Origin of the sequence: Corynebacterium sp. H127, from assembly GCF_037482665.1 — a bacterium.
Taxonomy (GTDB): domain Bacteria; phylum Actinomycetota; class Actinomycetes; order Mycobacteriales; family Mycobacteriaceae; genus Corynebacterium.
The window spans coordinates 1-56,939 of sequence record NZ_JBBHKY010000011.1; the positions used below are offsets into that span (position 1 = coordinate 1).

Here is a 56,939-nt window from a genome sequence, read left to right on the forward strand (position 1 = left end):
ACTGCCGAGCATGTCCAGTTTGTGCAAGATGAGCTCAATGACACTCCGCGAATCGTGCTGGGTGGGTGCACTCCTCGTGAGATACTGATGAAAACACTCAATGGTGCATTCACAGCTTGACACCGCCCTGGGATGTTCGGCAAAAGGGGTTCGGCGGGAAGCGCGACCGCGGCCTAAGAACGCGAAAGTCGCCCGTCCCGCACTGGCTGTTCAGCGGGATCAGGCGACGTTAGTGACAGATGCTAGATGAACATCAGTACTGCGGTGATCAGCCACAGCAGTGCGAAGATGCCGCCGAACATGGAGAGCTGGCCCTTCGCCTTCTTCCAATCGGCAACCTCCGGGTTAGCTGGCATTTCATCGGCGTCGAGTAGCCCGAGGCCTGCCATCAACTTCTTCTGGCGTGGCAGGATCAGGAAGAACAGGAGTGCCCAGGCGATGACGGACAGGCCGATGGCTGCGTGGAACTGGCCCTGCTTCATGTACGCAGAGTCCATCATGAATACGCCTACGCCCAGCAGGGGGACGAGCAGGGAGAGCATGCCGTAGGTGGTGGAGATTTGGTGGAGCAGTTTTGCTGCGCCGCGGGCAGTGTCATCGCCATTGTGGGCAGCCAGCGCCTTGACCTGGAAGCTGGAGGTTGCCACGGTTACTGGTCCGAGGAAAAGGACTGCGCTCAGGACGTGGAGGGCGATCATTATTGTGCTCAACGGTCGGGCCTTTCAAAACATTTGGGTGATAGTTCAACAGGTCACCTTAGCCACACACCGGGGAATTCGCTAACTGAGCATGCCTGTTGCATCACCCGGATATCGGCAGTCGGCAAGGCAAGTTGGTAGGTGGCGGCAACATGGGCCAGCCGCCGCGAATACCAACATCGGGTGTTCGTGCGCGAAGGTAGCCACTGGCTCGGCAGCAGGTCAGATTTGGCTTGGTTGGCTTCCTTGGATACAGCCACCAGGTTGCTGGGATCATTGGCAAACCTGGCACGGGTTTCCGGGGTCCACGAATGCGCGCCCAAATCCCAGGCGGCACGCAGGGGGAAGATGTGGTCGATTTCCACGGGGTTGCTGAGCTCGGCACCGGAATAGGGATCCTTGATGCCTGGGGTTGGCGTCACGGAGCAATCGGCGGCGGCTGGCGCGGCGAAGGCTTGGGTGAGGATCTGGGTGCGGGTGGTGCAGCTATGGCCGTCGATAAGCGTGGGTGCCCAATCGCTGAACGCCTCGCGCTCGTAGCCGTGCACGGATTGGCGCTGCGGGGCGCGCGGTATGTGTGGCAGGGTCGCGGAGAGCGCAGGGGCGTTGGTGGGGAAGACTGGGCGATCCAGAAAGAGCAGCAGGCAGGTGAACAGGATAAGGGTAAACAGCAACAGGCGGCTCGGCGTCATACTTAGATAGACTGCCGAGCCGCCCGAAAGGGTTGCGTTTTATTTACTGTTCGCGGAGCATCTCTGGGGTCAGGTTGCCCTTCACCTTGGACAGGCGGGTGGCCTGCGCGAACTGGATTTGGATCTTTTCTACCGGTGGTTTGGTCATCAGGGTTACTGTGACCATGGCTACCACGCTGGCGATGAAGCCGGGGACGATCTCGTACATGACGTCGGAAAGCGGGCTCTGGCCCCACGCGAAAGCGACGATAGCGCCTGCGACCATGCCGGCCATAGCGCCTGGAGCGTTGAGGCGCTTCCAGTACAGCGAAGCGATCACAATCGGGCCGAATGCGGAGCCGAAGCCAGCCCAGGCGAAAGCAACCAGGCCCAGGATCGAATCGGAAGGGTTGATGGCGAGCAGGCCTGCGACAATCGCGACGCTGAGAACCGCGATGCGGGACATCCAGATCAGGTTCTTCTGGGTCGGCTGGCGCTTGACCACGATCATGTACAGGTCTTCGATCAGCGCGGAGCTGGTGACCAGCAACTGAGAGGCGATGGTGGACATGATGGCTGCGAGCACCGCAGTGAGCACCAGTCCAGCGATCAGTGGGTGGAACAGGATGCGACCCATGTCCAGGAAGACAGTTTCAAAGGCTTCCCGGTCGGTGACCTGGATATCGGCATTCTGGGCGAAGAATACGGTACCGATCATTGCGGTGAACACCGCTCCGATCACACAGAGCAGCATCCAGAACACGCCGATGCGGCGGCCAGCAACGGAATCCGAAGGCTTACGCATGGCCATGAAGCGAACGATGATGTGTGGCTGGCCGAAGTAACCCAAGCCCCACGCGAGGTTGCCGATGATCGCGGCGATGGATACGCCAGAGACCATGTTGAAGAACGTCGGGTTACCGGTGCCACTGGTGTACGGGCCGTAGTCATTGTGGGCCTGCCAGCCGAAGATGTCCATCGGGTTATCCAGCGCAATCAGAGCCATGATCGGCACGATGATGAGCGAGGCGAACATGATCAGGCCCTGCACCGCATCGGTGTAGGACACGGCCAGGAAGCCGCCGATAAAGGTGTACGCCACGGTGATTACGGCGACGATCAGCATGCCGGTGAGGTAGTCCCCGCCGAAGGTGGATTCGAAGTACTTGCCGCCGGAGACCATGCCGGAGGATACGTAGAAGGTGAAGAAGACCAGGATGACCACTGCCGAGATCACGCGCAGCATCCGAGAGGTGTCCTTGACGCGGTTTTCGATGAAGCTCGGCACAGTGATGGAATTCTTAGCCACTTCGGTGTAAGAGCGCAGGCGCGGGGCGATCCACTTCCAGTTCGCCCAGCAGCCGACCAGCAGGCCAATGGCGATCCATAGCTCAGAGAATCCGGAGACGAACAGTGCGCCAGGCAGGCCCATGAGGAGCCAGCCCGACATGTCGGAAGCGCCGGCGGAAAGAGCAGCCACTCCGGGTCCGAGACCGCGACCTCCCAGCATGTATTCGTCGTATTTGCTGGTTTGCCGGTAGCTCCAATAGCCGATAGCTAGCATCGCCACCATATAGATGACGATCGCGATAATGAACCAAGTCTGCGTGCTCACAGTGCCTCCATAAGTCGTGTCGTCCCAAATAGATACTTAAGCTTTTGGCACTCTATTTCCTTAACAACGCTCCTTGCAGCCTAGGCAGTTAACAGAGGGCGCAAGGAATCCTCAAGGTGTTTGTTACTGGTTGGTTATCTTATCGTTGCCTCCGCGTTGCAATAGCATTAGTGCTACATGGGGTGCTCTGGCAGTACACCCACCGCCGAACTGGTACAAACAGATGTATGACTTCGCACCTGCTCCACGGATTCTGGACCAAAACGTCCGGGCTCCACTTGTGGATCGAGCAGGTGGAAGGGCACCGTATTGTGCTCCCCGACACCCTCGGCGATGGTGACCTGCCACCGCTGATCCGCGGGCTTATCGACGGCAAAAGCTTCCGTCACGTGCGCACCACCACACTGCGCACCCCCAAAGGCCGCGAAGTATCCCTGGACATTCCGACCGCGGCCTACACCCCACAACAAGCGGTAGAGCTGCTGCAACAGCTGGCAATATTTGATCTGGAAACCCCAGCCACTCCAACCGCACAGCGTGCTTACCTTGCTCCCGACCTGCTGTGGCTGATCCACCTATACCTAGGTCTGGAACAGTTCGTTCAAGCAGGGCGCGTGGTACTGCGCACCCGCTGGGAGGACGGTAAGTGGTGGCCACAATGGCAACTCATGACGGGCCTCGGGGAATTGGGCTGGCAGGCCCAAATGACGGCGTGCGCGCCTGGGGTGATCATCGCTAATGGCGGTTCTTCGGTAGTTGAGGACATCGCGGACGAGTTGCCGCACTGGATCGCAAACGCAGTGCTGCAGGATCTCTACGCCATCCCGCGTGTGACTCCCTGGCACGACTTCACTGAAGCGCTGCTCTCCAGCACGCCATTGCGACGCGGCGGGCCACAGTTGGTTACCCAACTGAAGACCTGGAAAGAATCGATGACCGGTGGGGAAGTATCCCTCGTGATCATCGTGGAGGAACCTGCCTCCGAGGACTTCGGTGTGGAAGGACGCGATTGGTACGTGCGCGTGCAGGCGCGACTCGGTGTGGACGCCCCGCGCCCAGTGCACTTTGCCCAGTTGGACAAGCCGACCACGCAGTTGATCGAGAAGAACATTATTAAGGTGCGGGACATCGCGCCCGTGCTCGGCGATGAGGCCGGGCTATCGGAAGCCCGCGCAGCGGCTCACTATGGTTCCGAGGACACCGGAGAGCTGGACATCGCGCTGACCACCGAACAAATGGTGCATTTTATTACCCATGAGGTGGCCAAGCTGCGGGCAGCGGGCGTCAATGTCATGCTGCCGAAGTCCTGGTCCACCTTTGAGCCGAAGCTCAGCCTCGAGACCGCCCAGGTCCATGACGGAGCCATTGCTGCCACTAAATCCGTGATTGGGCTCGACCAGCTGGTGGAGTACAACTGGAAGCTGAGCTTGGGCGATGTTGAGCTCTCCGACGCGGAAATGGACGAGCTGGTCAGCTCCAAAGCCGGGTTGGTGAAGCTGCGTGGACAGTGGGTCATGGCAGATGCCGCCGCGCTCCGTCGCGTTTCTGCCTACGTGGAAGAACTGTCAAAGGGTTCGCGCCGCGGGCTGCGCAAACGCATGGAGACCGCCATGATGGAGTCTCAGCTGGCACGGGCGAATGGGGACCCGCGGGCTGAGGAATTAGAAGCACTCGCCGAAGAATTGCGCGAGAAATACAATGCCGGTTTGAGCGATGACAAGGTCACCCTGGCTCAGCTGCGGGAATTGGCGCTCAAACTTGCGGAAGATACCCCGGTTGAGTTCGTCGGCACCAACTGGCAAACTGCGCTGCTCGGCGGGCAAGCCGAGGTCCCCGCCCCGCAGCGCGTAGCGATCCCAGATAGCGTGCACGCCGATCTGCGCGAGTACCAACGGCGCGGAGTGGACTGGCTGTGGTGGATGACCCAAAACGGCCTCGGGGCCGTGCTTGCCGACGACATGGGCCTGGGTAAAACCCTCCAGCTGCTCACGCTGCTAGCAGTGGAGCGTGAGCAGGATCCTGCGGTGGGGCCAACCCTTGTGGTGTGTCCGACTTCCGTGGTGGGCAACTGGATCAATGAGGTATCCAAGTTCACTCCCGGCCTCAGTGCGCTGAGCCATCATGGCTCAGATCGTCTCCTCGGTGAGGAATTCCTGAGCGCAGCGAGCAATGCCGACATCGTAGTGACCAGCTACGGGGTAGTCAGCCGTGACTTCAAGATGATGGGGCAGGTCGAGTGGTTCCGCGTGGTCCTCGATGAGGCGCAGGCGATTAAGAATTCGGGGACGCGGGCGTCGAAAAGCGTGCGGAGCCTGCCCTCCCAGCACCGGGTGGCGCTCACCGGCACCCCAGTGGAGAATCGCCTATCCGAAATGCGTTCCATCCTGGACTTTTGCAACCCCGGTGTGTTGGGTTCGGCCTCCTTCTTCCGCAATCACTTTGCCAAGGCCATCGAGCGGGAACAGGACGAAGCCATGACGAAACGACTGCGGGACCTGACCTCGCCGTTCATTTTGCGCCGCCTCAAGACAGACCCGGCGATCATCGACGACCTGCCTGAGAAGCGCGAAGAAATTCTCACCGTGGAGATGACTAAAGAGCAGGCCGCTCTCTACAAGGCACTGGTTGATGACGTGCAAGCCCGCCTCAACGACACCGAGGGAATTGCAAAACGGGGACTCGTGCTCTCCACCATCACGCGCATCAAGCAGATCTGTAACCACCCCGCGCATTACCTGCAGGACGGTTCCTTTGTCACAGTGATGGGCAGGCACCGCTCTGGCAAGGTCAAGGCGCTGATGGAGCTGGTCGATCGCGCTACCGAACGCGGGGAGAAGATGCTGATCTTCACCCAATACAAGGCCTTCGGGGACATCCTCGTGCCGTACCTGTCCGAACGCATGGGGCGGGAGATCCCGTTCCTGCATGGTGGGGTGTCCAAGATCGGGCGCGACCGGATGGTGGCGCAGTTCCAAAACACTGATGGGCCGCCAGCGATGGTGCTGTCCCTCAAAGCCGGCGGCACCGGTTTGAACCTCACCGCTGCAAACGTGGTGGTCCACATGGATCGCTGGTGGAACCCGGCGGTGGAGAACCAGGCCACGGACCGTGCCTTCCGCATCGGCCAGCGCAAGGACGTCCACGTGTACAAGATGATCACGCAGGGCACGATGGAGGAATCGATCCAAGATATTCTGGACGGCAAGATGCACCTGGCTACCGCCATTGTGGGTGAAGGGGAAGGCTGGATCACCGAGCTCTCGCCTGAGGAACTGGCGTTGCTCTTGAGCTATCGCGGGAGGGAAAACTGATGGCAGTGCGTTCCAATGATGACAACGTCATTTACGCCAACTTTGGCAAGAAGACACGAGTGAGCACGCCGCCGCCGGCGCCGAAACGCCGCGTGGTTGCCGAAACTCATCAGCAGGCGTTCCTGCGGGACATCTATTACACCTTGGCGGACGATGGCCGTATTACCCGGGGAAAATCCTATGCCCGAAACGGCAACGTGGTTTCAATTTCCGTCACCCGGGACCGTGTTGTCGCGGATGTCGCTGGCTCGCAAAACGAGCCCTTCGGGGTCAACATTGTCTTTCCACACCGCAGCGCTGAGGAACTAGAAACGGTGACAGCTGCGCTGCTGGAGTCCTCGAGTGTGCTCGGCGAGGTGCGGTCTGGAAAACTTCCCCCAGCGATGGTGGGGACGCTTCTTGCCGAGCAGCCCCACGAGGTGCGACTGCTGTGCGAATGCCCTGATTATTCGGGCTGCTGCAAGCATGCCATCGCGGTGCTGGAAGTGTTTGCGGACAAGGTGGAAAAGGAACCGGCGCTGCTTTTTGAGCTGCGGGGCTTGAGCTTCGCCCAGCTCGAACTCTCGATGCAAGCGGCGGCGAAGAAACACTCGGAAGTCAGCTCCGGGGCTAGCAACGAATCTTTCTGGGAGGGGGGCGAACTACCCTTGCTGCCGAACCCCAAGACCGCCCCGGCTATCGACGACTCTGACCTCGACGCACTGCACAAAGCCATGCGCTCGATCTCCTATACCTCTATTGACGAGCTACGGGCAGTAAGTGACATTGAGGATCTCTATCATCACCTCACACATCCGCGTTGACCTGCACTTTCGAACGCATGGGGGTACCCGTGTCCGGACTAACCGTTAGAAGTTGAAGCATGACTGAAGTGAAGTTTCTGCACACCTCCGACTGGCAGCTCGGGATGACCCGATGGTTTTTAGAAGGTGAGGCGCAGGCCAGATTTGACGATGCCCGCTTGGCAGCTGTTAGTCGGATCGGTGAGATCGCGGCAGCTCAGGGCTGCGCCTTTATCGTCGTAGCTGGGGACGTCTTTGAGTCCAATTCTTTACATCGCCGCACTCTCGGCAGAGTGCTCGAAGTGCTCAAGGCGCTTCCGGTACCGGTGTACTTGCTGCCTGGAAACCATGATCCGCTGACCGCGGACAGCGTCTTTTACTCTGCAGAGCAGGTCCCTGGCGTGCACGTCTTGAGTGACTTTACTCCTGTGGATATTGTCCCGGGGGTGCAGCTGATTGGCGCGCCTTTGCTCTCGAAACGGGCAGTGGAGGATCGGGTTGCTGCCGCCTTGCAGACAGTGCCCGATGATGATTCCTTGCGGATCCTAGTTGGACACGGCCAGGTAGCGGGCCGTGGTGAAGTCAAACCTGACCTCATCGACCTGCCCACAGTTGAGGCCGCCATCGCCAGCGGCAAGATCTCCTACCTGGCGCTCGGTGATACCCACTCCACCAGCCCAGTCGGTACTACCGGGGCGGTATGGTTCTCCGGATCCCCGGAGGTTACCGACTTTCACGATTTCACCACTGCAGGGGGCGGAGAAAGCAACTCCGGGAACGTGCTCGTGGTTAGCATCGACGGAACTAGAGAAGTCACCGTAGAACAAGTGCCCACGGGTAGTTGGCTCTTCCACGCCATCGAAGCTGACCTCAACTCCCGCGCTGATGTCGAGCAGTTCATCGCGCGTCTCGACGCCTATGAGAACAAGTCCCGGGTCGCCATAAAATACGGGCTGCGGGGCACCCTGGATCTTTCCGCGATGCAACTCCTTGAGCGGGAACTCGAGCGACTAGAACCCGTTTTTGCCTCGCTTAAGCCCCGCGCGCGACACATGGACCTGGTGTTGCAGCCGGAAGCCTCGGATCTGGAGGCGCTGAACATCTCTGGTTATGCCAAAGACGCGCTGCAGGAGTTGCTCGCCGCCGAAGATCCTGATGCCGATGCTGCGGTTCGCCTGATGTTCCGATTGGCAAAGGGGGCCTAGGATGCGGATTCATGACATAGAGCTCGCGCACGTTCGGGGCATCGAACACCTTGCACTGCGGGATATACCCGACACCGGTGTGATCGTCATTTCGGGAGAAAATGAGGCTGGGAAATCGACGATCCTGGAGGCGATCCACACGCTGAAAAACATTCGGCATGGATCAAGCAGCAAGGCGGTCAAGGCCTTGCAGCCCAAGGGGCGCGACGTGGGGGTCAAGATTTCCCTGCGGCTGACCCTTGGTCCGCACCGATTCCGAATTACCAAGCAATACCTGCGCAAAACCGCGGCTGTGCTGGAGCTAGAGACTCCGCGCCGGGAGAGCTTCACCGGGGGAGAGGCGGAAGAAAAACTCGCAGAACTGTTTTCTGAGTACGCCGACCAAAGCCTCCTAGACACGTTGTTCGTGAGCCAAGGACAAGTAGATGCCACGATCAAGGCCGCCGGAATCCCGTCCCTCAGCGCCGCCTTGGAACGGGTTGGCGATGAGTCCACGGCAGTGGTGGATGACACCGAGTTCATGCAGACGGTGGACAAGGAATACCTGCGCTTTTACACCAAGACCGCCAAGGAAACCGGGGAATTGGCCCAAGCCACGAACAGTCTGCGAGAGGCCGAACAGGCCCATGCCACTGCGCTGGCCACAAAGCAACAGTTGGACGGCGATGTGGACTTCGTCGAGCGGGAGACTGCCCGACTCGTGGACTTCCAACAGCGGCTGCCGGATGCCGAGGCGGAGCTGCAGCAACGGCAGGAACTTCATCAAGCCGCGACAGCGATCCATGCGCAGTTGCATGAGGCGCAGGCCGCAGTGGAGCACCACAAGCTCAAACTCAAAGCAGCGAAGCAGGAACAAACGCAGCGCGCGGAACTGCGAGCGGCATTAACTGAACATGAGCAGAAGCTTGCCGAGCTGAGTGAGCGACGTAGCGAACTCGCAGCGAGCGTCTCTGAACAATCCGACAAACTGGCAGAACTAAGCGCTGCCGTAGCCAGCTTCGAGCTGCTCGCACAGCAAAACAAGGCAGACATTGCCACCGCGCGCCAACAACAAGAATTGCTGAACGCGGCGGCAACCCTGGCAGAGCAACAAGCGCTAGTAGCAGACCTTGATAGGCGCGATAAGGCGATAACGAAGCTGCGAGCTGAGCTTCCCGAACACGCGGTGAGTAAAGAGAGTCTTGCGGAGGTCAGCGAAGCTGCGATTGCAGCGCAGGTGGCGCAGGCGGCGCTGGATGCCAGCGCGGCCTCACTGCGGCTGAGCGCCACTGAAACCACAGACATATTTGTAGGAGGCGAAGAGATACAGCTCGGAAGCGACGCAGTTGAAATCGCGCTCACTGCGGCCACAGACATGTGCATTGGAGCGGTGACCGCTACCTTCACCCCAGCGTTAGGGGCGGCCGACCTCATTGCTCATGCACAGCACACCAAGCAGCGGCTGGATACGCTGCTCGGCGACTTGGGCTGCGATAGCGTCGATGGGGCCCGCGTGAAATATGAAGAACAACAGGCTGCGAAGCAGGCGCTGCGGTCTGCCCAAGGGGAGCGGACGGCAGTGCTCGCCGGGCGCGATGAGTTCCAGCTGCGCAGTGAATTGGCGGAGCTGAGCGGGCAGCTGGCGGATGCGGCGGTGCCGGAGCAGTCTGCGGAAGAGCTGGCCGAGCACATCCGGGTTTTGGACAAGACCTCCGAGCAGCTCGACAGTGATCTAAAGGCAGCGGTGGCCGAACAAAAGCGCCTGCAGCACGCGCTCCGAAATACGGAGCTTACGGTGGTGGAAGCACGCATCGAGGATGTGGCTCACAGCATGGAGCGCCAGAAAGGTCTGGTAGCTGCGGCCGAGTCTGCGCAGTCAGAACGAGAGCTGGGCTTGGCGGTGGATGCGGCTGCGGAAGAGCTTAAAGCAGCGCAAGAAGCCTTCGAGACAGTCCAGGCTAAGGCCGCGGATTGCCAGCTAGCTCAGGCGGAGGGACTGCTGGCAGGAGCGCAAGCAAAAGTGGCGACCTTGAAACAGAAGATTGATGATGCTCGTCTCAAGGTCGCAGAAAAGAAGGGGCAGATTGAGCGCGCGGAAGGCGCGGCGGAGGCACTGATCAAAGCGGAAGAAGCAATGGCAGCTGCGCACTACCGCCATGAAAGCGTGCTCCGGCAGGCCCGAAGTATCAAGCTGCTGCGCCACACGCTCCACTGCCACCGCGACGCGGCTCGGGAACGTTATGCCGCGCCGTTTGCCGCGAAACTCCACGAATTGGCGCACAACGTTTTTGGCCCAGGCGTGAGCTTCGCCCTGAATGAGCAGCTGGAGATCGAACAGCGTGTGATAGCCGATACCCCGATTGGCCTCGGGGAACTGAGCGGGGGCGCAAAGGAACAGCTTGGTATCCTCGTGCGCTTCGCAGTTGCCGAGATGATCGCAGCTGAGGATGGCGTGCCCATTTTCATCGACGACGCACTGGGCAGCACGGACACTTCCCGCTTGGAGATGATGAACTTTCTGTTCAGTCACATGGGGAAGAGCCACCAGGTGTTTGTATTGACTTGTATGCCAACGCGCTACGAGAATGTCGCGGGAATGCGCGAATACCCGATGGATGAGCTGAAATCCGGTGACTAGCCGGCCTTAAGGATTCGGCATGAGGAAACCCGCTAGGACTGCATATGGTCCTAGTGGGTTTTGGTCTAAAGAAAGGGGATTAGCCCTGGCGGATAGCGGAGCCTTCGATGACGATGTTGATGTCCTCGGAGAGCAGGACGCCGCCGGTGCCCAGCGGTGCGTTGAAGTCGATGCCGAAGTCCTTGCGGTTGATCTTGGTGGTGGCCTCGAAGCCGACGCGGGTCTGATCATAAGGGTCAACGGCCTCGCCGAAAATCTCAACGTCGAGGGTGACTGGCTTAGTGATGCCCTTGATGGTCAGGTCGCCGGTGACGGTGCCTGCATTGCCGGCGATGTTGAAATCGGTGGCGGTGAAGGTCATCTCTGGGAACTTGGCTACGTCGAAGAAATCCTCGCCCTTGATGTGAGCATCGCGGTCAGCGTTCTTGGTGTCTATAGATGCGGTCTTGATGACGGCGGTGGCAGAGGAGTCCTCGCCGATAACAATATTGGACTCGTAGTCGGTGAACTCGCCGTGCACCTTGGTTACCATCGCGTGGCGGAGCCAGAAGCCGATACGGGAGTGGGTGCTGTCGAGTGCGTAGGTGCCTGCATAGTTGCTCATGATGTCTCCAAAGTTTGATTGTGCGGTTTTTTTGCGCCTTCGAGCGTGCTGCCCGCTGGCGTGGAACTCACTATAACTAGCTAGTGGTGACGTGTCAACAAAAAATGAAGAAATTGTATCTTTTGGCGAAAAAACGATACCTGAGCAGCAAATTTAAAAATCTAAGAAATTTTTATTCAAATTGATAATTGATTTTTGGCGCAGGCAGAGTTATCGCATAAGGTGGAAGAAAATTTAAATATTCATTGCATGCGAGCACCCTAAAGGCGTGACTAAAACGGTCGGCGCGGGTGTAGAACAGGACAACACTTATGGCAAGCCCACGCTGGCTAACTGATGAAGAGCAGATCTTGTGGCGACTCATCCTCAACTCCATCCGTCACCTAGAGCGCGGAATGGAAGACACACTGCAACAAGAATCTGGGATAGGGGCCAGCGAGTTTGCGGTCCTCGTTTCCCTATCGGAAGCAGAAGACTGCGGAATGCGCCTGCGCGACCTCTGTCAGCTGCTGGAATGGGATCGCTCGCGCGCATCGCACCAGATCACCCGAATGGAACGACGGGGACTGGTGCTCAAACACAAGTGCTCCGATGATGCCCGCGGAGTGTTGGTGACCATCACAGACGACGGCCTCCGGCGCCTCGAGGCAGCCGCCCCCGGTCATGTGGAATCGGTTCGCCGACTGGTATTTGACCAGCTCACTGGCGAGGAAGTGGACTTCCTGCGCACACTGCTGGAACGCCTAGTCACGCCGCCACCGGAACCAACTGGCTGCAAAACGGAAGACTAACTAGGGGAGAAGATCAGGGTAAAACCTGATGCGCATTGCGGGTCCAGCAACAACAATGGGAAGTGTGACAAACACTAACCCGGAGTTTTGGAAAGGACCCGAAACAATGACTACCCCTAACAGTGGCAGCAACTTCAACGACTACACCAAGCTTGACGGTTCTATCCCGTTCCTGAATCGCAAGCTCACCCGCAGCAAGACCAACAAGGTCGTGACCGGTGTGCTTGGTGGCATCGGCGAGACATACGGGATTGATCCCAATGTCCTGCGCATCCTATTCCTGGTCTCCATGCTGTTCCCAGGGCCACAGATCTTGATCTACATCGTGGCAGCGGTCTTGATGTGGAACACCTAATCTAGGTGTCTGCAGCTGCGAAGAAAGTCCCCTCGAAGACTCCAGAAAGTCTCGAGGGGACTTTCGCGTCCGCCGCGTGCGGGTGGGAAATAAAAAGTAGCCCTGACCACGGGAGTTAATGGTCAAGGCTGCTCGGTTGGAAAGTGCCCTCGAGAGGATTCGAACCTCCGACCTTTGGTACCGGAAACCAGCGCTCTATCCCCTGAGCTACGAGGGCGGGGATTGAATCGCACAAGGCGATGCAATGAGACAAAAGTGTAGCACTGCTGCCTGGCGAAGCGGAATTTAGGGGCCGGGTTTAGGTTATTCACGCACTTGCCGGAGTCTGCATTAGAATTACGCATCGTGACTCCAGCAGATTTAGGTTCCCTGATTAAAAGCACCGCCACCGAAGTATTGGCATCCCGAGGTCTTGACACCTCGGTTTTGCCAGCTGAGGTGGTGGTTGAGCGACCGCGTAACCCGGAGCACGGTGATTATGCGACCAATCTGGCGCTGCAAATCGCCAAGAAGGTAGGGGCGAATCCACGCGAGCTGGCCACCTGGCTGGCCGAGGCACTGCAGCTTAGCGACGCCATCGCCGAGGCCGACATCGCCGGACCTGGCTTCCTCAACATTCGTCTGAACGCGGCAGCCCAAGGCGGAATCGTGCAGAGCATCCTGGATGCAGGGGAAAAGTACGGCAGCAGCGATGCCTATCAGGGGCTACGCGTGAACCTAGAGTTCGTCTCTGCGAATCCAACCGGACCTATTCACCTTGGTGGAACCCGCTGGGCGGCCGTGGGGGATTCCCTGGGTCGCATCCTTGTAGCCAGTGGCGCACAAGTAACTCGCGAGTACTACTTCAACGATCACGGCACTCAGATCGACCGTTTCGCGCGCTCTCTCGTGGCGGCAGCCAAGGGCGAGCCGACGCCGGAAGACGGTTATGGCGGAGACTACATTCAGGAGATCGCAGCAAAGGTCGTCGAGAAGCAGCCGGGCGTGCTGGAGCAAGACCCGGCCACCATGCAGGAGACCTTCCGCGCAGTAGGCGTCGAGATGATGTTCGCGCATATCCGGGATTCCCTGCATGAGTTCGGCACCGACTTCGACGTGTATTTCCACGAAAACTCGCTATTTGAATCCGGCGCGGTGGAGAAGGCAATTCAGACGCTGAAAGCCAACGGCAACCTCTACGAAAACGAAGGCGCTTGGTGGCTGCGCTCTTCTAACTTCGGTGATGACAAAGATCGTGTAGTAATCAAGTCCGATGGCGACGCAGCCTACATCGCAGGCGACATCGCATACGTGAAGGACAAGATCGATCGTGGCCATGACCTATGCATTTACATGCTGGGCGCGGATCACCACGGCTACATTGCGCGCCTGAAGGCGGCAGCGGCTGCGCTGGGCTACAACCCAGATGCCGTTGAAGTAATGATTGGCCAGATGGTGAACCTGGTACGCGACGGCAAAACGATGAAGATGTCCAAACGTGCCGGCACCGTGATCACCCTGGATGACCTGGTCGAGCTGATTGGTGTGGACGCGGCGCGCTACGCGCTGATCCGCTCCAGCGTCGATTCCAGCTTGGATATTGATATGAACCTGTGGGCGTCGCAAAGCAGCGACAACCCGGTGTACTACGTGCAGTACGGGCACGCCCGCCTGTGCTCTATCGCACGCAAGGCCGCGGAGCTCGGTGTCTCGCGGGAGGGGGCTGATCTCGCACTGCTCACACACGAGCGGGAGGGTAGCCTGATCCGTACGCTGGGTGAATTCCCGGCCGTGGTGAAATCCGCCGCCGAACTGCGCGAGCCACACCGCATCGCTCGCTACGCAGAAGAACTCGCCGGCACCTTCCACCGCTTCTATGATTCCTGCCAGATCTTGCCTAAGGCCGATGAGAACCAGGAGCCAGTACACACCGCGCGTCTGGCACTGGCCGCGGCCACCCGGCAGACCCTGGCGAACGCGCTGACCCTCGTCGGCGTTGATGCCCCGGAGAAAATGTAATGGATTTTAATGCTCTGCCAGCACACGTATGGCCTCGTACTGCGCGCCGGGAAGAAGACGGCATCGTCACCATCGGTGGTGTGCCGCTGCCAGAGCTGGTCGAAGAATTCGGCACGCCATTGTTCGTGGTAGATGAGGACGACTTCCGTTCGCGTTGCCGGGATATGGCAGCGGCCTTCGGCGCCGAGAATGTCCACTATGCGTCCAAGGCATTCCTGACCACCGCAATAGCCAAGTGGGTTGATGAGGAGGGCTTGGGCCTGGATGTTGCCTCCCAAAACGAGCTGGGTATCGCCCTCGCCGCTGATTTTCCCGCGGAGCGAATCACAGTGCACGGCAACAACAAGTCGGGCGGCTTCCTTAAGCAGTGCGTGGAGGTCGGTGTTGGCTCCGTAGTGCTGGACAATGCTGCCGAGCTGGAGCTACTTGACCTCATTGCGGCGCAGCGTGGCACAACCCAGAACGTGCTCGTGCGGGTCAAGCCGGGTGTGGAAGCACACACCCATGAGATGATCGCTACAGCGCACGAAGACCAAAAGTTCGGATTCTCGCTCGCCTCCGGTTCCGCATTCTCGGCAGCGGCTGCAGCCCTCAACGCGGAGAACCTCAACCTCGTGGGCCTGCACTGCCACGTCGGCTCCCAGGTCTTCGACGCCGATGGCTTCGCCCTGGCCGCCGAGCGCGTGTTGGGACTGGTCAAGCAGCTGCACGAGGAATATGAGGACCTCTTCAAATCTTTCAGCGTCCTCGACCTCGGCGGCGGATATGGCATCGCCTACACCGCGGCGGAACAGCCTCTCAACGTCGCCGAAGTAGCTCAGGATTTGATCACCAAGGTGGCCGCGTTCGCCACCGAACTGGGCCAGCCGACGCCGACAGTCATGGTGGAACCAGGGCGCGCCATCGCAGGTCCCTCCACAGTGACGGTCTATGAAGTAGGCATGATCAAAGATGTCCATGTCAGCGATACCGAAACCCGCCGTTACCTTGCCGTCGACGGCGGGATGAGCGATAACATTCGCCCCGCACTCTACGGCGCGCAGTATGACGGCCGCGTGGTCAGTCGCTTTGTCGACGGCGCACCCACCGCCAGCCGCGTGGTGGGCAGCCACTGTGAATCCGGAGACATCCTCATTAACTCCGAGCAGTACCCCGACGACATTGCCACAGGGGATCTCTTTGCTCTCGCCGCCACCGGCGCCTACTGCTATGCGATGTCTTCGCGCTACAACCAGTTCGCCCGCCCGGCGGTTGTCTCGGTCCGTGGCGGTCGCGCAAAACTCATGTTGCGCCGGGAAACCTTGGACGACATCCTCGCCCTCGAGCCCTAACTAACGCAGCCACCCAAACGGGGTCTCTCGCACACCTGAACGTGCCGGAGGCCCCGTTCTCGCTATGATGAGACTGGCAAACGAGCTAGTCAGACCACGAATAATCTGCAATAATGGGTAAATTATTCGCGACTGTAAAAGGGGAGCATTGATGAGTGGAAATCCTGAGAAGAACCAAGCCACGGTGGGAATCGCCATCTTGGGTCATGGCACCGTCGGTAGCGAGGTGCTCCGTCTCATGGGTGAATACTCTGAAGACCTGACGCAGCGCATCGGGGGACAGCTGGAGATCAAGGGCGTGGCGGTGTCCGACGTGGCAAAACATCGGGACTCCGTTCCTGCCGAATTGCTCACCGAGGACGCCATGGCCCTGATCCAGCGGCCAGACGTGGACATCGTGGTCGAGGTTATCGGCGGCATCGAATACCCACGCCAGCTAGTGCTCGCGGCTTTGCAAGCTGGTAAGTCAGTAGTGACCGCGAACAAAGCCCTGGTAGCAGCTCACGCCGCCGAACTGGCAGCTGCTGCCGATGAAGCCGGCGTTGACCTCTATTACGAAGCCGCAGTGGCCGCTGCCATCCCCGTGATCGGCCCACTGCGTCGCTCTCTGGCTGGTGACCGCGTCAAGTCCGTCATGGGTATTGTCAACGGCACCACCAACTTCATCCTCGACGCAATGGATTCCACGGGAGCTTCCTATGACGAGATGCTCGCCGAGGCCACCCGACTGGGCTACGCGGAGGCAGACCCTACGGCAGACGTGGAAGGCCACGATGCCGCCTCCAAGGCAGCCATCCTGGCAACCCTGGCATTCCATACCCGCGTCACCTCCAAGGATGTCTACTGTGAGGGCATCTCCAAGATCACCGCAGCTGACATAAACGCAGCTAAACGCGCTGGCCACGTAATCAAACTGCTGGCTATCTGCGAGCGCGTAGATGGCAAAGTTTCCGCCCGCGTCCACCCGACGCTGATTCCGCGCGAACACCCACTGGCAAGCGTGTCCAAATCCTTCAACGCCATCTTCGTGGAGGCCGAAGCTGCTGGACGCTTGATGTTCTACGGCAATGGTGCCGGTGGCGCGCCGACCGCCTCCGCGGTCCTCGGTGATCTCGTGGGCGCCGCCCGCAACAAGGTGCACGGTGGTCGCGCGCCCGGGGACTCCACCTACGCAAACCTGCCGATCTGCGATTTCGGCGATGTGACCACGCGCTACCACGTGGACATGGACGTCAACGACCAGGTTGGCGTGCTCGCGCACATTTCGGAGCAGTTCTCCGCCAGCGGCATCTCCCTCCGCACTGTGCGCCAAGAGGAAAAGGGCGAGAACGCCCGCCTCATCGTGGTCACGCACTCAGCTCGCGAACGCGATCTAGCGGGGGTAGTGGAAAAGCTCGCCCAGATGGACGAAGTAAAGTCTGTAAACAGCGTGATCCGACTGGAGAGTGAGTAAGAATGAACGCAATTCACCGTGGCTGGCAGGGCCTGATCAACGAATACCGCGCCTACATGCCCTTTGGTGATGACGTAGCCGCCGTCACCCTGCAGGAGGGCGCAACCCCCCTCATCAAGGCGAATCACCTCTCCGAGCTGACTGGCTGTGAGGTCTACCTCAAGGTAGAAGGTGCCAACCCTACAGGTTCCTTCAAGGATCGCGGTATGACTGTTGCCGTCACCGATGCGGTGCATCAGGGCAAGAAAGTCCTGATGTGTGCATCTACGGGCAACACTTCGGCCTCTGCAGCCGCCTATGCGGCTCGCGCAGGCATCAAGAGCTGCGTACTGATCCCCGAGGGCAAGATTGCGATGGGCAAACTCGCCCAGGCCGTCATGTACGGCGCGGAGATCATCCAGGTCCAGGGCAACTTTGATGATTGCCTCGAGCTGGCCCAAAAGACCTGTGTGGATCACCCGGAGATCGCACTGGTGAACTCCGTCAACCCGATGCGCATTGAGGGCCAGAAGACGGCCTCCTTCGAAATCATCGATGTCCTCGGCGACGCCCCAGATATCCACGCGTTGCCAGTCGGTAACGCGGGCAACATCACCGCGTACTGGAAGGGCTACAAGGAGTTCCACGCTGCAGGCAAGGCGACGAAGCTGCCACGCATGCTGGGTACCCAGGCCGCTGGCGCAGCTCCGCTGGTAGAAGGCGCGCCGGTACTGCAGCCGGAGACGATTGCCACCGCGATCCGCATCGGCAACCCTGCCTCCTGGCACGGTGCGATGGCGGCAAAGGAAGAGTCGCAGGGACGCTTCCACGCCGCCACGGATGAAAAGATCCTGGAAGCCTACCGTCTCATCGCGGCCAAGGAAGGCATCTTTGTTGAGCCAGCCTCTGCGGCTTCGGTTGCTGGCGTACTAGCAGCTCTGGACGACGGCTGGCTGGAGAGGGGACAGACCATCGTGTGCACCGTCACCGGCAATGGCCTGAAGGACCCGGATACCGCGCTGCTGTCCATGCCTGAGCCGCATCCTATCGAGGTGGATCCGCAAGCTGTGGTGGAGGCACTAGGTCTGTGAAGGTCCACGTCCGCGTACCTGCATCATCAGCAAACCTCGGCCCGGGCTTTGATTCCCTCGGCCTCGCGCTAGGGCTTTATGACGACGTCGAGGTGGAAACCCAGGACGGCTTCGAGATTCAGATCGAAGGCGAAGGGGCCGGCACCCTGCCCCGTACGGAAAAACACCTCGTGGTCCGTGCCATCCGGAGTGCGCTCACTGCCGCCGGGGTAACGGTTCCTGGGATGCGGGTGCGCTGCGTGAACAGGATCCCGCAGTCGCGTGGCCTCGGCTCCTCTGCCTCGGCAGCGGTGGCCGGGGTGATGGCGGGCAATGCGCTCGCCGGTCGGGCATTGAGCCCAGAGCAGCTGGTGCACCTGGCCTCGGTTTTGGAAGGGCACCCGGACAATTCTTCCGCCTCCGTGTTGGGCGGGATGGTGATTTCCTGGACGCAGGATGCAGAGGAAGGCACCGTCTATCGCGCAGTGCGGGCGAATCCGCACCCTGAGCTGCGGGCGACGGCATTGGTGCCGGACACGTTTGCGTCGACAAGCGAGGTGCGCCGCGTGCTGCCCGCGTCGGTGCCGCATGTCGACGCCCGTTTTAACCTTGCCCGTGCCGCTTTGCTCACCCATGCCATTCAGCATGATCCGGCGCTGCTTTTTGAGGCAACGAAGGATCGTCTGCACCAGGGGTATCGTGCCAAAGCCCTGCCTGTGACCACCGAATGGGTGGAGCGCATGCGTGGCGAGGGCCTTGCAGCTTTTGTTTCCGGTGCTGGGCCCACCGCGCTGGCATTGCATACCGAGGCCTTCCCGGAAAAACTGCGCAACGAGGCTCTTGCAGCCGGGTTGCGGGTGCTCGATCTCCCGATCGTCGACGGCGCCGAAGTTGAGACACTCGATTAGCCTGCGGGTTTCCTGAATGCTGCTTATACTTTCTGCGTGACCACAAATAGATCCATATTGGGCTTTGTGGCGTATCTGCTGTCGGGTCTGTTGACACGAGGCAACATCGCGCTGCTCATGGCCGTGGCGGTGGTAGGTCTGTTGGGCCTATCGGGTGGCTTCGGGCAGGCAGCCCCCAGCACCCTAACGAAGGCGAGCGCCGTAGACGCATCAGGGGCGTACACCCCGGACATCGATGCCAAGGCATATCGCGTCCAGGTGGGCAGGTCGCGCTCCGTGGACGGAAAGATCGAGGTCCCCATGCGAATTACCATCACCGGTGGGCAACCGATGAACGGCAGTTGGGACCTGAACAATGCTTTCACCTTGGAAGGCGTGGAAGGCTATCCGACCTTCGAAAGAGCAGCGGACCCATTTCCGCGGAGCGTGTTGACGTTGTCGCCGGGTGTTACTACCGAAATTGTGGGAGTGTGGCCCGATTCTCCGGGTGAGAAAACCCTGGTCATTAATTCACTCATCTGGCGTGCCTCCTCCTTAGACGGCTCGATGCAGTGGCTGGACCCCACTCCGGTAGCGCAGGTGACTGTGCGGTGAAGCAGAAAATCAGTCTGGCAGTGCTGGTGCTGCTCGCAGTAATCATTGGCACTGCGGTTCGGGAGAAGATGCCACAAGCGGAAGCTGTCTACAACCGCCCCTTCGAATATGAGACCAGCGCACCCCGATTCGGGACGCTGGGCACAGTGGAGGCGCGGCTGAGCGACAGTGTCGATGGGTACCACACCACAGAGACATTCGTTGCTGTGACCTTCGAGTTCACTCGATCCGAGTATGAAGCCGCTCCGATGGTCGGGATGATTGACGGAAAGAAGCGCAAGGTGCGGTCCCTCCAGATCCCGCGCTGTAGCTCCAGTCAAACCGGAGTGCCAGGAACGTGCACGGTGGAGTTCGAGGTTGCCAAGGATGCCGTCGCAGGGTCGCAGTTAAGATTCGCCCCGGGTTGGACCGAAGCTGGCGCGCCCGTGATCGTCCGGCCACTGGAAATCACTGGAGGAAGCAATGGCTGAGCAGGAGCTTAGCGACGCCCAGCGCTGGGAAGTCGAACAAGCCGTAGACCAAGAGCTCGAGCGAATCAAGACCCAAGCCGGGAAAGATGAGCGCTCCTGGCTGCGCCGAAACAAATGGTGGTGCCTTGCGGCAATTCCCGCCGCGGCAGTGCTCATTGTGGCATCATCATTCAGATTTGTGCACATTTACCAACCGAATCACTTCACGGATGCCCTCGCCGTCCCCGTCGGAGAGACAACCTCGTTTGACCGGGAATTTGTCACCGAGGAGTACACGTTCCGGCGTGCTGCATCGGTGGAGGCATTCGCGCTGCAAAAACTAGCGCCAGGGCAGATCCCAGATTTCCAGCCGACGGCCGATGTAGAGCTCTGGGCCGTGGCCCTGAAGTGGAAGGCAGCTCCAGAGACAACGCTGTCCTATTGTCGAACCTGGCTCAAGGACACTGCCGGTGTGGAATACGGCAACTATTCCGCGTTGATCGGGGACAAAAAATTCGATCAAAACTTTGATAGCAACTTCGCTTGCGTCCCTCCGAAAACACCCGGGCCAAATGCGCCATCTATGTTCGAGCCAAACCCCACTGTGGACCCCGCAGCGATGCGACCGGAGGAATGGAACAAAGTGATCGTGTTTGCCCTGCCTCCAGGAGTCACCCCGGACAGTGTGCACATCGGTTGGGAACCACCGTTCCGTATTGACCTAGAGCTGCCAGAACGGGGGCACGACCTTGTCTAAGTCGCCGTGGTAGCGGTGATTTCTTCCTCCGCAGCGGCTGAAGCATCCTCGGCGTAGGAATGCTGAAGATAACGGTCCAATGCTGCAGCTAGCAGCGGCAATGCGACCATGAAGTAGCCAACTCGCGCCACAACGAGTACGTAGGGTTGTAACGTGGCGTAGACCAGCATCTCTCGCGGCCCAATTAGTGCTCGCCCTGCGAACACAATGCCCAATTCGGCCACAGAACACAGCATGAAGATCAGGCAGAATACGATCATCGGCACCAGCCCGGCCACCGCCAGTTTCTTCAGCCCTTCCCAGGACAACTTGATCGGACCCCAGATGGGCTGCGCGGCGGTATCGAGCAGGGATTGTGCCTGGGTGCGTGTTGCCGTGCTTAGCGACGACCAGCGCGGTGACTTCTTGACATGTTTGCTACTCGTTGCTGCGGTGGCCTGGTTGGTGGTAGCCGTGGGCACCAGGGTGGTTCCGAAGAGCACTGCGCCCAGCGTCAGCCACGCCAAGGGGACAACGATGACGTCATCAAGCTTGGCGATCACCATGCCCGCGCCTAGGTATAGTTTGCCTAGCAATCCAGCTTTCGCAATGAGAAGAGCTTTGAGCTCCAGGGCATTGTGGTAAGCGGGTGCGATCACTTCGCGGGTGTATAGCCACTGCTTGATCTCCATGAATTTGATCGCCAACGTCGCGGACAAGGACACCATCCACAAGGCTTCTAAATAGGCGGATAGGGTAGCGAAGCCGAAATTGCGCTCGCCAAGGGCGAAGAAGCCGATCAGTTTGCGGGCTAAAAGGACCACAATGATGAGTGCGAGGACGGAAACGGTGTCGTCGATAAGCATGCGGCCGTAGTCGGTGGTGCTAAAAGTGTTGACGGCCTCGTCCAGCGTCGCATCGTAGACAAACGCCCGGGTATCTTCCTTCAACAGACCGTTGGAAGCATAAACGGTGAGAAACGGGACGAGTAGCCCACCGATGGTGAGCAAGCGAGTCTTAGTGAGTTTGCTGGCGCCCGGAGACTTCACCGCGGTGGACAGGAAAGGCAGGCTCGGCTGCATGATCCACAAGGCGACGATGAGACCAGCCATCACCGCCAAAGGAGCTAGCGGCAGGATCAAGTGCGCCAATAACGGAGAATGGTCGGAGACCACGACAGCTAGCCACAAAGTTGCCGCACGTACCGCAAATGCGAGACAAAGCACTACGAACAGCGCCGGGAAATGCCTCAAGAGCAACGTGAGGGCCCGAACCGGAATCACCAAGGACTCCACACCTGAAGCCAACAGTTTCTTCACCGCAATAGTATAGGCATGCCCAGGCCTTCAGCGCTGGTTAAAGGTGTTCACTATTCAGGTTTGGACTCGCCTGGGCCCGTCAGCTTAATCACGTGGTATTCGCCGTTGGCGAGGTGCTGTCGCAGATCCTTCTTGTCAAACTTGTTCACCGAAGTCTTGTCGATGCTATCCACGAACGCCCAGTACTCCGGAAGCATCCACCGTGGTAACCGGTCCCGCAAACTATCGCGCAGGGCTTCGGCAGTGGCCTTATTCGGCTCGATGCCCTGATGTAGCACGGTGACTGCCAAGGGGCGCTGACCCCACTTATCATCGGGAAAGCCGATAACGGCGGATTCCACCACGTCCGGGTGCTCCATCACCATGTTCTCTAGCTGCACCGAGTAGATCCACTCGCCACCCGAGCGAATCACGTCGCGGGCACGATCCTCCACGGTCAGGAATCCATCCTGAGTCACTGAGCCGACATCGCCGGTACGCAGCCAACCATCCGCAGTGAACTGTTCCGGAGCGTCCTCTACCGGCTCATTGCGAAACACTGCCGCTGGACCCTGATCGTCCTCAGCCACCGAATGGTAGTAGCTCGCCGTAACCCAGGGGCCTTTGACTTGAATCTCGCCTTGGTTGCGGTCCGAGGATGCCACTACCTGGCCGTCGTTGACCACCCGGTACTGCACTGAGGCAGGGAAGCGACCCTGGCTGACTCGGTACTGCCAGCGCTGCGCGCCAGAAACACCACGTGGTGGTCGGGCGACGGTTGCAACCGTCGAGGTCTCCGTCATACCCCACACGTGGACAATATCCACGCCATAGCGTTCTTCCCACAGTTTGATCAGCACCGGCGGGACCGGGGAGCCACCGACGAAGATCTCCTGCAGACTCATGCGCTCCGGCGGGTTGTTCAGATAGTGGACCATCAGGGAAATCCAGATCGTTGGCACACCGTGGGCCACGCGTGGGTGGGTTTGCGCGATGATCTCCGCCAGGCCCTCAGAGCTGGTTTCCGCGCCGGGGAAGACCAGGGGAGTGCCCGACATGAAGGCGGCCATCGGAACGCCCCAGCTCAGGACGTGATAGATCGGGATACAGCAGAGGAAAGGATCGCCATAAGCAATGCCCATCGAGTCCATCGTGCGCAGGCTCATCGTCTGCAAATACATCGAGCGGTGCGAATACGCCACCGCTTTCGGCGCGCCCGTGGTGCCGGTGGAATAGCAAATGGCGCCAGCGGTGCGCTCGTCGAGCTCCGGCCACTCGTAGGTGCTGGGGAGGCCGTCGATAAGCGCCTCAAGCGAAAAAGTAGCGATGCGCTCGGGGGCTTCCGAAGTATCCACCGGCGTCAATCCGGTAAACACCACGGCGCGCACCTTGGGGCAGTTGGGGAGCAGCGGCCACAGCAAGGGGGCGAGCTGCGGCTCGACGAAGACCACTTCCATCTCGGAGTGATTGATGATGTGCTGGATCTGATCGCCCATCAGCTGCTTATTGAGCGGAGTGAACACGGCACCCTTACACATTGTGGCGAACATCACTTCAAGGTGTTCGACACGGTTATTGAGCAAGGTTCCGACCCGCTGGTCCCCGTCAATACCTAAGGTGTTTTCCAGTGCGTGGGCGAGCGCGGATGCACGGGCACCGATATGTGCGAAGGTCTGCTCGGAGCCTCCCTCGCTGGTCCAGGTGGTTACCGTGGTTTCTCGGTGAACGGTTCTCGCGTATTCCAGAATACGCGAAACCAGCAGCGGCATATCCGACATCGTGCTCAGCATGAATACCACTCTAGCGGTGTGACAGGGGGCATGGCAGTGGCTTGACATGATCAGTCCAGTGGTGCGTTGATGTTGCGTCGATGTCAGAAAATGAAAACCAATGCGCTACACTTGCTGGTGAACCGACGTGAAGCTGGTCGAGAGCTATCTAAAGCCATCGAGAGCTTCAGCGCAGTAGGTCCCAAAGAAACCAACTTGGGCGGCAATTCTAGCGGTCGGTGACTCTTGTTTTATTTTTCGCACGCATCGTGGGGACTTCCCCGGGCCTGCGGTTATAGGTGCAATGCACCTCGCTATGAATTCCACAGAAGCTTCCGGTTCTCTTAATTGAACCCTTGAAGCGACGAAAGGATATCTGTGACTCAACCAGACAGCGCCGCACAAAGCGACGGCGCTTCCCAAAACCTTGGCGCACTCCGTATGCCCGAACTCCGCAAACTCGCGGAAGAGCGTGGTATTCGAGGAATCTCCGGACTGCGCAAGTCGGAACTCATCGCCGCCATTCAATCCGGTGGCAAGTCCGCACCAGCAGCGGAGAAACCCGAAGCTGGCAATGCTGACGACGGCGAGGGCGCACGCGCACCACGCCGTCGTCGCGTGACGAAGACGCAGCCCGCTGCAGAGAACGCGGCGGAAACTGCACCTCAGTCGGAACAGCCTCAGCACGCCGAGAGCGAGCACAACGGTGGCCAGGACAATAACGAGAACAAGTACGAGTCTCGTTCCGCCGCCCGCCGCGCTCGCCGCAACCGGGCGCGTTCCGCACAGCGGGAGGACAACCGCAGCGAGAACTCAGCTCAGGATTCCGAGCAGGGGGGCAACCAGAACTCTGCTAAGGGCGAATCCCACAACGACAACTCCAAGAACTCGCAGTCTGAGCAGCAGGAACGCTCTGAGCGCTCTGAACGCCCTGAGCGTGGCGACCGTGGCGACCGTGGTGACCGCAACGAGCGAAATGACCGTGGAGATCGCAGCGAAGAGGACCGCAACGAGCGGGGTGGCCGTGGTCGTCGCAACCGCCGTGACCGGGGCCGTAATCGCCGCGACCGCGGTGACCGCGACAACCGCAACACCGACACCAACGACGAAATCCGCGAAGGCGACGTACTTCAGCCTGTGGGCGGCATCCTCGACATCGTGGACAACAACGTCGCATTCGTCCGCACCACCGGCTACCAGGCTGGCACCGCCGACGTGTTTGTCACCCAGCAGATGATCCGCAAGTGCGGGCTGCGCCGTGGTGACGCCATCACCGGCCAGGTCAAGATGCCACGTGAGGGCCAGCCTAATAATCATGGTGGCGGCCGAAATCGCCAGAAGTACAATGCGCTCGTCCGCGTTGACTCGGTGAACGGCAAGCCAGTCGAGGAAGCTCGCAACCGGCCAGACTTTGCCAAGCTCACGCCGCTGTACCCGAATCAGCGCCTGCGCCTGGAGACGGATCAGAAGATCCTGACCACCCGTGTCATCGACCTGATCATGCCGATCGGTAAAGGCCAGCGCGCCCTGATTGTCTCCCCGCCGAAGGCCGGTAAGACGACGATTCTGCAGAACATCGCCAATGCGATTGCTACCAACAACCCAGAGTGCTACCTCATGGTCGTGTTGGTGGACGAGCGACCAGAAGAAGTCACCGACATGCAGCGCAGCGTGAAAGGCGAGGTTATTGCCTCCACCTTCGATCGCCCGCCAGGAGAGCACACTGCCGTGGCTGAACTGGCAATCGAGCGTGCGAAGCGCCTCGTGGAGCAGGGACAGGACGTCGTCGTGTTGCTTGACTCCATCACCCGCCTGGGCCGCGCCTACAACAACAGCTCCCCAGCATCCGGTCGTATTCTTTCCGGTGGTGTGGACTCCAACGCCCTGTACCCACCGAAGCGTTTCCTCGGTGCTGCCCGCAACATCGAAAACGGCGGTTCGTTGACCATCATCGCCACCGCGATGGTGGAGACCGGCTCCGCTGGTGACACCGTGATCTTCGAAGAGTTCAAGGGCACCGGTAACGCCGAGCTCAAGCTGGATCGCAAGATCTCCGAGCGACGCGTCTTCCCAGCCGTTGACGTGAACCCATCCGGCACCCGTAAGGACGAGCTGCTGCTGGTTCCGGAAGAGGCTCGCATCATGCACAAGCTGCGCCGCATCCTCTCCGCGCTTGATAATCAACAGGCCATTGACCTGCTGATTAAGCAGCTGAAGAAGACCAAGTCCAATGGTGAGTTCCTCATGCAAATTGCTTCTTCCGCGCCGATGGCTGCAGATCAAGGAAATGAAGAGGAATACTCCTAATGTCTGAAGTTTCCGTTGTCGACGATATTTTGTCGGAATACCAGGGCCTCGAGGCCCAAATGCAAGACCCGGAGTTCGCTAACGACTCTGCGCGGGTGCGCAAGGCCGGTAAGCGCTACTCCGAGTTGCAGCCGATCATCAACGTCTACCGCGAGCTCACTCAGGCTAAGGAGGACCTCGCAGAAGCCAAGGAATTGGCCTACGAGGACCATGATTTTCAAGGAGAGGTGGATCGCCTCGAACCGCAGGTGCTGGAGCTTGAGGAAAAGCTCACCGACCTGCTAGCGCCGCGCGATCCGCATGACTCCGAAGATATCGTCATGGAGATCAAGGCGGGTGCTGGTGGCGAAGAAGCCGCGCTGTTCGCTGGTGATTTGCTGAAGATGTACCAGAAGTACGCCGAGAAGCATGGCTTTGCCACGGAAATCCTCGGTCTGGCCGAATCTGATCTGGGCGGTGTTAAAGACATCACCCTTTCGATCAAGTCGAAGCAGCCTTCCCGCGACGGCGCGTGGAGCGTCTTCAAGTTCGAAGGTGGCGTCCACCGCGTCCAGCGCGTCCCAGTCACTGAGTCGCAGGGCCGCATCCAAACTTCCGCCGCCGGTGTGCTGGTATACCCAGAACCCGACGAGGTTGAGGACGTGGAAATCGACGAGAAGGAGCTGCGTATCGACGTCTACCGTTCCTCCGGTAAGGGCGGCCAGGGCGTGAACACTACTGACTCCGCAGTGCGTATCACGCACCTGCCAACGGGCCTGGTAGTGACCTGTCAGAAGGAACGCTCTCAGATTCAGAACAAGGCCCGCGCGATGCAGGTGCTTGCCGCTCGCCTGCAGCAGATGCAGGAAGAAGCAGCCGACGCGGAGGCCGCCGAGGGGCGCGCCGCGCAGGTGCGCACCATGGATCGTTCTGAGCGCATCCGTACCTACAACTGGCCGGAAAACCGCATCTCCGACCACCGCATCAACTACAAGTCCAATAACCTGGACGCAGTATTGAACGGTGACATGGACGATCTGTTTGTAGCTCTCCAAGCCGCAGATCGCGCGGCCAGGCTCGAAGCCGAGTAAATTGGCTAGCCTCCGCCAAGCGACCGCCACCCTAGCTGCAGCCGGGGTGGCTTCGCCGCTTTTCGACGCCCAAACCCTCGCCGCGTATGTCCTCGGGTGCTCCCGAATGGATCTGATCCTGCATGACACGGAAAACCTGCCTGAAAAGTTTGCGGACTTAGTGGCCAGGCGCGCGCAGCGCGTGCCGCTGCAGCATCTCCTAGGAACAGCTCCTTTTGGGCATCTCGAATTGGCCGTTGGGCCAGGGGTTTTTGTCCCACGCCCGGAGACGGAGTTGCTGGGAGAGTGGGCGGTGCAGTGGGTGCGGGCTCGGGGCGTCGATAAGCCGCGTGTGGTTGATCTTTGTACCGGCAGCGGGGCGCTGGCGCTCTACCTTGCCACGCTGCTGCCGGATGCGGAGGTCACCGCTGTCGAGTTGGACCCGCGGGCCGCAGCCTGGACGCAGCGGAATATTGCGACGCTAGCACCGCAGGTTCGGCTAGAGCTGGGCGATGTCACCTCGCCCACCGTGCTCACCGAACTAAGCGGCAGTTGCGATCTCGTGGTGAGCAATCCACCCTATGTGCCAGAGAGTACGCAGGTAGATCCCGAGGTTCGGGTGGATCCGCACCACGCCGTGTTCAGCGGTGATAGTGGAATGGATGTCATCGAAGCGATGCTTCCGGTGCTGGCACGGCTACTCAAGGTCGGGGGAGCGCTCGGGATTGAACACGATGACTCAACGGCGGCGCAGGTTCGTGCGGTGCTGGAACAAGCGGGCTGTTTCGGAAACATCGTTTCGCACCGCGACTTCGCTGGCCGTGACCGTTACGTTAGCGCGGAGAAAATCTGCGAGTAAGCTAATCGTTTGATTACCCACAATGTCTTAGGAGTACAACAGTGAGTCGAGTCTACGACTGCCAAGACCCAGCCACCCGCGCCCTCGGACTGCGCGCTGCTAGCGACGCGGTTCGCTCCGGTCGACTTGTGGTCCTGCCAACAGATACCTTGTACGGCCTGGGCTGCGATGCCTTTGACAACAACGCTGTGGCTTCCTTGCTGCAGACTAAACAACGTGGTCCTGATATGCCCGTTCCGGTGTTGGTCGGCTCTTGGGATACGATCCAAGGCTTGGTCCACACCTACTCTGACCAGGCGCGCACGCTGGTCGAGGCCTTTTGGCCGGGCGGACTATCCATCGTGGTTCCGCAGGCTCCCTCGTTGAGCTGGAACTTGGGGGATACCCGTGGCACCGTGATGCTGCGTATGCCACTGCATCCGGTGGCAATCGAGTTGCTGCGCGAAACTGGTCCAATGGCGGTGTCCTCTGCAAATATCTCGGGACACACTCCACCGACCACCGCGATTGCGGCGAAGCAGCAGCTGGGCAACGCGGTCAACGTCTACCTCGACGGTGGCGAATGCCCAGTCGGCCAGCCATCCTCCATTATTGACCTGTCGGGAGAACAACCAAAGCTGTTGCGCGAAGGAGCAATCTCAGCTCAGCAGATCGCGGAAGTGCTAGGGGTAACGGCAGAAAGCCTGCGCTGAAATGGGAGCCGGAGCAGTGGGGGTACCGCTGCGCGAAATAGCCTTGGTCTTGATCGTCGCCGCCGCGGTGACCTTCCTGAGCACAGGCATCGTCCGCTATCTGATAGTCCGATGGGGCCGGATGGCGGCGATTCGCGAGCGTGACGTCCACACGATTCCGAAGCCACGTCTGGGTGGTGTCGCTATGTTTTCCGGGTTCCTCTCCGCAGTGTTTCTGGCGGATCAGTTGCCCGCCCTTACTAGAGGCTTTCGCCCAATCACGCCAGAAATGGATGCAGTGGTGTGGGCTGGCTTTGTCATCGTGCTCGTTGGAGTACTGGATGACCTGTTTGAATTAGATGCCATCACCAAGCTGATCGGACAGCTCGCCGGCGCGGTGGTGATGAGTTTGCTTGGCCTGTCTTGGACGCTGCTGTATATGCCCTTCGGGGAGGGGAGCACGCTAGTACTCGACCAAGTCCAGTCAACTGTCTTGACAACGCTGTTTACGGTGATGCTGATCAACGCCATTAACTTTGTCGACGGCCTTGATGGCCTCGCCGCCGGGCTTGGCATGATCGCGGGGCTGGCGATCCTTATCTTTGCCATCACCGTCCTGCATGACCAGGGCGGTACCGTGTCCGCGTATCCGCCAGCGATTATTGCTGCTGGGTTGGTGGGAGTATGCGCGGGATTCTTGCCCCACAACTTTGAGCCGGCGCGCATCTTCATGGGGGACTCCGGTTCGATGCTGATCGGGCTGCTGCTCGCAGCGGCGGCTACCTCCGCCTCGGGCAAGATCAACATGAGTTTGTATGGCGCTGCTGACATCGTGGCCGTGCTTTCCCCGTTCATCGTCGTTGTCGCTGCAGTGTTCGTGCCTACCTTGGACCTGATCCTGGCAGTCGTGCGTCGTGTCTCGCAGGGGAAGTCGCCCTTCGCTGCGGATAAAATGCACCTGCATCACCGGCTGCTGGCCCTCGGGCATTCGCATCGACACGTGGTACTTGTGCTCTACGGGTGGGTCTCAGTGGTTGCATTCGGCGCCGTGGGCTTTACGGTTTTTCCGGCCCAGGTGGCCATCGTGGGCATTGCGATCGGTGTGCTGCTGGCTATCGGCTGGACACTCCTGCCGTTGCGAAGAGCTCGGTGAGGTAGGGTAGCTGCTTGTGAAAAGTGAGTATGATGACCATCGGCGTCCGCTATTGCGCGCCCTCAAATTCGGGTGGCTGGGCTTGGCAGTAGCCACCGTTATTTCGCTGGCCGCGTGGGGAGCCTTCCGTGATTTGCCCGGGATATGGGGCGTGGTGCTCGGGGCGTCGATAGGTGGCGGCTTCATGTTGTTGACCGTGCTGAGCGTGCTGGCTACCTCAAATACCAGCCCCGCCACCACGGGTGCGGTAGTGCTGGGCAGCTGGCTTTTTAAAATCGTGGTGCTCCTGATCGCGCTGTACTTCCTGCGCGATATGCACTTCTATGATCGGATCGCCTTCATTGTCACAGTTGTGGTTGCGCTGATCGTAGTGCTGGGTAGCGAAGTCTGGGGAGTTGTTACCTCTAAGGTGACTTATGTTCACTAAGGGGGCTGATGAGTACCCCCGAATAGCCCACCTATTCAACCTTGTGACCTAGCTTACAAAGTGGAAATTCCCCGGTCACGCTATATTTTGCTTTTGTGCTGTATATTGCTTTTTCCTACCCCCCACCCAACTTGGGAAAAACGCAATCAGTCCTGATAGTCTGCAAGACGGGCAATCTCCATCAGAATCCGCAGCTCAGTGCGCGGGGAAACGACTGATGGGGTTTCCCCGCAGGTTCACTTTGATGATGTGCGACGGAGTCCAAAGTGGATCAAGCAAGATTTTTAGACCTCCATCGCACCGTTTCTTGCAGAAGAAACGGCCCGAACACGGGAGAGAACGCTGAGCGTTACAACTTTGTCCATGAAGGGTGAGTTTCACGCACCTAATCTGGACCATGAACTTTTCCCGGGGCATGTGACCGATGATGGCGACGTAGTGGGCATGCTGCTCACTGGTTTTGCTAACAACTGGTTCGCACTTGATCGTTTGATGTTGATTCGTCTTCTGATGACTCTCATCCTCGCGGTCTTTTTTGTTGTCGCAATGCGCAGCCCGAAGCTCATCCCTTCTGGTGTGCAGAACTTCGCAGAACTCTGTTTAGACTTCGTGCGTATTCATATCGCTGAGGACATCCTTGGAAAGAAAGAGGGTCGTCGGTTCCTTCCGGTAATTGCGACCATCTTCTTCCTCGTTCTCTTTATGAATGCGCCGACAGTCATTCCTGGACTGAACATTTCGCCAAACGTGCGCATTGGTATGCCACTGATTTTGGCGCTGTTCGGCTACGTGGTCTTCATTTACGCCGGCGCTAAGCGCTATGGCTTCTTCAAGTACCTGAAGTCTTCTGTGGTTATTCCTAACCTGCCGCCACTGCTTCACGTTTTGGTGGTGCCAATCGAGTTCTTCTCGACGTTCATCATGCGACCCGCCACGTTGACCTTGCGTCTTCTGGCAAACATGCTGGCTGGTCACATCATCTTGGTTTTGCTGTTTTCTGCCACTAACTTCTTCTTCTGGCAGTTCAACGGTTGGACCGGGATGTCCGTCGTGACCATCTTTGCCGCGATTGCGTTCACGTTCTTCGAGCTCTTGGTCGTCTTCCTGCAGGCGTACATCTTCGCCCTGCTGGTAGCCGTCTACATCGAACTATCGCTGCACGCAGACGAACACTGACCCCACGGAGCTTTAACGGCTCCATAATCTGAAAATCATCAATATCACTTGCTCACCCGACAACCGGGGGAGCACCCAGAAAGGGAACGACACAATGAACGAACTGATCCTCGCTCAGGACGCTGCTGGCATGTCCGGTAACCTCGCAACCATCGGCTACGGCATCGCTACCATCGGCCCAGGCCTCGGCATCGGCATCCTCGTCGGCAAGGCACTCGAGGGCATGGCACGTCAGCCTGAGATGGCCGGCCAGCTCCGTACCACCATGTTCCTGGGCATTGCATTCGTTGAAGCACTCGCCCTCATCGGCCTGGTCGCCGGCTTCCTGTTTGTTTAATCGAACAGACCTCGATAGCAAAAAGAAAGCACAAGGATTATGACGAACGTCATCACTTACCTCGCCGCTGAGGGAGGTGGACTGCCACTCGAGACCGGCAACCCACTCCTGATGCCGAAGGCTTACGACATCGTCTGGTCCCTCGTTCCGCTCGTCGTCGTCCTGTTCATCTTCTGGAAGCTCGTTCTTCCGAAGTTCCAGGAGGTCCTGACTGAGCGTGAGGACCGGATTAAGGGTGGTATCCAGCGCGCTGAGGCTGCTCAAGCTGAAGCCAAGGCTGCCCTTGAGAAGTACAACGCACAGCTCGCTGAGGCACGCGCTGAAGCTGCACAGATCCGCGAAGAAGCCCGTGAAAAGGGCAAGCAGATCGTTGCAGAAATGAAGGCACAGGCCGTGGAAGAGAGCAACCGCATCATCGCATCCGGTGAAAAGCAGCTTGAGGCTCAGCGCCAGCAGGTTGTCACCGAACTGCGCCAAGAGATGGGTCAGAACTCCATCAATCTGGCTGAGCGCCTCATCGGCGAGCAGCTGTCCGACAACGTTAAGCGTTCCGGCACGATTGATAAGTTCCTGTCCGAGCTCGATTCTGTGGCTCCGGCCGGAAAGTAGGCGACATGCACGCAGCTAGCCGCGAAGCACTGACGAAGACTGCTCAGACGCTTGATCAATGGATCAACAACTCTGATCAGGCGATCGCAGCTGCCTCCCAAACCGGTGCTGAGCTGTTCAGCATCGTCGAGGTTCTCGACGGCGACCGTGGCTTGCGTGTCGCTGTGGCTGATTCTTCAGCCACTGCCGAGCAGCGAACTGGCCTGATGCGCGCTGTATTCGGTGGCAAAGTTTCCCAGATGACTCTGGATTTTGCCCTCGAAGCAGCACAGCAGATCTGGTCAACTCCCCGCGAGTTCCGTACCGGACTCGTTGAGCTGGGCCGTCGCGCCCTACTGCGTTCTGCTGAGAAGCAGGGCCAGCTGGACAGGGTAGAGGACGAACTGTTCTCCCTCGGTCGCATCCTCAAGGATGAAACCGAACTTGCACAGCTGCTGGGGGACCGCAACACGAATGCTGATCGCAAGCGCGAGCTGCTGGCCAACGTCCTCTACGGCAAGGTAACCGCCGTCACCGAGGCACTGGCTAAGCAGGCAGTCGGACGCCCAGAGGACAACCCAATCGATGACATGGCAGCTCTTGCTTCCCTCGCAGCTGGTCTGCGTGGCAAGGAAGTAGCCGTTGTGCAGTCTGCGGAACCTTTGAACGCGATCCAGACCGATGCACTGGCAGTCAAATTGGGCCACATTTACGGTCGTGAGGTGAGCATCCACACTGAGGTTGATCCCAGCCTCCTCGGTGGACTGGTCATCCGCGTTGGCGATGAAGTAATCGACGGCAGCACCTCGGGCAAGCTCGAGAAGCTCCGCACGAGCTTTGTTTAGAACACGACTATTAGAAGACATAAATTGCTGGAAGAAACAACCGAGAGCAGGAAGAACATGGCGGAGCTGACGATCTCCTCCGATGAGATCCGTAGCGCGATTGCGAACTACACCTCGAGCTACTCCCCGGAGGCCTCCCGTGAGGAGGTCGGCGTGGTCATTTCGGCAGCTGACGGTATTGCCCAGGTTTCTGGTCTGCCGTCTGTTATGGCGAATGAGCTGCTCGAGTTCCCAAACGGCGTTATTGGCGTCGCACAGAACCTCGACACCGATCGCATCGGCGTCGTAATTTTGGGTAACTACGAGACTCTTACCGAAGGCGACGAAGTAAAGCGGACCGGCGAGGTCCTTTCCATTCCGGTCGGAGATGCATTCCTCGGCCGCGTTATCAACCCACTGGGTCTGCCTATCGACGGCCTTGGCGCCATCGATAAGGAAGAAGACCGCGTCCTGGAACTGCAGGCACCTTCCGTGCTGCAGCGCCAGCCGGTCGAAGAGCCACTGGCTACTGGTATCAAGGCAATCGACGCAATGACCCCAATCGGTCGCGGTCAGCGTCAGCTGATCATTGGCGACCGCAAGACCGGCAAGACCGCGGTCTGCATCGATACCATCCTGAACCAGAAGGCAAACTGGGAGTCCGGCGATGTCGACAAGCAGGTGCGTTGCATCTACGTCGCCATCGGTCAGAAGGGCTCGACCATTGCCGCCGTCCGCAAGACCCTCGAAGATCATGGCGCTCTGGAGTACACCACCATCGTGGCTGCTCCAGCATCTGACTCCGCCGGCTTCAAGTGGCTCGCACCATTCGCAGGTGCCGCACTGGGCCAGCACTGGATGTACCAGGGCAAGCACGTTCTGGTCATTTACGATGATCTGACCAAGCAGGCAGAAGCCTACCGTGCGATTTCGCTGCTGCTGCGCCGCCCACCAGGCCGAGAAGCATACCCAGGCGACGTGTTCTACCTGCACTCTCGTCTGCTGGAGCGTGCTGCAAAGCTTTCCGACGACATGGGCAAGGGCTCCATGACGGCACTGCCGATCATTGAGACGAAGGCAAATGACGTTTCCGCCTTCATTCCGACCAACGTCATCTCCATTACTGACGGCCAGGTCTTCTTGGAGTCCGACCTGTTCAACCAGGGCGTTCGTCCAGCAATTAACGTTGGTGTTTCGGTGTCTCGTGTTGGTGGCGCCGCTCAGACCAAGGGCATGAAGAAGGTCGCAGGTTCCCTGCGTCTGGACCTCGCTGCCTACCGCGATCTCGAGGCATTCGCTGCGTTCGCTTCTGACCTGGATGCTGCATCCAAGGCTCAGCTGCAGCGCGGTCAGCGTCTCGTTGAGCTGCTCAAGCAGGCGGAGAACTCTCCACAGGCTGTTGAGTTCCAGATCGTCTCCATCTTCCTCGCCGGTGATGGCCACTTCGATAACGTTCCCGTCGAAGATGTCCGTCGCTTCGAGGTAGAGCTGCATGACTACCTGCGCTCCAACGCTGCAGGTGTCTACGATCAGATCGCTGGTGGCGCTGCACTGTCCGACGAGTCCAAGCAGACTCTGATCCAGAGCACCGAGGATTTCAAGCACATCTTCGTGACCACCGAGGGCTCCCCAGTCATCGGTGAGCCAGAGGTTGACCCAATGTCCGAGGGTGACCTCGGCAAGGAGCAGCTGACCGTTTCCCGCAAGGTGAACAAGTAGTTTCATCACATGAATCAACAAGTTCAACCGAGCATGAGAAGGGAGGCGTAACACCATGGCTAATCTTCGCGAACTGCGTGACCGCATCAAGTCGGTCAAGTCAACGAAGAAGATCACCAAGGCTCAAGAGCTGATCGCTACTTCGCGTATCACCAAAGCTCAAGGACGAGTCGAGGCCGCTAAGCCGTATGCAGAGGAGATCCGCAAGGTTACCGAAAAGCTGCTTGCTGCTTCCAGCCTGGATCACCCAATGCTTCGCGAACGACCAAACGGTAAGCGCGCTGCCATTTTGGTGGTCACCAGTGACCGCGGCATGGCCGGCGGTTACAACTACAACGTCTTCAAGAAGGCACGCGAATTGCGTGCTCTCCTTGAGGCGAAGGGCTACGAGCCAGTTATTTACGTATCCGGCAACAAGGGTGTCGGCTACTACAAGTTCCGTGGTCAGGAGGTAGCAGGCGCTTGGACCGGCTACACCCAGGATCCGGGCTACAAGGAGACGCACGACCTGCGTCGCCACCTGATTGACGGTTTCATCGCAGGTTCGGAGGGCACTGCAAAGTGGCGTCCGGGTCTCAGCGCTGATGAAGGCGAAGCGATTCAGGGATTCGATCAGGTACACGTTGTGTACACGCAGTTTGTGTCCATGTTGACGCAGACGCCTGTTGCTCATCAGCTGCTGCCAATTGAGCCAGTGATCGAAGACAAGGAGCTCGACTTCGAGCAGGGCATCCTCGCCGACCCAGGCGAGATCCACTCTGATGTCGAGTTCGAGCCAGACGCGGATACCCTTTTGGCAGAATTGCTGCCAAAGTACGTATCTCGCAGCCTGTTTGCGATGCTTCTGGAGGCTTCTGCTTCCGAGTCGGCGTCGCGACGCAACGCAATGAAGTCTGCAACCGACAACGCTACGGCGTTGGTAAATGACCTCTCTCGCGTGGCAAACCAGGCACGTCAGGCTCAAATTACCCAGGAAATCACAGAGATCGTCGGTGGCGCCGGTGCGCTCGCCGAAAGCGGAGAAAGTGACTAGATTATGACTACAGCTCTTGTAGAGCAGAACGCACAGCCAGGCGCATACGCCTCTGGCCGTGTCGTGCGTGTCATCGGTCCGGTCGTCGACGTGGAATTCCCGCGTGGCGAGCTGCCGGCCCTGTTCAACGCACTGACTGTTGAGGTCACCCTCGAAGCAGTCGCAAAGACCATTACCCTCGAGGTTGCACAGCACCTCGGCGACAACCTGGTTCGTGCCGTCTCCATGGCACCTACCGACGGCCTCGTCCGCGGCACTGAGGTAAAGAACTCTGGCAAGCCAATTTCTGTGCCTGTCGGTGACGTCGTTAAGGGCCACGTGTTCAACGCCCTCGGCGACTGCCTCGATGATCCTTCAGTCAGTGAAGGTGTAGAGCGCTGGGGCATCCACCGCGATCCACCTCCATTCGACCAGCTCGAAGGCAAGACCGAGATCCTCGAGACCGGCATTAAGGTCATTGACCTGCTGACCCCTTACGTTAAGGGCGGCAAGATTGGTCTTTTCGGCGGCGCAGGTGTGGGTAAGACCGTCCTGATTCAGGAAATGATTACCCGTATTGCACGCGAGTTCTCCGGTACCTCCGTTTTCGCAGGCGTCGGCGAGCGTACCCGTGAGGGCACCGACCTCTTCCTCGAAATGGAAGAGATGGGCGTTCTCCAGGACACTGCACTCGTGTTCGGCCAGATGGACGAGCCACCGGGAGTCCGTATGCGCGTGGCGCTGTCCGGTCTGACCATGGCGGAGTACTTCCGCGATGTGCAGCACCAGGACGTGCTGCTCTTCATCGACAACATCTTCCGCTTCACCCAGGCTGGTTCTGAGGTTTCCACGCTGCTCGGCCGTATGCCGTCTGCAGTGGGTTACCAGCCAACCTTGGCTGATGAGATGGGTGTTCTCCAGGAGCGCATTACCTCCACCAAGGGTAAGTCGATTACGTCTCTGCAGGCCGTCTACGTGCCTGCCGACGACTACACCGACCCAGCTCCAGCCACCACCTTCGCCCACCTGGATGCCACCACCGAGCTTGACCGTGGTATCGCTTCCAAGGGTATCTACCCTGCAGTGAACCCACTGACCTCTACCTCTCGTATCCTCGAGCCAGGTATCGTCGGCGAGCGTCACTACGAAATCGCGCAGCGCGTGATTCGTATTCTGCAGAAGAACAAGGAACTCCAGGACATCATCGCCATCCTTGGTATGGACGAGCTGTCTGAAGAGGACAAGATCACCGTTGCCCGCGCGCGTCGCCTCGAGCGCTTCCTGGGCCAGAACTTCTTCGTCGCAGAGAAGTTCACCGGTATCCCTGGTTCCTACGTTCCTCTGGAGCACACCATCGATGCTTTCGAGCGCATCTGCAACGGCGAGTTCGACACCTACCCAGAGCAGGCCTTCAACGGTCTGGGTGGCTTGGACGACGTCGAGGCTGCGTACAAGAAGCTCACCGAGAAGTAAGGGGCAGCAACCATGGCTGATATCACCGTTGAATTGGTTTCCGTCGAGCGCAAATTGTGGTCTGGCCAAGCCAGCATCGTTACCGCTCAGACGACCGAAGGTGAGATCGGCGTGCTGCCAGGCCACGAGCCAATGTTCGGCCAGCTGGTCGAAAATGGCGTTGTGACCATCCGCCCCGTGGACGGCAAGAAGCTTACTGCTGCCGTCCAGGGTGGTTTCCTCTCGGTTAGTACCGACAAGGTGACCATCTTGGCTGACTACGCTATCTGGGCCGAAGAGGTTAATTCCTCCGACGCTGAGTCTGCACTGTCTGTTGCCGGGGATGAGTCTTCAAAGGCACGCGCTGAAGCAGAACTACGCGCGGTTCGCCGCGCTCAGGAAGCCTAAGGCTTCTAAGAACAACAGAGCCCGCCGATCACTCGGTGGGCTCTGTTGTCGTTTTCGGGGCAAGTTGATCTACAATAGGCCCTTATAACGAGGAGGTTTCAGTGGATATTGTCGTGCTAACTTTTATCGCGCTTATCGCCCTACTGGCATGTCTAGCTGTTTGGCGCTTCCTCAACCATCGCCATTCCGGCACCCAGGTCCTCATGCGCCGAGTTCCCGCTCAGGATGCGCGAGGTTGGCGACACGGAGTGATTCAATATCACGGCGAGAAACTTGACTTTTACAAGCTCCGCTCCATCAGCCCCAATCCTGATATCAGCTTTGATCGCTGTGGGTTTTTGTTGAAAGACCGTCGTAACCAGACGGCCTTTGAACAAAAATTCATGGAATCAAGCCGCCGGATTATTGCGTTGAAGACTAACCAAGGCGAATTTGAATGGGCGCTTGACCCACATGCGGAGATGGCCTTGCTAGCCTGGATTGAATCCGCGCCTACTCAGCCTTTGCAGCGGATGGATGTTAAGACCGCGCAAAAGTACTTGAGGAAAGAAAAATAAATGCGACTAGTGATCGCCCAGTGCGTCGTAGACTACGTTGGTCGGCTCGAATCACACCTTCCTGAAGCCACGCGCCTGCTGTTGGTGAAGGCCGATGGCTCCGTGAGTGTGCATGCCGACGACCGCGCCTACAAGCCACTGAATTGGATGACGCCCCCGTGTACGCTCGTCGAACAGCCCGTCCTGGACCTCGAAGGCACGAACACCGGTGAGCAGCTGTGGATCGTTGAGAACAAGAAGGGCGAGCAGCTGCGCATTACGATCCGTGAGATCATTGCCGATGTCACCCACGAGCTCGGCACCGACCCAGGGTTGGAAAAAGATGGTGTCGAGGCGCATTTGCAGGAGCTGCTGGCAGAGCACATCAACACGCTAGGCGAGGGCTATAAGCTCATCCGCCGCGAATATCCAACCGCCATCGGTCCGGTGGACATTCTGTGCCGCAACGAGTCCGGGGAGACCGTCGCTGTGGAGATCAAACGTCGGGGCGGTATCGACGGCGTGGAGCAGCTCACCCGCTACCTGGAGCTGCTCAACCGCGACGAGCTCCTGCGGCCCGTGCATGGCGTCTTTGCCGCACAGGAGATCAAACCCCAGGCGCGTACTCTGGCCGAAGACCGCGGTATCCGTTGCGTTGTGTTGGACTACCAGGACTTGCGGGGCATTGAATCCAACGAGCTGCGTCTGTTCTAATGTCGCGCCGGAACAAGTACAACCGGCCGGCGCCGCGCGAACTACCCCGGGACGGCGCGGCCTATTGGGGTACCAGATCCGCCACCGACCGCGACGGCGTGGAGTATCTAGTCCGGCAGATGGGTGCAACCCGGGCCACTAAGTTCTATATCTGCCCGGGGTGCAACCAAAATATCCCGCCCGGAATCGCCCACGTGGTGGCGTGGGAGCCCGGACGGGAGGACGACCGCAGGCACTGGCATAAGCCGTGCTGGGCGAGGTTTACTTAGGCTCGGTGATCTCCAGTAGCACGCCGCCAGCATCCTTAGGATGCACGAAGTTGATGCGCGCGCCGCCGGTGCCGATCTTTGGCTCTGGGTAGAGCAGACGCACATTGTTGGCATGCAAGTGCTCGCAAAGGGCATCCATGTTGTTGGTACGCAGACACATCTGCTGCAGGCCGGGGCCCTTCTTGTCGATGAACTTCGCGATGGTGGACTCTTCGTTCAGCGGAGCGAGCAGCTGAACCATGCCATCGCGCGCTGTCATATCCTTAGGGCCGATCATTGCCTCGCGGACGCCCTGCTCCTCGTTGACCTCTTCGTGGTGGTTGACCCAGCCGAATGCGGAACGGTAAAACTCAACCGCTGCGTCGAAGTCTGGGACGGCAATGCCGACGTGGTCGAGGCAGGTGATGTACTCGTGAGGGATTTCGATGTTTGCAATATCAGACATGATCCCATTCTAGTTCGCGCTATCCCACTATGCTGGGGTTCATGATTATTGCCTTTTCAGTTGCCCCTGCGGTAACCAATGAAAGCGCGGACATGGCCGACGCTGTTGCGGAGGCCGTGCGCATTGTTCGTGAGTCCGGGCTCCCCAATGAGACGAATGCGATGTTTACGCTGGTTGAGGGGGAGTGGGATGAGGTTATGGGCGTCGTGAAGCGCGCGACGGATGCGGTGCTCGCAGTGAGCCCGCGCGCCTCCCTCGTAATCAAGGCGGACATCCGGCCCGGTTACACGGGACAGCTGCAGCAGAAGGTAGCCTCCGTAGAGAAACGATTGGAGCAATAATGGCCGTAGTTGATCTAGCAGAACTGAAAGCACGCGCTGATGCCAAGGCCGCAGCCGCCGGCGGGGACGTCGCCACCACCACGACCCTGACGCAGGAGAATTTCGAAGCGACCCTGGGGTTGTCAATGAAGGTGCCGGTGGTTGTCCTCGTAGGAACCTCCCGCAGCCCGGAATCCGAAGAACTCCGGCACAATCTGAGCACCCTGGCCTCCCAAGCAAACCGCACCTGGCTCTTTGCCTATGTCGACGCCGACACCACGCCGCAGATCGCGCAGGCCTTCGGCATCACCGGCCTGCCCAGCGTCATTGCGCTTGCCGACGGCCGGCCGCTCGCCAACTTTGAAGGCGGTCAGCCGCTGGATGCCCTGCAACAGTGGACCGCGGCGGTGGTCAATGCGGTGGCCGGAAAACTACCGGGCTTGGGTGAGGAGAAGCCAGAAGATCCCCGTCTCGTGGCGGCGGCTGGCCTGCTCGATGCAGGCGATTTTGAGGGCGCGATCGCGGCCTATGAGGAGATCCTGAAAAAGGAACCCGCAAACAAGGAAGCCAAGACGGCGCTCGACAACGCGAAGCTGGTGGCGCGACTCGCGACTGCGGAAGGCGACCCAATCTTGGCTGCCGATGCCGATCCTAAGGATGTAGACAAGCAACTGGCGGCTGCCGACGCCCAGATCGCGGTTGGCGCAGTGGAGGAGGCTTTCGAGCGTCTCATCCAGCTACTTCCGAACGAGGACGTGAAGAAGCGTCTCATCGAACTGTTCGCGGTGTTCGAGGCTGGCGATCCACGGGTGAAGGTCGCGCGGGCGAAAATGGCGAGCAAACTTTTTTGATGCAGTTGAAGGGGATTTGGCTGGGCCTTGCTAGTTGTGCAGCGGCAGACCTGTTCCTGGCAATTGTGTGGTGGCAAGAACGACATGATCAGGTATTGCCTGATCTAATGCCGCTGCCATTCGTGTTTTGTTTTGTTTGCGTGCTCAGGGTTGCATTAGTCCGACCGAGACCCGAAGAATACGCACCAGCCACGGCAGGGATCGCTGTAGTGCTGTCCGTAGCCATGATTATGTGGGTAATTGCTGTGCGCCCTCGCGGGGGCGTCATTGCCCCTCGCCCTCGTGAAAAGCGCAGGTAGTAACTAGTAGACAGCGTACCTTTAGTGGCCTAAGAACTCTGCCAGACTAACCGTCCCAGCGGTACCACTGCGCAGACATGGCCGGGATATGCAGCGTCACGCAGTGCTCATAGCCATCCCAGTGTGAGTCGTGCGCCCAGACGGAGAGCGGCAAGTCATTGCCTGCGCCTTCGTAGACCGCGTCATCGGTGTTGATCACGCGCGTCCAGGTGCCGCCTGCGGGTACACCGAGGCTGTAATTAGGGTGGGTGCCACCGCCGAAGTTGAAGACGCAGAGGTATTTCTGGCCGTCGTTGCCGTAGCGCATGAACGCCAGGATGTTGTTGGTTGCATCGTCGGATTTGACCCAGGAGAACCCGGACTGCTCGTTATCCTGCGTGTACAGGGCTGGGGAGCCGGTGTAGACGAGGTTGAGGTCACGAACCATCCGATGGATACCGCGGTGGTATTCGGATTCCCAGCCGTCGAACTCGTGCCAGTCCAGGGAATGCTCCTCGGTCCACTCGCGGGACTGGGCAAATTCCTGGCCCTGGAAGAGCAGCTGCTTGCCGGGGTGCGCCCACATGTAGGCGAAGAGGGTACGTACGCCGGCGGCTTTGTTCCAGGTGTCGCCTGGCATCCGGGTCCACAGGGTGCCCTTGCCATGAACAACTTCGTCATGGGAGATCGGCAGGCAGAAGTTCTCGCTGTACTGGTAGATCATCGAGAAGGTGATGTCGCCGTGGTGGTGGCTGCGGTGGATTGGGTCCTTGGAGAAGTACTCCAGGGTGTCATTCATCCAGCCCATGTTCCACTTGAGGGAGAAACCGAGGCCGCCGTGATCGGTGGGGGCGGTGACTCCTGGCCAAGAGGTGGATTCCTCAGCGATGGTGAGTACGCCGTGGTGGAGCTTGTGCACGGTTGCGTTCATTTCCTGCAGGAACTGCACTGCCTCGAGGTTCTCGCGGCCACCGTATTGGTTCGGGGCCCATTCACCCGGCTCCCGGGAGTAGTCCAGGTAGAGCATGGAGGCTACTGCGTCGACACGTAGGCCGTCGAAGTGGAATTCCTCCAGCCAGTACAGGGCGTTGGCAACCAGGAAGTTGCGGACTTCGGGGCGACCGAAGTCGAAGACATAGGTGCCCCAGTCCTTCTGCTCGCCGCGCCGCCAATCTGGGTGTTCGTAGACTGGTCGGCCATCAAAGCGGGCCAGTGCCCAGTCGTCTTTGGGGAAGTGTGCTGGGACCCAGTCGACGAGGACGCCGATGCCTCGAGCGTGGAAGGCGTCGATAAGCGCGCGCAGCTCATCCGGCTCGCCCCAGCGGGAGGTGGGGGCGTAGTAACCGGACACCTGGTAGCCCCAGGAGCCGCCGAAGGGATGCTCGGCGACGGGCATGAACTCCACGTGGGTGAAGCCTTGATCGGCGACATAGTCCACCAGCTCGGTCGCCAAATCGGCGTAGCTCAGCCCTTCTTTCCAGGAGCCGAGGTGTACTTCGTAGACGCTCATCGGCTTTTGTGCGACGTCCTCACGGGTGGCCAGCCATTCGGCGTCTTTCCACTCGTAGGAGCTGGCTGTGACGATGGAGCCGGTAGCAGGGGGGATCTCTGCCTTGCGGGCCATCGGGTCTGCCTTATCGCGACGGTGCCCTTCCGGGGTTTGGATGGCGTATTTGTAGACGGTGCCCTCGCCAACCCCGGGGAGGAAGAGCTCCCAGATGCCCGAGGAACCCAAGGAACGCATCGGGTGCTGCGAGGCGTTCCAGCCGTTGAACTCGCCGACAACAGCAACGCCGATGGCGTTCGGGGCCCACACCGCGAAGCTGGTACCACTCACACCGTCGACGGTGCACACATGCGAACCGAGCACGTCCCAGAGGCGCTCGTGGCGCCCCTCGGCGATCAGGTGGATGTCCAGTTCTCCCAGCGTGGGCAGGAAGCGGTAGGGATCCTCGATGGCTACGGTTGCTTCCGGCCAGGTGACCTCCAGCTGGTAATTGCCGGCGGGGACGGTGGCTTCGAAGATGTCGTCGCCAAGCGGGCTCATCTCGTAGCGGCTGCCACCGGACAGGACGACGACGGAGCTAGCGCCAAGCTGGCGGGTGCGAATGACTTCGCCGTGGCGACCGTAGTAGGAGTGCGGGTCGTGATGCTGGCAGTGCAACAGACGGGACAGATCGGTCATTTTAGCTCCTGTACTCGGTTACTTCGCGCCAAGCGAGTGCTTCTCGACGCTCTTCCACGACCTCCGGCAGCACGAAGATATGCGCGACATCTTCCCACGGCTTGAGCTCGACGTAATTGCTCTCTCCCCAAGTGTAAGTGCGCCCGGTAATTTGATCTGCCACTTCGAAAGATGCAGGCATGCCAATTTTGTTCAAGTCCAGTCGCAGGATTCCGGACTGGGCGTTGTAGGAGTCCAAATTGACCACAACTAGTACCACATTGCCGGTGAGGGCATCTGCCTTGGAATAGGCCAGGATCTGGTCATTGTTGGTCTCGTGGAAATGGATGCTGCGCAGCTGTTGGAGTGCAGGCTGCTCCCGGCGGATGCCGTTGAGCATCGTGATGAATGACTCCAAGGAATCACCCCGCTCGAGGGCACCCGCGAAATCGCGCGGGCGCAGCTCATACTTCTCGGAGTCCAGGTATTCCTCCGAGCCCGGCTTCACGGCCTCGTGCTCGAATAACTCATAGCCGGAGTAGACGCCCCAGAGTGGGGACATGGTGGCGGCGAGGACCGCGCGGATAGCGAACATGCCGCGACCGCCGTACTGCAGCGAGGCGTGCAGAATATCCGGGGTGTTCACGAACAGGTTCGGGCGAGAGATGTCCGCCATGCCGGCGATCTCTTCGCCGAACTCCGTGAGCTCCTGCTTCGTGGTCTGCCACGTGAAATAGGTATAGGACTGGGAGAATCCGGCCTTGGCTAGCCCGTAGAGGCGTGGCCTCCGGGTGAATGCCTCCGCCAGGAAGATGACCTCCGGGTGATCCTCGTGCACCTGGGCGATGAGCCACTCCCAGAAGTTCGCTGGCTTGGTGTGGGGGTTGTCCACACGGAAGGTGGTTACGCCGTGCTCGACCCAGAACAGCACCACGCGCAGGATTTCTTCGTAGATGCCTTTGGGATCGTTGTCAAAGTTCAGCGGATAAATGTCCTGGTACTTCTTGGGCGGGTTCTCCGCGTAAGCGATGGTGCCGTCGGGAAGCACAGTGAACCACTCTGGGTGCGCTGTTGCCCACGGGTGATCGGGGGCGCACTGCAGTGCCAGGTCCAGCGCGATTTCCAGATCGAGTTCCTTAGCGCGCTGCATCAGGGCGTCAAAGTCCGCGAGGGTGCCGAGCGCAGGGTGCACGGCGTCGTGGCCGCCGTCCTTGGAGCCGATTGCCCAGGGGGATCCAACATCCTTCGGGCCTGGGGTCAACGTGTTATTGCGCCCCTTGCGGTTGACTTCACCGATCGGGTGAATCGGCGGGAAGTAAACGGTGTCAAAACCCATCTGCTTAACCCGCTCCAACTCGGCAGCGGCGGTGGCGAAGGTGCCGTGGACTGGGGTGCCGGATTCGTCAACGCCGCCAGTAGAGCGTGGGAAGAACTCGTACCAGGAGCTCACCAGCGCCTTACGGCGATCCACCTGCACGTACAGGGTCTGGCCCCGGGTCAACAGGTCACGTAGCGGGTACATATTGAGGATCGCGGAGACCTCACGGCTAAAGGCAGGAGCCACGCGGGCCCGGGGATCGCCGCTAGAACGCAAGGATTCGGAGACTGCGCGGAGTGCTTCCCGGTGGACCTTAGGTGCGCCGGAGGCGACTCGGTCAAACAGCTGTGCGCCGATTTCAATGTCATTAGCAAGCTCAGCGGCGCTCTGGCCGGCCTCGATTTTGGCGGTGACGTTATGACGCCAGGTGGCTACTGGGTCGCTCCAGACGTCGACACGCACGGACCACATGTCCGGCACATCCGGGACGAAGATGCCATGCACCTGGTCAGGGTCCTCCCCGCGGGACATGATGGTGCGACTCGTCTTCGCCGCGACGGCGGAGTCATCCGGACCTTTGACGTTGAGCGTTGCCGAGATTGCGTCGTGGCCCTCGCGCCAGGCGATCGCGAAAACGGGCACAACTTCACCAACAACCGCCTTGGCAGGCGCGCCGCCCGAAACCTGTGGTCTTACGTCATCGAGGCCGAGTCGTCCGGTCATGTTAAGGTCCTTTCCACTTGGGGATTACTAGATCCAGAGTAGGTGTTCGGCCACGATCGCACACGGCGACGGCAATTCGCTGCCATGATGGTGTGGTGAGTGATTACAACCCTGACTTGATCATCGACTTTGACGACGTCACCTTCGTCCGCAATAACCGCACGTTGCTCGGTCCGTTGTCGTGGCAGGTAGAACTGGATGAGCGCTGGGTCATCATCGGACCGAACGGTGCCGGAAAAACCACCCTCATGCGGCTCGCCGGCGCGGAGGAATACCCGTCCGGGGGTAGTGCCCGCATCATGGGGGAGCAGGTAGGCAAGACGGACATGCGTGACTTGCGGACCATGATCGGTGTCTCCTCCTCGGCGCTTGGTAACCGCATCCCGAAAGAGGAAACGGTGGAGGACCTCGTGGTCTCCGCCGCCTACGCGATCCTGGGGCGCTGGCGGGAGGAATATGACCAGATGGACTTCGACCAGGCCATGGAAATCCTCGAGCGCGTCGGCGCAGTTCATCTGACCAAGCGCACCTGGGGCACCCTCTCCGAAGGTGAGCGCAAGCGCGTCCTGATTGCCCGCGCCCTCATGACCAACCCCGAGCTGTTGCTTCTCGACGAACCCGGCGCCGGCCTCGACCTCGGCGGTCGCGAGGACCTGGTGGGGTACCTGGGCGAGCTGGCCCTGGATGCGGACGCCCCAGCGATCGTCATGATCACGCACCACGTGGAGGAGATCCCCTTCGGCTTCACCCACGCGCTGCTTCTCGACGAAGGCACCGTGGTAGCCCAAGGCCTGATCGATGACGTGATGACGAGTGAAAACCTGACTACAACATTTCACCAGGCCATCCACCTCGAAAGGATCGACGGTCGTTACTTCGCCCGCCGGATTCGCGGACAAGGCAGCCACCGCGCAGGCTAGACTTGGCGCTCATGAAAGGAATCCGTGGCGCCAAGCTCGCAGCGACAGTGATCCTCGTCCGCGATTCTCCTCTTGGCCTCGAGGTATACGTACAGGAACGTGTGGCGGAGATGCCCACCTTCCCGAACACCACCGTCTTTCCCGGCGGTGGGTTAGACGAGCGTGACCTCGGCCAGGGTGGGCCCGTCGATGGCGTGGAAGCACAGCGCTGGGGCAAGCTCCTGGGCATCGAGGCTGACATCGCGCATGGCCTGGTGATGGCCGCAGTACGGGAGGTCTTCGAAGAGTCGGGGATCCTCCTGGCCCGCCACCGCACCGGAGAATTAGTCTCGGATTCTGTGCAGTACGCTGCCGCGCGGCCGCTGCTGGAGAACCACGAGCTGTCTTTCACACAGTTTCTGGCGGACAACGAGCTCACCGTTGCCACAGACTTGTTGTATCCTTTCGCCCGCTGGGTAGGGCCGGGGCCCGTCGATCCGCGCTTTGACACGTTTTCCTTCGTGGCGCAGACACCGATGGGACAGCTGCCTGATGGCGCGACCCGCGAGGCCTCCTCGACGGGCTGGTTCCTGCCTTCGCTCATCCTCACTGGTTTCCGGACCGGCTTGGTGCGCCTTGTCATCCCGACCTGGGCGCAGCTGACGGCCCTCACTGAATTTCACACCGTCGCAGAACTGGAAGCTTCTTTGACCAACGTCGACATGACCCCGATCATCGGTGACCCAGATGATCCCTGGTTCGAGGACTTCTTCCGCTACGGGGACCTACCGGAGCGCTTTTGATATCCCTCGCTGAAGCCCGATTCCTCGTCGCGCACACTGGGCAGTTCGCCGACCTCGAGTTGCCCACGGATCCACTCAAGCGCGTCGCCACGCTCACGACCCGTTTCGGCGAGTACGGCCGCGCAGTCGCCGAGCTGCTCGACGCTCGTTCCAAAGGCAAGCTCCCCGCCACATGGCTGATGGATAGCGATAGTTCCCAGCAGGCCACGCCACTGGCCGTATCTGAAGTGCGTTTCGAGCGTATTCGTCGGGTGCTCGGTCAGTGCACAGTGCACGACGTGACCTGTTCCATCGGGACCGAAGGTGTGGCAAGCATGGCTGCGGGGCTGCGCTACTTCGGTTCGGATCTTTCCCTGCCACGCCTGGTGATGGCACAACACAATGTGCCAGAGGCATCGTTCTTCCAAGCGGACGCACTCCAGCCTTGTATCACGGCCGATGTGGTGGTGGCTGATCCTGCGCGCCGGGCCGGCGGCCGTCGGATCACGAATCCAGCAGACCTGCTGCCACCGCTGCCAGCACTCCTCGATGCTCATAACGGACCACTGGCCGTGAAATGCGCCCCCGGGCTTGATTTCTCCGAGTGGGATGGGCTGGTATCCCTAGTCAGCGTCAATGGCGGGGTGAAAGAAGCATGCCTCTACACACCGGAACTCGCGGAGGGGGCCAGCCGCGAGGCGGTGGTGATTCGCGGGAGCATCGATCGTCTCACTGACCTGCTGCCCACGCAGACGGAGCTTGCGGGGCCCCACGGCAGCTATCTCATCGACCCGGATGGGGCAGTAGTGCGCGCCGGGTTGGTACGGCACTTCGCAGTGCGGGAAGGGCTGTGGATGCTGGACGAGCGGATCGCCTATCTCACAGGTGACCGGATTCCGGCGGGCTACACCGGCTTTAAGATCCTGGAGCAGGTACCGCTGAAGAAGCTCAAGAGCGCGCTCGCACCCTATGACGTCGGCGCCCTGGAGATTTTGGTGCGCGGAGTAGATGTTGATCCGGACGCACTTCGTAAGAAGCTGCGGTTGCGGGGCAAGCAGGCAATGGCAGTGGTGGTCACCAGAATCGGCAGCCAGGGCGTGGCTCTTATCTGCGAGGCCAGAAGTTGTATGATCGAGGGCTGAACCTTTAAGCAACCAGGAGGAATAATGCCCGCAATCGTGGTCCTAGTGAAGAACGTACCGGACACGTGGTCCGTTCGGACCTTGAATGCAGATTTCACCATGCACCGCGAGGGCGTCGATGAAGTCATCGACGAGATCAACGAGTACGCCGTCGAACAGGCACTGCGCATCCGCGATGCCAACCCTGGCTTTGAAGTTGTTGCCTTAAGTGCTGGTCCGGAGCGCGCGCAGGAAGCGCTGCGTAAGGCACTCGCAATGGGCGCTAACCGTGCCGTCCTGCTCTCCGATCCGGCGCTGGCTGGCTCCGATGTGTTGGGCACTGCTTGGGCGCTCAACTGCGCGATCAACACCATCGCAGATGTGCAGCTCATCGTGGCAGGTAATGCCTCCTCCGATGGCGCGATGGGGGCTCTCCCCGGCATCATCGCCGAGTACCGGCAGCTTCCTTCCCTGACCAATCTCACTTCGGTTTCCGTGGCCAACGCTACGGTCACCGGCCACAAGGAAACCCCGGAAGGGTCCTATGAGCTGCAGGCGGCACTGCCGGCCCTCATTTCGGTGACGGAAAAGACGGACAAGCCACGCTTCCCGAATTTCAAGGGCATCATGGCTGCGAAGAAGGCCGAGATCTCGATGCTCGACCTCGCCGCTATTGGCGTCGCTCCGGAGTACGTCGGCCTCGCGCATGCTTCTACCGCAGTCACGTCGGCCACGCTACGGCCGGCTCGCGACGGCGGCGAGATGGTCTATACCGACGGCGCCGAGCGCATCCACCAGTTCCTTTCCGAAGAAAAGTTCATCTAGGAGTATTTGACCCATGACGTACGTACTTGCATCAGGTGAACACACCCTCGAGCTCATCGCAGCCGCCCAAGTCTTGGGCGATGTCACTGTCGTCGCTTTCGATGACGCTCCTTACCCGGTACCGGTGATCCGTTGCTCCGGTGAGGGCCGCGTGGTCATGCCCGCCGTGGACGCGCTGTCCATGCTTGCCGCGCAGACTCCGGCCCCGATCGTGCTGGCAGCCGATAGCGTGGGCAATGAGATCGCGGGTCGGCTAGCTGCCCGCCTAGCTTCGGGTGTGCTGACCAATGTCGTCGGTATCAATGCCGACCGCACGGCTACCATGTCCATCTTCGGTGATTCTTACGAGGTCGCCGCAGCCGTCGGTGGCAACAGCCCGATCTACACGGTGCGCGCGGGTGCTGTCGCGCCGGTGACGGCGGGCAGCGCCACCGAGACCACGATGGCGCTGCCCGCCGCGGGAGCGATGGACGCCGCAGTATTGTCCTTCACCCCGGCTGTGCAGGGCTCCCGCCCGGAGCTGAGCTCCGCAAAGGTCGTCGTTTCCGGCGGACGTGGTGTGGGAGATAGCGGATTCAGCGAGCTAGTTGAGCCGCTTGCCGATGCTCTCGGCGGCGCCGTCGGCGCTACCCGTGACGCAGTAGACAACGGTGCCTACCCGGCGCAATACCAGGTGGGCCAGACCGGTGTCACCGTTTCGCCGGACCTCTACATCGCGGTCGGTATCTCCGGTGCGATCCAGCACACCTCGGGCATGCAAACCTCCCGCAAGATCATCGCGATCAACAATGACGAAGATGCCCCGATCTTTAAGATCGCGGACTTGGGCGTTGTGGGAGATGCGGCAGAGATCGTCCCTGAGCTGCTGGCTAAACTGCGCTAATGCGCTACTTCGATCATGCCGCGACCTCCCCGATGCGGGAGAGCGCCCGCACGGCATGGCTGTCGGCCGCCGACATGCTGAACCCGGGTGGCCAGTACGCAGCGGGTCGCGCGGCGAACCGTGCGCTGGCTGAGGCGCGAGAAACCGTGGCAGCTGCGCTGGATTGCGAACCGATCGAAGTAATCTTCACCGGCTCCGGCACGGAGGCGGACAACCTGGCAATCCAAGGGCTCTTTCGCAAGTCCCCGCTGCAGCGGGTGGTATCCACGGAGATCGAGCATCCTGCGGTCCTGGAAACCGTGGCGGCGCTCGACGCTGAGGTAGAGATGCTACCGCTGACGGACGGTCGAGTGTCCTCCTTCGAGGCGCTGGCTACGCCGGCTGCGCTGGCAACCTGCATGTGGGCCAACAACGAAACCGGGATTATCCAGCCGGTTGCCGAGTTAGTGGCGGCAGCGGGGCATACCCCGGTTCATGTGGACGCGGTGCAGGCCGTGGGCCATGTTCCGGTGTCTTTCGCGAACCTAGGAGCCACCACTCTCGCCGGTTCGGCGCACAAGTTCGGTGGCCCGCGCGGCGTCGGTATCCTGCTGGCGCGGCGCAACGGTCCCGCACCGACCATCTTCGGTGGCGGGCAGCAGCGCGGGATACGCCCTGGCACTGTCGATGTGGCGGGTGCGGTGGCCACGGCGGCGGCCCTGTCGGAGGCGGTGTCAGAAATTCCTGCGGAAACGGCGCGGCTCACTGAGCTGCGAGAGCGGCTGCAGGCCGGCATCGCGCTTATCGACGGCGCAGTAGTGCACTCCCGTGGCCAGGTCCTCCCCGGACACGTCCATGTGTCCTTTCCTGGTGCGGAGGGAGACAGCCTCATTATGCTGTTGGACATGTTGGGGATCGCAGCATCCACAGGTTCCGCTTGTGCGAGCGGAGTGAACCGCGCGAGCCATGTGCTGCTAGCGATGGGGGTGGCTGAGGACGTCGCACGCGGAGCGCTGCGATTTACGCTGGGACGCACCACAACCGCAGCTGACGTGGATTTTTTGCTCGCGCATCTGGGCGGGGTCGTGGACAAAGCCCGAAAAGCTGGCATGGCCTTCTGATAATCTGTATTAGCTGCAATGTACGGGAATGTCGGTGTGAATCCGGCAGCGGTCCTCGCCACTGTATTGCTTCATGTATTAGGCGTGGTCTGAGTTCACTGCTTTCGGGCGGGAAGGACTGCAGGCCGTTAAGCGCAGAAGCTAAGCCAGGAGACCGATTGCGGCGTGCCTACTCATTGCGGCCCGCGAGATGGACGGGCCCCGGTTGGAAAGAAGAAGTGTCATGCATATTGCCGAGGGGTTTCTCCCGGTCGAGCATTGCGTAGCGTGGGGAGTGGCCGCTGCGCCGTTCGTTATCCACGGCGCCTACGCAGTGAATAAACAAATCAAGACCCGTCCCGAAACGGCCATGCTGCTCGGTGCTGCAGGCGCCTTCAGTTTTGTGCTCAGCGCGTTGAAAATCCCGTCCGTGACGGGTTCTAGCTCGCACCCGACCGGCACCGGGCTTGGTGCCGTGCTCTTTAAACCGCCGGTCATGGCGTTCCTAGGGGCCGTTGTCCTGCTGTTCCAGGCGATTTTATTGGCCCATGGTGGGCTGACCACGCTGGGCGCCAATGTGTTCTCCATGGCCATCGTCGGCCCGTGGGTGGCTTATGGCGTGTGGAAGGCCTTCGGCGGGCGCAGCCCAGAAATCGCGATTTTCTGCGCCGCGTTCCTTGGCAACCTGTCCACCTACTGCGTGACCGCAATGCAGTTGGCGGGTGCACACCATGCGGCGGGCTTCGGGAATGCTGCCGGTACCTTCCTCGCGCTCTATGCACCAACGCAGGTTCCGCTTGCAGTGGTGGAAGGCATCGTCACGGTACTGATTTTCCGCAGCCTGCGAGTGATTGCGAAGAAGGAATTGACCGTTCTCGGCATCCCAGTTGCCGGTCCGAAGCGAGAGCTGGTGCACGCTTAAATGAAGAATCTACTGCTGATCGCCGCAGCTGCGATCCTGATCATGTTCCCAATGTTCTTCAACTTGGGGGACCCTGCTGCTGAAGAACCATTCGCGGGCACCGATGCGGGGGCCGAGACCGTGGTTGCGGAAAATAACCCGGGCTATGAGCCGTGGTTCGAGTCTGTTGCAGGGGAGCTACCAGGTGAGGTCGAGGCAGGGCGCTTTGCATTGCAAGCTGGCCTCGGCGCGGGCGTAGTGGGCTATGTGCTTGGTGTCTACCGCGGCCGTAGCCAGCGTGAAGCCCCCGCAACGGCCTAAATGAACGCGCTGGAACTCGCTGCCTCGCGCAGCCGGTGGGCGCACATCAATGTTGGCGAGAAGAGCCTGCTCATTGTGCTGCTCTTTCTCGCCATCTCTGTCTCTGGGGTCAAGCTAGCCATTATTGGCGTGGTGACCTGCATGTTGGCGTCGATAGCAGGCGTCAATTGGCGGTTGTATGCGGGGTTGATTGCTGCCCCAGCCACCTTTATCGCTGTTGGCTTGGGGCCGCTCATCTTTGCGATCACCACCTCGGGGGTGGTGATGATTCCTGGTGGCCTGACGCATGCGGGCATGGTGCTGGCGCGTTCGGTGGTCGGTATGTCCATCACCATGCTGTTTGCGTTGACCACGCCCATGTCGGAAATCCTCATGTTCGCGCGGCGTTGCCACGCTCCGGAAGCTCTGATCCACGTCACAGCGCTGACCTACCGGCTGATCGGAACGTTGATCCTCACCGCCCGCGCAATGTGGGATGCACAGGCCGCCCGGCTCGGGCACAGTAGCGTGCGCCGCTGGCTGCGGTCAGTGGCTTCACAAGCGGCCTCGTTATTCGTCTTGTCTTTCACCCGGGCCCGCGCCTTGCAAGAAGGCCTGGAATTGCGTGCGGACGCAGCAGCCATGAGCGTCTTGAGTACTTCGCGCCCCGTCAATTGGTTCCGCGTCATCGGCGCGCTGATCGGAATGAGCTTGATATGTCTGTATTAGAAACCCACGCCGTACACTTCGCGCATGATGAGCCGGTGCTGAGTGGGGTGACTATGGACGTCGCTAAGGGCGAGCGCCTGGCGATCCTCGGCGCGAACGGCTCCGGCAAGTCGACGTTGCTTAAACTACTAGCCGGATCCTGGCGGCCGGATTCCGGCAGGGTGCTTCTCGACGGCAGCGAGCTGGATTACTCGCGGCGTGGGCGCGACCACATGCGACGCAACGTGCAGCTGGTGTTGCAGGAGCCGGACGAGCAGATCTTTGCTACCTCGGTCTCGGCCGACGTCTCTTATGGCCCAGTGAATTTGGGCTTGTCCACAGCGCAGGTGTCGGAGCGGGTGGCCGCCGCGCTCGAGCGCTGTGAGATCTCGCACCTGGCAGATCGGGTGCCGCATCAGCTTTCCTATGGCCAGCGCAAGCAGGTGGCACTGGCGGGGGCGCTGGCGATGCAGCCACGAGTGTTGCTCCTTGATGAGCCCACCGCTGGGCTTGACCCCTATGCCAGCGAGCGATTGTTGGCGACACTGCTGGAACTCAACGCCGCGGGAACGACAGTGGTGATCTCGACGCACGAGGTGGATTTCGCCTACGCGTTCGCGACCTCCGTGGGGTTGCTCAGTGCGGGGGAGCTGTTGGTGGGGAGTCCGGATTTGCTTAGCGACGTCCAAAAGATGCACGCTGCGCGCTTGTGCCTGCCGTGGGCGCCCTTGGTGTCGGGGCTTGTGGGGCGCGACATAGTTTCGGCGGAACAACTACTATAGAGACGCACCTCATTTCACCACGGGAGTGTGGCCGATTCCACGCTGAGAGGACGCAACATGATACGGAGCGTCGACCGTCTAACCTGTCCGGATAATGCCGGCGTAGGGAGTTCTTTTTATGATTACTACTGGGCCTATCTACCGTAGCCACAAGGTGTACACCTCGGTCACTTTCGGGGACACGGAGCTGCAGATCCCCGCTCGGCGGATCGACTTGACCACCGGTGAGCACTTTGATGTGTATGACACCTCTGGTCCATACACGCTGGATGACCCCGCTATTGACCTAGAGCAGGGGCTGCCGCGCACTCGCGAGACCTGGTCTCGAGCATCGGCAGTGTCGGCTTCCGAGGAACATCCAGAACTGAAGGTGCAAACGCAGCTGGCGTGGGCGCGCGCAGGAATCATCACGCCTGAGATGGCGTTCTGTGCGGCGCGCGAGGGCATGCCGGCTTCCTTTGTGCGGGATGAGGTCGCGGCTGGTCGCGCGGTGATTTGTGCGAACAAGAATCACCCGGAGATTGAGCCGATGATCATCGGCAAGGCCTTCGCGGTGAAGATCAACGCGAACATCGGCAACTCGGCTGTGACTTCTTCGATCGACGAGGAGGTGGAGAAGATGGTGTGGGCGACCCGCTGGGGTGCGGACACCATCATGGACCTGTCCACGGGTAAGGATATCCACGAGACCCGCGAATGGATCCTGCGCAACTCCCCAGTTCCGGTGGGCACCGTGCCGATCTACCAGGCGCTGGAGAAGGTCGGCGGGGACCCGACGCGTCTTTCCTGGGAGGTCTACCGCGACACCATCATTGAGCAATGCGAACAGGGCGTCGACTACATGACCGTCCATGCTGGTGTGCTGCTGCGCTATATACCGCTGGCCGCCGATCGCGTGACCGGAATCGTCTCCCGCGGTGGTTCGATCATGGCAGCCTGGTGCCTCAAGGAGCATCGTGAGTCCTTCCTGTACACCCACTTTGCGGAACTGTGCGACATCCTGGCGGCCTACGATGTCACGTTCTCGCTGGGCGATGGGCTGCGTCCGGGCTCTATCGCAGATGCCAACGATGAGGCCCAGCTGGCCGAATTGCGCACCCTGGGCGAGCTCACTTTGATCGCCCGTTCGCGCGGCGTGCAGGTGATGATCGAGGGGCCCGGACACGTGCCGATGCACAAGATCCCCGTCAACGTGGAGTGGGAAGAGGACTGGTGTCACGGAGCGCCCTTCTACACGCTGGGCCCGCTGGCCACCGACATTGCGCCAGGTTATGACCACATCACCTCCGCGATCGGCGCGGCGATGATTGCACAGGCGGGCACCGCGATGCTGTGCTACGTCACCCCGAAGGAGCACCTCGGACTGCCGAACCGGGATGATGTCAAGGTCGGCGTGATCACCTACAAGATTGCTGCCCACGCCGCCGATCTGGCCAAACAGCACCCGCGTGCGCAGGAGCGTGACGACGCCCTGTCTAAGGCGCGCTTCGAGTTCCGCTGGCATGACCAGTTTGCGTTGGCGTTGGATCCGGATACTGCCTTGGAGTATCACGATGAGACTTTGCCTGCTGAGCCTGCCAAGACTGCACATTTCTGTTCGATGTGTGGGCCGAAGTTCTGCTCGATGCGGATCTCGCAGGATGTGCGGGACTATGCAGCTGCGCACGGTTTGGAGACCGTTGAGGCGCTGGAAGCAGGTATGAAAGAGAAATCCGCAGAGTTTTCAGCCGCGGGTGAGCGCGTGTATTTGCCGGTGGTCGAGGGCTAGTTGCTGTGGGCCAGTCTCCGGGCATTGGAGCTCCTGGCCCTAGGGCTGTTGTTTCTTCGCCGGTTCCCACTGCCGTCGACGTGTATCGGAACCTCGTTCAGAATCATCTTGATGTGGGCTTCAACTGCGCTGTCATCATTCCATCCGTGGTGTTTCGAGCACAGGGGTGCCAAGTTATCGATGCTCGTGGGGCCGCCTCGCGACCAGGGGATAACGTGGTGCGATTCGCAGCGACTGAGTGGCGCATCGCACCCAGGGTAGACGCAGCAGCCATCTCGGGAGAACATTGCGAGACGCTGGTGGAAAGTGGCTGATCTGCTGGCGGAAACCATCGATTTCACGGCGCCGTGGTGGTCGTGGACGATGATGTAGTCGCTGATGCGGTGGCCGTCGAGAAGCGCAAGGTCGTAGAGGGTGAGGTCGATGCCGACGTTGCTACCGAACTTGGCGCGCCAGTTGAACTCGGCTTCTTCGGTGACGCCAATGGTGAGGGAGCAGTGGCCTGCGGTGTCTTGCCGGGTATTCGAAGCCCAGCGTAGGACTTGGAAAAAGTTGTCTGCGTGTCGTTGGGTGACAGTGCGGTTGTCGTCCTTGCGGCGATCCTCGGTGGCTTGTTCGACGCGCCACGCATCATCCATGAGTGCCTTGAGAAGCGCAGCGTGGGCTGCAGGGGCGTAGCCATGGAAGGAACACCCGCCGTGCTCGTCTTGGTCGCGGAGTTGGAAGCGTCGCTGACGGTAGGCCTCGTGCGGGTCTTGTGTCAGGCGAAAATTCTCTTCTCGGACTAGTTCTTTGGCGTAGGCATGTGTGGATTTAGGGGAGGACTCACGGGCTGCGTCGGCGGCGAGGTCGTAGATCTCCTCGCGTCGAGTTGATGCGGAGGAGAGCTTTTCCAAAGCGGAAAGGATCAAATCTTGATGCTCGACGGGGACTTCTGCCGACCACGTATTGGCTGAGCGCCGGTGAATGCGGAAGGCCTCGCCTGCGGAAGCTCCCGCACGTTCCAAATCGTTCTTTTCGCGCCCAGCCACCATGTCTGTTTCGAGTCGCGCAATGA

At 59.9% G+C, this 56,939-nt stretch carries 54 protein-coding genes, 1 tRNA gene, 1 pseudogene and 1 riboswitch (1 of these 57 running past the window's edge); of the genes and pseudogenes, 45 read left to right on the forward strand and 11 right to left on the reverse strand.

What is annotated here, in order from left to right; translation table 11 throughout:
• A pseudogene (locus tag WG936_RS10590) lies at positions 1-120 on the forward strand (IS30 family transposase); the annotation flags it as partial.
• Between the two features lie 122 nt (positions 121-242).
• Here WG936_RS10590 and WG936_RS10595 read toward each other — a convergent pair.
• From WG936_RS10595 to putP, 3 genes are read right to left on the reverse strand one after another with little or no spacing between them, the layout of a single operon-like run.
• Positions 243-710 carry a DUF2269 domain-containing protein gene (locus WG936_RS10595; RefSeq protein ID WP_339572893.1) on the reverse strand — a complete coding sequence of 156 codons (468 nt, stop codon included), beginning with the start codon at positions 708-710 and terminating at the stop codon, positions 243-245.
• A 41-nt stretch (positions 711-751) separates the two neighbouring features.
• Positions 752-1,390 (reverse strand): HNH endonuclease family protein, encoded by a 639-nt coding sequence (locus tag WG936_RS10600; RefSeq protein WP_339572894.1) that lies wholly within the window; start codon positions 1,388-1,390, stop codon positions 752-754.
• Between the two features lie 43 nt (positions 1,391-1,433).
• Positions 1,434-2,984, reverse strand: a complete 1,551-nt coding sequence (gene putP, locus WG936_RS10605) for a sodium/proline symporter PutP (protein WP_339572895.1) — start codon at positions 2,982-2,984, stop codon at positions 1,434-1,436.
• Between the two features lie 227 nt (positions 2,985-3,211).
• Here putP and WG936_RS10610 point away from each other — a divergent pair, with 227 nt between their 5' ends.
• Genes WG936_RS10610 through WG936_RS10625 form a run of 4 tightly spaced genes read left to right on the forward strand, consistent with a single transcriptional unit; the run spans position 3,212 to position 10,899 of the window.
• The gene (locus WG936_RS10610) at positions 3,212-6,295 is read left to right on the forward strand and encodes a DEAD/DEAH box helicase (RefSeq protein WP_339572896.1); all 3,084 of its coding nucleotides are present in this window, start codon (positions 3,212-3,214) and stop codon (positions 6,293-6,295) included.
• Positions 6,295-7,098, forward strand: a complete 804-nt coding sequence (locus WG936_RS10615; RefSeq protein ID WP_339572897.1) for an SWIM zinc finger family protein — start codon at positions 6,295-6,297, stop codon at positions 7,096-7,098. The genes WG936_RS10610 and WG936_RS10615 overlap by 1 nt, the downstream gene beginning before the upstream one ends.
• 59 nt (positions 7,099-7,157) lie before the next feature.
• Positions 7,158-8,282 carry a metallophosphoesterase family protein gene (locus tag WG936_RS10620; RefSeq protein ID WP_339572898.1) on the forward strand — a complete coding sequence of 375 codons (1,125 nt, stop codon included), beginning with the start codon at positions 7,158-7,160 and terminating at the stop codon, positions 8,280-8,282.
• Between the two features lies 1 nt (position 8,283).
• Positions 8,284-10,899, forward strand: a complete 2,616-nt coding sequence (locus WG936_RS10625) for an AAA family ATPase (protein WP_339572899.1) — start codon at positions 8,284-8,286, stop codon at positions 10,897-10,899.
• A 79-nt stretch (positions 10,900-10,978) separates the two neighbouring features.
• Here WG936_RS10625 and WG936_RS10630 read toward each other — a convergent pair whose 3' ends face one another.
• Complete coding sequence (locus tag WG936_RS10630) at positions 10,979-11,503, reverse strand: YceI family protein (RefSeq protein WP_339572900.1); 525 nt, start codon at positions 11,501-11,503, stop codon at positions 10,979-10,981.
• Between the two features lie 311 nt (positions 11,504-11,814).
• Here WG936_RS10630 and WG936_RS10635 point away from each other — a divergent pair, with 311 nt between their 5' ends.
• Positions 11,815-12,294 (forward strand): MarR family winged helix-turn-helix transcriptional regulator, encoded by a 480-nt coding sequence (locus WG936_RS10635; RefSeq protein ID WP_339564434.1) that lies wholly within the window; start codon positions 11,815-11,817, stop codon positions 12,292-12,294.
• A gap of 106 nt (positions 12,295-12,400) precedes the next feature.
• The gene (locus WG936_RS10640; protein WP_339564435.1) at positions 12,401-12,649 is read left to right on the forward strand and encodes a PspC domain-containing protein; all 249 of its coding nucleotides are present in this window, start codon (positions 12,401-12,403) and stop codon (positions 12,647-12,649) included.
• A 144-nt stretch (positions 12,650-12,793) separates the two neighbouring features.
• Here WG936_RS10640 and WG936_RS10645 read toward each other — a convergent pair.
• A tRNA-Arg gene (locus tag WG936_RS10645) sits at positions 12,794-12,866 on the reverse strand.
• A gap of 128 nt (positions 12,867-12,994) precedes the next feature.
• On the opposite strand from WG936_RS10645, the gene argS reads away from it, so the two are divergent.
• From argS to WG936_RS10685, 8 genes are all read left to right on the forward strand, one after another.
• Positions 12,995-14,647, forward strand: a complete 1,653-nt coding sequence (gene argS, locus WG936_RS10650; RefSeq protein WP_339572901.1) for an arginine--tRNA ligase — start codon at positions 12,995-12,997, stop codon at positions 14,645-14,647.
• Positions 14,647-15,978 (forward strand): diaminopimelate decarboxylase, encoded by a 1,332-nt coding sequence (lysA, locus tag WG936_RS10655; RefSeq protein WP_339572902.1) that lies wholly within the window; start codon positions 14,647-14,649, stop codon positions 15,976-15,978. The genes argS and lysA overlap by 1 nt, the downstream gene beginning before the upstream one ends.
• A 151-nt stretch (positions 15,979-16,129) precedes the next feature.
• A complete protein-coding gene (locus WG936_RS10660; protein ID WP_339572903.1) occupies positions 16,130-17,431 on the forward strand; it encodes a homoserine dehydrogenase in 1,302 nt (433 codons plus the stop codon).
• 2 nt (positions 17,432-17,433) lie between these two features.
• On the forward strand, positions 17,434-18,501 hold the full coding sequence (gene thrC, locus WG936_RS10665) for a threonine synthase (protein ID WP_339572904.1): 1,068 nt from the start codon (positions 17,434-17,436) through the stop codon (positions 18,499-18,501).
• Positions 18,498-19,388 (forward strand): homoserine kinase, encoded by an 891-nt coding sequence (thrB, locus tag WG936_RS10670; RefSeq protein ID WP_339572905.1) that lies wholly within the window; start codon positions 18,498-18,500, stop codon positions 19,386-19,388. Before thrC ends, thrB begins: the two co-directional genes overlap by 4 nt.
• Before the next feature lie 36 nt (positions 19,389-19,424).
• Positions 19,425-19,982: a hypothetical protein gene (locus WG936_RS10675; RefSeq protein WP_339572906.1), complete on the forward strand. Its 558-nt coding sequence runs from the start codon at positions 19,425-19,427 to the stop codon at positions 19,980-19,982.
• Positions 19,979-20,452 (forward strand): hypothetical protein, encoded by a 474-nt coding sequence (locus WG936_RS10680; protein WP_339564442.1) that lies wholly within the window; start codon positions 19,979-19,981, stop codon positions 20,450-20,452. The genes WG936_RS10675 and WG936_RS10680 overlap by 4 nt, the downstream gene beginning before the upstream one ends.
• Positions 20,445-21,188: a hypothetical protein gene (locus WG936_RS10685; protein ID WP_339572907.1), complete on the forward strand. Its 744-nt coding sequence runs from the start codon at positions 20,445-20,447 to the stop codon at positions 21,186-21,188. The genes WG936_RS10680 and WG936_RS10685 overlap by 8 nt, the downstream gene beginning before the upstream one ends.
• Here WG936_RS10685 and WG936_RS10690 read toward each other — a convergent pair.
• Both WG936_RS10690 and WG936_RS10695 read right to left on the reverse strand, forming a co-directional pair.
• Positions 21,185-22,486: a hypothetical protein gene (locus WG936_RS10690; RefSeq protein ID WP_339572908.1), complete on the reverse strand. Its 1,302-nt coding sequence runs from the start codon at positions 22,484-22,486 to the stop codon at positions 21,185-21,187. The two genes, WG936_RS10685 and WG936_RS10690, sit on opposite strands and share 4 nt — an antisense overlap.
• Before the next feature lie 50 nt (positions 22,487-22,536).
• Positions 22,537-24,255 (reverse strand): long-chain fatty-acid--CoA ligase, encoded by a 1,719-nt coding sequence (locus WG936_RS10695; RefSeq protein WP_339572909.1) that lies wholly within the window; start codon positions 24,253-24,255, stop codon positions 22,537-22,539.
• Positions 24,256-24,612: 357 nt separating this feature from the next.
• On the opposite strand from WG936_RS10695, the gene rho reads away from it, so the two are divergent.
• The 17 genes from rho to WG936_RS10780 all read left to right on the forward strand — a co-directional run bounded on the left by rho (position 24,613) and on the right by WG936_RS10780 (position 39,735).
• Positions 24,613-26,541: a transcription termination factor Rho gene (gene rho, locus WG936_RS10700; protein WP_339564446.1), complete on the forward strand. Its 1,929-nt coding sequence runs from the start codon at positions 24,613-24,615 to the stop codon at positions 26,539-26,541.
• Positions 26,541-27,611, forward strand: a complete 1,071-nt coding sequence (prfA, locus tag WG936_RS10705; protein WP_339564447.1) for a peptide chain release factor 1 — start codon at positions 26,541-26,543, stop codon at positions 27,609-27,611. The genes rho and prfA overlap by 1 nt, the downstream gene beginning before the upstream one ends.
• Before the next feature lies 1 nt (position 27,612).
• A complete protein-coding gene (gene prmC / locus WG936_RS10710) occupies positions 27,613-28,449 on the forward strand; it encodes a peptide chain release factor N(5)-glutamine methyltransferase (protein WP_339564448.1) in 837 nt (278 codons plus the stop codon).
• A 41-nt stretch (positions 28,450-28,490) separates the two neighbouring features.
• Complete coding sequence (locus WG936_RS10715; protein ID WP_339564449.1) at positions 28,491-29,141, forward strand: L-threonylcarbamoyladenylate synthase; 651 nt, start codon at positions 28,491-28,493, stop codon at positions 29,139-29,141.
• 1 nt (position 29,142) lies between these two features.
• Positions 29,143-30,273 (forward strand): MraY family glycosyltransferase, encoded by a 1,131-nt coding sequence (locus WG936_RS10720; protein WP_339564450.1) that lies wholly within the window; start codon positions 29,143-29,145, stop codon positions 30,271-30,273.
• 16 nt (positions 30,274-30,289) lie between these two features.
• Positions 30,290-30,700 (forward strand): hypothetical protein, encoded by a 411-nt coding sequence (locus WG936_RS10725; RefSeq protein WP_339564451.1) that lies wholly within the window; start codon positions 30,290-30,292, stop codon positions 30,698-30,700.
• A gap of 363 nt (positions 30,701-31,063) precedes the next feature.
• Complete coding sequence (gene atpB, locus WG936_RS10730; protein WP_339564452.1) at positions 31,064-31,876, forward strand: F0F1 ATP synthase subunit A; 813 nt, start codon at positions 31,064-31,066, stop codon at positions 31,874-31,876.
• 94 nt (positions 31,877-31,970) lie between these two features.
• On the forward strand, positions 31,971-32,213 hold the full coding sequence (locus WG936_RS10735; protein WP_339564453.1) for an ATP synthase F0 subunit C: 243 nt from the start codon (positions 31,971-31,973) through the stop codon (positions 32,211-32,213).
• Between the two features lie 39 nt (positions 32,214-32,252).
• The gene (locus tag WG936_RS10740; protein WP_339564454.1) at positions 32,253-32,822 is read left to right on the forward strand and encodes a F0F1 ATP synthase subunit B; all 570 of its coding nucleotides are present in this window, start codon (positions 32,253-32,255) and stop codon (positions 32,820-32,822) included.
• A 5-nt stretch (positions 32,823-32,827) separates the two neighbouring features.
• Positions 32,828-33,646: a F0F1 ATP synthase subunit delta gene (locus WG936_RS10745; RefSeq protein WP_339572910.1), complete on the forward strand. Its 819-nt coding sequence runs from the start codon at positions 32,828-32,830 to the stop codon at positions 33,644-33,646.
• Between the two features lie 57 nt (positions 33,647-33,703).
• Positions 33,704-35,344 (forward strand): F0F1 ATP synthase subunit alpha, encoded by a 1,641-nt coding sequence (atpA, locus tag WG936_RS10750; RefSeq protein ID WP_339564456.1) that lies wholly within the window; start codon positions 33,704-33,706, stop codon positions 35,342-35,344.
• Positions 35,345-35,399: 55 nt separating this feature from the next.
• Positions 35,400-36,377, forward strand: coding sequence for a F0F1 ATP synthase subunit gamma (locus WG936_RS10755; RefSeq protein ID WP_339564457.1), 978 nt, complete (start codon positions 35,400-35,402; stop codon positions 36,375-36,377).
• A 3-nt stretch (positions 36,378-36,380) separates the two neighbouring features.
• Complete coding sequence (gene atpD / locus WG936_RS10760; protein WP_339564458.1) at positions 36,381-37,829, forward strand: F0F1 ATP synthase subunit beta; 1,449 nt, start codon at positions 36,381-36,383, stop codon at positions 37,827-37,829.
• 12 nt (positions 37,830-37,841) lie between these two features.
• Positions 37,842-38,216, forward strand: a complete 375-nt coding sequence (locus tag WG936_RS10765; protein WP_339572911.1) for a F0F1 ATP synthase subunit epsilon — start codon at positions 37,842-37,844, stop codon at positions 38,214-38,216.
• Positions 38,217-38,317: 101 nt separating this feature from the next.
• A complete protein-coding gene (locus WG936_RS10770) occupies positions 38,318-38,773 on the forward strand; it encodes a DUF2550 domain-containing protein (protein WP_339572912.1) in 456 nt (151 codons plus the stop codon).
• Positions 38,774-39,466: an endonuclease NucS gene (gene nucS, locus WG936_RS10775; protein ID WP_339572913.1), complete on the forward strand. Its 693-nt coding sequence runs from the start codon at positions 38,774-38,776 to the stop codon at positions 39,464-39,466. It begins immediately after the preceding gene.
• The gene (locus WG936_RS10780; protein ID WP_339572914.1) at positions 39,466-39,735 is read left to right on the forward strand and encodes a hypothetical protein; all 270 of its coding nucleotides are present in this window, start codon (positions 39,466-39,468) and stop codon (positions 39,733-39,735) included. Before nucS ends, WG936_RS10780 begins: the two co-directional genes overlap by 1 nt.
• Here the strand turns inward: WG936_RS10780 and mce are convergent.
• Positions 39,728-40,180 carry a methylmalonyl-CoA epimerase gene (gene mce / locus WG936_RS10785; protein ID WP_445227788.1) on the reverse strand — a complete coding sequence of 151 codons (453 nt, stop codon included), beginning with the start codon at positions 40,178-40,180 and terminating at the stop codon, positions 39,728-39,730. The two genes, WG936_RS10780 and mce, sit on opposite strands and share 8 nt — an antisense overlap.
• Before the next feature lie 41 nt (positions 40,181-40,221).
• On the opposite strand from mce, the gene WG936_RS10790 reads away from it, so the two are divergent.
• Together WG936_RS10790 and WG936_RS10795 are read left to right on the forward strand one after the other, a co-directional pair.
• A complete protein-coding gene (locus tag WG936_RS10790; RefSeq protein WP_339564463.1) occupies positions 40,222-40,521 on the forward strand; it encodes a thiamine-binding protein in 300 nt (99 codons plus the stop codon).
• Positions 40,521-41,351, forward strand: a complete 831-nt coding sequence (locus WG936_RS10795) for a tetratricopeptide repeat protein (protein WP_339564464.1) — start codon at positions 40,521-40,523, stop codon at positions 41,349-41,351. The genes WG936_RS10790 and WG936_RS10795 overlap by 1 nt, the downstream gene beginning before the upstream one ends.
• A gap of 345 nt (positions 41,352-41,696) precedes the next feature.
• Here the strand turns inward: WG936_RS10795 and glgB are convergent, their stop codons facing one another.
• Positions 41,697-43,814 carry a 1,4-alpha-glucan branching protein GlgB gene (gene glgB / locus WG936_RS10800; RefSeq protein WP_339564465.1) on the reverse strand — a complete coding sequence of 706 codons (2,118 nt, stop codon included), beginning with the start codon at positions 43,812-43,814 and terminating at the stop codon, positions 41,697-41,699.
• Between the two features lies 1 nt (position 43,815).
• A complete protein-coding gene (locus tag WG936_RS10805) occupies positions 43,816-45,834 on the reverse strand; it encodes an alpha-1,4-glucan--maltose-1-phosphate maltosyltransferase (protein ID WP_339572915.1) in 2,019 nt (672 codons plus the stop codon).
• A gap of 95 nt (positions 45,835-45,929) precedes the next feature.
• Here WG936_RS10805 and WG936_RS10810 point away from each other — a divergent pair, with 95 nt between their 5' ends.
• The 11 genes from WG936_RS10810 (at position 45,930) to thiC (ending at position 55,882) form a co-directional block, all read left to right on the forward strand.
• Complete coding sequence (locus tag WG936_RS10810) at positions 45,930-46,754, forward strand: ABC transporter ATP-binding protein (RefSeq protein WP_339564467.1); 825 nt, start codon at positions 45,930-45,932, stop codon at positions 46,752-46,754.
• 11 nt (positions 46,755-46,765) lie between these two features.
• Positions 46,766-47,536 carry an NUDIX hydrolase gene (locus WG936_RS10815; protein WP_339564468.1) on the forward strand — a complete coding sequence of 257 codons (771 nt, stop codon included), beginning with the start codon at positions 46,766-46,768 and terminating at the stop codon, positions 47,534-47,536.
• Complete coding sequence (locus tag WG936_RS10820; protein ID WP_339564469.1) at positions 47,533-48,657, forward strand: THUMP-like domain-containing protein; 1,125 nt, start codon at positions 47,533-47,535, stop codon at positions 48,655-48,657. The genes WG936_RS10815 and WG936_RS10820 overlap by 4 nt, the downstream gene beginning before the upstream one ends.
• A gap of 24 nt (positions 48,658-48,681) precedes the next feature.
• Positions 48,682-49,461, forward strand: coding sequence for an electron transfer flavoprotein subunit beta/FixA family protein (locus tag WG936_RS10825; protein WP_339572916.1), 780 nt, complete (start codon positions 48,682-48,684; stop codon positions 49,459-49,461).
• 13 nt (positions 49,462-49,474) lie between these two features.
• A complete protein-coding gene (locus WG936_RS10830; protein ID WP_339564471.1) occupies positions 49,475-50,344 on the forward strand; it encodes an electron transfer flavoprotein subunit alpha/FixB family protein in 870 nt (289 codons plus the stop codon).
• Entirely contained in the window at positions 50,344-51,444 is a 1,101-nt protein-coding gene (locus tag WG936_RS10835; protein WP_339572917.1) for a cysteine desulfurase family protein, read from the forward strand. Before WG936_RS10830 ends, WG936_RS10835 begins: the two co-directional genes overlap by 1 nt.
• Positions 51,444-51,621, forward strand: a riboswitch (cobalamin riboswitch). It overlaps the preceding gene by 1 nt.
• Before the next feature lie 46 nt (positions 51,622-51,667).
• Positions 51,668-52,345, forward strand: a complete 678-nt coding sequence (locus tag WG936_RS10840; protein ID WP_339572918.1) for an energy-coupling factor ABC transporter permease — start codon at positions 51,668-51,670, stop codon at positions 52,343-52,345.
• Positions 52,346-52,645: an energy-coupling factor ABC transporter substrate-binding protein gene (locus WG936_RS10845; protein ID WP_339564474.1), complete on the forward strand. Its 300-nt coding sequence runs from the start codon at positions 52,346-52,348 to the stop codon at positions 52,643-52,645.
• The gene (locus WG936_RS10850; RefSeq protein ID WP_339564475.1) at positions 52,646-53,353 is read left to right on the forward strand and encodes a CbiQ family ECF transporter T component; all 708 of its coding nucleotides are present in this window, start codon (positions 52,646-52,648) and stop codon (positions 53,351-53,353) included. It abuts the gene before it with no gap.
• On the forward strand, positions 53,341-54,114 hold the full coding sequence (locus WG936_RS10855) for an energy-coupling factor ABC transporter ATP-binding protein (RefSeq protein WP_339564476.1): 774 nt from the start codon (positions 53,341-53,343) through the stop codon (positions 54,112-54,114). The genes WG936_RS10850 and WG936_RS10855 overlap by 13 nt, the downstream gene beginning before the upstream one ends.
• A 118-nt stretch (positions 54,115-54,232) precedes the next feature.
• Complete coding sequence (gene thiC, locus WG936_RS10860) at positions 54,233-55,882, forward strand: phosphomethylpyrimidine synthase ThiC (protein WP_339572919.1); 1,650 nt, start codon at positions 54,233-54,235, stop codon at positions 55,880-55,882.
• Here thiC and WG936_RS10865 read toward each other — a convergent pair.
• Positions 55,879-56,939, reverse strand: partial view of an HNH endonuclease signature motif containing protein gene (locus WG936_RS10865; RefSeq protein ID WP_339572920.1) — the 3' portion only. It continues 112 nt past the right edge of the window; the window shows 1,061 of its 1,173 coding nt (coding positions 113-1,173); its start codon lies off the right edge, out of view; it ends in the stop codon at positions 55,879-55,881. The two genes, thiC and WG936_RS10865, sit on opposite strands and share 4 nt — an antisense overlap.

What these genes read in the sequence shown, in the direction of transcription:
- WG936_RS10600 (WP_339572894.1), bottom strand. Translation starts at nt 1,390, where the DNA reads ATGACGCCGAGCCGCCTGTTGCTGTTTACCCTTATCCTGTTCACCTGC.
- WG936_RS10610 (WP_339572896.1), top strand. Translation starts at nt 3,212, where the DNA reads ATGACTTCGCACCTGCTCCACGGATTCTGGACCAAAACGTCCGGGCTC.
- WG936_RS10615 (WP_339572897.1), top strand. Translation starts at nt 6,295, where the DNA reads ATGGCAGTGCGTTCCAATGATGACAACGTCATTTACGCCAACTTTGGC.
- WG936_RS10620 (WP_339572898.1), top strand. Translation starts at nt 7,158, where the DNA reads ATGACTGAAGTGAAGTTTCTGCACACCTCCGACTGGCAGCTCGGGATG.
- WG936_RS10625 (WP_339572899.1), top strand. Translation starts at nt 8,284, where the DNA reads ATGCGGATTCATGACATAGAGCTCGCGCACGTTCGGGGCATCGAACAC.
- WG936_RS10630 (WP_339572900.1), bottom strand. Translation starts at nt 11,503, where the DNA reads ATGAGCAACTATGCAGGCACCTACGCACTCGACAGCACCCACTCCCGT.
- WG936_RS10635 (WP_339564434.1), top strand. Translation starts at nt 11,815, where the DNA reads ATGGCAAGCCCACGCTGGCTAACTGATGAAGAGCAGATCTTGTGGCGA.
- WG936_RS10640 (WP_339564435.1), top strand. Translation starts at nt 12,401, where the DNA reads ATGACTACCCCTAACAGTGGCAGCAACTTCAACGACTACACCAAGCTT.
- lysA (WP_339572902.1), top strand. Translation starts at nt 14,647, where the DNA reads ATGGATTTTAATGCTCTGCCAGCACACGTATGGCCTCGTACTGCGCGC.
- WG936_RS10660 (WP_339572903.1), top strand. Translation starts at nt 16,130, where the DNA reads ATGAGTGGAAATCCTGAGAAGAACCAAGCCACGGTGGGAATCGCCATC.
- thrC (WP_339572904.1), top strand. Translation starts at nt 17,434, where the DNA reads ATGAACGCAATTCACCGTGGCTGGCAGGGCCTGATCAACGAATACCGC.
- WG936_RS10685 (WP_339572907.1), top strand. Translation starts at nt 20,445, where the DNA reads ATGGCTGAGCAGGAGCTTAGCGACGCCCAGCGCTGGGAAGTCGAACAA.
- WG936_RS10695 (WP_339572909.1), bottom strand. Translation starts at nt 24,255, where the DNA reads ATGCTGAGCACGATGTCGGATATGCCGCTGCTGGTTTCGCGTATTCTG.
- prfA (WP_339564447.1), top strand. Translation starts at nt 26,541, where the DNA reads ATGTCTGAAGTTTCCGTTGTCGACGATATTTTGTCGGAATACCAGGGC.
- WG936_RS10720 (WP_339564450.1), top strand. Translation starts at nt 29,143, where the DNA reads ATGGGAGCCGGAGCAGTGGGGGTACCGCTGCGCGAAATAGCCTTGGTC.
- atpB (WP_339564452.1), top strand. Translation starts at nt 31,064, where the DNA reads ATGAAGGGTGAGTTTCACGCACCTAATCTGGACCATGAACTTTTCCCG.
- WG936_RS10735 (WP_339564453.1), top strand. Translation starts at nt 31,971, where the DNA reads ATGAACGAACTGATCCTCGCTCAGGACGCTGCTGGCATGTCCGGTAAC.
- WG936_RS10740 (WP_339564454.1), top strand. Translation starts at nt 32,253, where the DNA reads ATGACGAACGTCATCACTTACCTCGCCGCTGAGGGAGGTGGACTGCCA.
- WG936_RS10745 (WP_339572910.1), top strand. Translation starts at nt 32,828, where the DNA reads ATGCACGCAGCTAGCCGCGAAGCACTGACGAAGACTGCTCAGACGCTT.
- atpA (WP_339564456.1), top strand. Translation starts at nt 33,704, where the DNA reads ATGGCGGAGCTGACGATCTCCTCCGATGAGATCCGTAGCGCGATTGCG.
- WG936_RS10755 (WP_339564457.1), top strand. Translation starts at nt 35,400, where the DNA reads ATGGCTAATCTTCGCGAACTGCGTGACCGCATCAAGTCGGTCAAGTCA.
- atpD (WP_339564458.1), top strand. Translation starts at nt 36,381, where the DNA reads ATGACTACAGCTCTTGTAGAGCAGAACGCACAGCCAGGCGCATACGCC.
- WG936_RS10765 (WP_339572911.1), top strand. Translation starts at nt 37,842, where the DNA reads ATGGCTGATATCACCGTTGAATTGGTTTCCGTCGAGCGCAAATTGTGG.
- nucS (WP_339572913.1), top strand. Translation starts at nt 38,774, where the DNA reads ATGCGACTAGTGATCGCCCAGTGCGTCGTAGACTACGTTGGTCGGCTC.
- WG936_RS10780 (WP_339572914.1), top strand. Translation starts at nt 39,466, where the DNA reads ATGTCGCGCCGGAACAAGTACAACCGGCCGGCGCCGCGCGAACTACCC.
- mce (WP_445227788.1), bottom strand. Translation starts at nt 40,180, where the DNA reads ATGTCTGATATTGCAAACATCGAAATCCCTCACGAGTACATCACCTGC.
- WG936_RS10790 (WP_339564463.1), top strand. Translation starts at nt 40,222, where the DNA reads ATGATTATTGCCTTTTCAGTTGCCCCTGCGGTAACCAATGAAAGCGCG.
- WG936_RS10795 (WP_339564464.1), top strand. Translation starts at nt 40,521, where the DNA reads ATGGCCGTAGTTGATCTAGCAGAACTGAAAGCACGCGCTGATGCCAAG.
- glgB (WP_339564465.1), bottom strand. Translation starts at nt 43,814, where the DNA reads ATGACCGATCTGTCCCGTCTGTTGCACTGCCAGCATCACGACCCGCAC.
- WG936_RS10805 (WP_339572915.1), bottom strand. Translation starts at nt 45,834, where the DNA reads ATGACCGGACGACTCGGCCTCGATGACGTAAGACCACAGGTTTCGGGC.
- WG936_RS10815 (WP_339564468.1), top strand. Translation starts at nt 46,766, where the DNA reads ATGAAAGGAATCCGTGGCGCCAAGCTCGCAGCGACAGTGATCCTCGTC.
- WG936_RS10825 (WP_339572916.1), top strand. Translation starts at nt 48,682, where the DNA reads ATGCCCGCAATCGTGGTCCTAGTGAAGAACGTACCGGACACGTGGTCC.
- WG936_RS10830 (WP_339564471.1), top strand. Translation starts at nt 49,475, where the DNA reads ATGACGTACGTACTTGCATCAGGTGAACACACCCTCGAGCTCATCGCA.
- WG936_RS10835 (WP_339572917.1), top strand. Translation starts at nt 50,344, where the DNA reads ATGCGCTACTTCGATCATGCCGCGACCTCCCCGATGCGGGAGAGCGCC.
- WG936_RS10840 (WP_339572918.1), top strand. Translation starts at nt 51,668, where the DNA reads ATGCATATTGCCGAGGGGTTTCTCCCGGTCGAGCATTGCGTAGCGTGG.
- WG936_RS10845 (WP_339564474.1), top strand. Translation starts at nt 52,346, where the DNA reads ATGAAGAATCTACTGCTGATCGCCGCAGCTGCGATCCTGATCATGTTC.
- WG936_RS10850 (WP_339564475.1), top strand. Translation starts at nt 52,646, where the DNA reads ATGAACGCGCTGGAACTCGCTGCCTCGCGCAGCCGGTGGGCGCACATC.
- WG936_RS10855 (WP_339564476.1), top strand. Translation starts at nt 53,341, where the DNA reads ATGTCTGTATTAGAAACCCACGCCGTACACTTCGCGCATGATGAGCCG.
- thiC (WP_339572919.1), top strand. Translation starts at nt 54,233, where the DNA reads ATGATTACTACTGGGCCTATCTACCGTAGCCACAAGGTGTACACCTCG.